This is a genomic window from Amycolatopsis sp. NPDC104587, assembly GCF_055583645.1.
On record NZ_JBVJNO010000003.1, the window covers coordinates 151,371 to 208,755 of the forward strand.

49 protein-coding genes (2 of these 49 only partly in view) are annotated in these 57,385 nt (G+C 72.7%); 16 read left to right on the forward strand and 33 right to left on the reverse strand.

Annotated features, from left to right (window positions below; all coding sequences use genetic code 11):
* On the reverse strand, positions 1-657 hold the beginning of the coding sequence (locus ACZ61C_RS08820) for an aldehyde dehydrogenase family protein (RefSeq protein ID WP_465304487.1). It extends 780 nt beyond the left edge of the window; 657 of the gene's 1,437 nt are visible here — the first part of the coding sequence; it begins with the start codon at positions 655-657; its stop codon lies beyond the left edge, outside the window.
* 138 nt (positions 658-795) lie between these two features.
* Between ACZ61C_RS08820 and ACZ61C_RS08825 the strand changes: the two genes are divergently transcribed.
* Positions 796-2,208 (forward strand): GMC family oxidoreductase, encoded by a 1,413-nt coding sequence (locus ACZ61C_RS08825; RefSeq protein WP_465304489.1) that lies wholly within the window; start codon positions 796-798, stop codon positions 2,206-2,208.
* On the opposite strand, the gene ACZ61C_RS08830 is transcribed toward ACZ61C_RS08825, so the two are convergent.
* The 3 genes from ACZ61C_RS08830 to ACZ61C_RS08840 are packed head-to-tail and all read right to left on the reverse strand — an operon-like array spanning position 2,192 to position 5,092.
* Positions 2,192-3,034 (reverse strand): alpha/beta hydrolase, encoded by an 843-nt coding sequence (locus tag ACZ61C_RS08830; protein WP_465304491.1) that lies wholly within the window; start codon positions 3,032-3,034, stop codon positions 2,192-2,194. The genes ACZ61C_RS08825 and ACZ61C_RS08830 overlap by 17 nt on opposite strands.
* Positions 3,031-3,978: an aldo/keto reductase gene (locus ACZ61C_RS08835; protein WP_465304493.1), complete on the reverse strand. Its 948-nt coding sequence runs from the start codon at positions 3,976-3,978 to the stop codon at positions 3,031-3,033. Before ACZ61C_RS08835 ends, ACZ61C_RS08830 begins: the two co-directional genes overlap by 4 nt.
* Positions 3,979-3,988: 10 nt before the next feature.
* A complete protein-coding gene (locus tag ACZ61C_RS08840) occupies positions 3,989-5,092 on the reverse strand; it encodes a zinc-binding dehydrogenase (RefSeq protein ID WP_465305605.1) in 1,104 nt (367 codons plus the stop codon).
* Between the two features lie 56 nt (positions 5,093-5,148).
* On the opposite strand from ACZ61C_RS08840, the gene ACZ61C_RS08845 reads away from it, so the two are divergent.
* A complete protein-coding gene (locus ACZ61C_RS08845) occupies positions 5,149-6,504 on the forward strand; it encodes an amidohydrolase (protein WP_465304495.1) in 1,356 nt (451 codons plus the stop codon).
* On the opposite strand, the gene ACZ61C_RS08850 is transcribed toward ACZ61C_RS08845, so the two are convergent.
* Positions 6,439-7,173: an SDR family NAD(P)-dependent oxidoreductase gene (locus tag ACZ61C_RS08850; RefSeq protein ID WP_465304497.1), complete on the reverse strand. Its 735-nt coding sequence runs from the start codon at positions 7,171-7,173 to the stop codon at positions 6,439-6,441. The genes ACZ61C_RS08845 and ACZ61C_RS08850 overlap by 66 nt on opposite strands.
* 45 nt (positions 7,174-7,218) lie before the next feature.
* Here ACZ61C_RS08850 and ACZ61C_RS08855 point away from each other — a divergent pair, with 45 nt between their 5' ends.
* On the forward strand, positions 7,219-8,145 hold the full coding sequence (locus ACZ61C_RS08855; protein ID WP_465304499.1) for an aldo/keto reductase: 927 nt from the start codon (positions 7,219-7,221) through the stop codon (positions 8,143-8,145).
* Positions 8,146-8,154: 9 nt separating this feature from the next.
* Here ACZ61C_RS08855 and ACZ61C_RS08860 read toward each other — a convergent pair whose 3' ends face one another.
* From ACZ61C_RS08860 to ACZ61C_RS08880, 5 genes are read right to left on the reverse strand one after another with little or no spacing between them, the layout of a single operon-like run.
* A complete protein-coding gene (locus ACZ61C_RS08860) occupies positions 8,155-8,877 on the reverse strand; it encodes an alpha/beta fold hydrolase (protein ID WP_465304501.1) in 723 nt (240 codons plus the stop codon).
* A gap of 13 nt (positions 8,878-8,890) precedes the next feature.
* Complete coding sequence (locus ACZ61C_RS08865) at positions 8,891-9,802, reverse strand: ABC transporter permease (RefSeq protein ID WP_465304503.1); 912 nt, start codon at positions 9,800-9,802, stop codon at positions 8,891-8,893.
* Complete coding sequence (locus ACZ61C_RS08870; RefSeq protein WP_465304505.1) at positions 9,799-10,743, reverse strand: ABC transporter permease; 945 nt, start codon at positions 10,741-10,743, stop codon at positions 9,799-9,801. Before ACZ61C_RS08870 ends, ACZ61C_RS08865 begins: the two co-directional genes overlap by 4 nt.
* Positions 10,740-12,317 carry an ABC transporter substrate-binding protein gene (locus ACZ61C_RS08875; RefSeq protein ID WP_465304507.1) on the reverse strand — a complete coding sequence of 526 codons (1,578 nt, stop codon included), beginning with the start codon at positions 12,315-12,317 and terminating at the stop codon, positions 10,740-10,742. The genes ACZ61C_RS08870 and ACZ61C_RS08875 overlap by 4 nt, the downstream gene beginning before the upstream one ends.
* The gene (locus ACZ61C_RS08880) at positions 12,314-14,050 is read right to left on the reverse strand and encodes a dipeptide ABC transporter ATP-binding protein (protein ID WP_465304509.1); all 1,737 of its coding nucleotides are present in this window, start codon (positions 14,048-14,050) and stop codon (positions 12,314-12,316) included. The genes ACZ61C_RS08875 and ACZ61C_RS08880 overlap by 4 nt, the downstream gene beginning before the upstream one ends.
* A 228-nt stretch (positions 14,051-14,278) precedes the next feature.
* On the opposite strand from ACZ61C_RS08880, the gene ACZ61C_RS08885 reads away from it, so the two are divergent.
* Positions 14,279-15,253, forward strand: coding sequence for a methyltransferase family protein (locus tag ACZ61C_RS08885; RefSeq protein ID WP_465304511.1), 975 nt, complete (start codon positions 14,279-14,281; stop codon positions 15,251-15,253).
* Complete coding sequence (locus ACZ61C_RS08890) at positions 15,250-16,176, forward strand: alpha/beta hydrolase (RefSeq protein ID WP_465304513.1); 927 nt, start codon at positions 15,250-15,252, stop codon at positions 16,174-16,176. Before ACZ61C_RS08885 ends, ACZ61C_RS08890 begins: the two co-directional genes overlap by 4 nt.
* Here the strand turns inward: ACZ61C_RS08890 and ACZ61C_RS08895 are convergent.
* From ACZ61C_RS08895 to ACZ61C_RS08905, 3 genes are all read right to left on the reverse strand, one after another.
* On the reverse strand, positions 16,163-16,750 hold the full coding sequence (locus ACZ61C_RS08895; RefSeq protein WP_465304515.1) for a TetR/AcrR family transcriptional regulator: 588 nt from the start codon (positions 16,748-16,750) through the stop codon (positions 16,163-16,165). The genes ACZ61C_RS08890 and ACZ61C_RS08895 overlap by 14 nt on opposite strands.
* Positions 16,751-17,061: 311 nt before the next feature.
* Positions 17,062-18,672 (reverse strand): amidohydrolase, encoded by a 1,611-nt coding sequence (locus ACZ61C_RS08900; RefSeq protein WP_465304517.1) that lies wholly within the window; start codon positions 18,670-18,672, stop codon positions 17,062-17,064.
* Positions 18,673-18,675: 3 nt separating this feature from the next.
* Positions 18,676-19,410, reverse strand: a complete 735-nt coding sequence (locus ACZ61C_RS08905) for a MoaF C-terminal domain-containing protein (protein WP_465304519.1) — start codon at positions 19,408-19,410, stop codon at positions 18,676-18,678.
* A 112-nt stretch (positions 19,411-19,522) separates the two neighbouring features.
* On the opposite strand from ACZ61C_RS08905, the gene ACZ61C_RS08910 reads away from it, so the two are divergent.
* Together ACZ61C_RS08910 and ACZ61C_RS08915 are read left to right on the forward strand one after the other, a co-directional pair.
* On the forward strand, positions 19,523-20,221 hold the full coding sequence (locus ACZ61C_RS08910; protein ID WP_465304521.1) for an SDR family NAD(P)-dependent oxidoreductase: 699 nt from the start codon (positions 19,523-19,525) through the stop codon (positions 20,219-20,221).
* 13 nt (positions 20,222-20,234) lie between these two features.
* Positions 20,235-21,026, forward strand: a complete 792-nt coding sequence (locus ACZ61C_RS08915; protein WP_465304523.1) for an SDR family NAD(P)-dependent oxidoreductase — start codon at positions 20,235-20,237, stop codon at positions 21,024-21,026.
* A gap of 2 nt (positions 21,027-21,028) precedes the next feature.
* Here the strand turns inward: ACZ61C_RS08915 and ACZ61C_RS08920 are convergent, their stop codons facing one another.
* From ACZ61C_RS08920 to ACZ61C_RS08950, 7 genes are read right to left on the reverse strand one after another with little or no spacing between them, the layout of a single operon-like run.
* Positions 21,029-21,721, reverse strand: coding sequence for an ABC transporter ATP-binding protein (locus tag ACZ61C_RS08920; RefSeq protein WP_465304525.1), 693 nt, complete (start codon positions 21,719-21,721; stop codon positions 21,029-21,031).
* Entirely contained in the window at positions 21,718-23,415 is a 1,698-nt protein-coding gene (locus ACZ61C_RS08925) for a branched-chain amino acid ABC transporter ATP-binding protein/permease (protein WP_465304527.1), read from the reverse strand. The genes ACZ61C_RS08920 and ACZ61C_RS08925 overlap by 4 nt, the downstream gene beginning before the upstream one ends.
* The gene (locus tag ACZ61C_RS08930) at positions 23,402-24,262 is read right to left on the reverse strand and encodes a branched-chain amino acid ABC transporter permease (protein ID WP_465304529.1); all 861 of its coding nucleotides are present in this window, start codon (positions 24,260-24,262) and stop codon (positions 23,402-23,404) included. Before ACZ61C_RS08930 ends, ACZ61C_RS08925 begins: the two co-directional genes overlap by 14 nt.
* Before the next feature lie 10 nt (positions 24,263-24,272).
* Complete coding sequence (locus ACZ61C_RS08935) at positions 24,273-25,442, reverse strand: ABC transporter substrate-binding protein (protein WP_465304531.1); 1,170 nt, start codon at positions 25,440-25,442, stop codon at positions 24,273-24,275.
* Positions 25,439-25,834 (reverse strand): nuclear transport factor 2 family protein, encoded by a 396-nt coding sequence (locus tag ACZ61C_RS08940; protein WP_465304533.1) that lies wholly within the window; start codon positions 25,832-25,834, stop codon positions 25,439-25,441. The genes ACZ61C_RS08935 and ACZ61C_RS08940 overlap by 4 nt, the downstream gene beginning before the upstream one ends.
* Positions 25,835-25,845: 11 nt before the next feature.
* Positions 25,846-26,607, reverse strand: a complete 762-nt coding sequence (locus ACZ61C_RS08945) for a MoaF C-terminal domain-containing protein (protein WP_465304535.1) — start codon at positions 26,605-26,607, stop codon at positions 25,846-25,848.
* Between the two features lie 39 nt (positions 26,608-26,646).
* Complete coding sequence (locus ACZ61C_RS08950) at positions 26,647-27,609, reverse strand: AraC-like ligand-binding domain-containing protein (protein WP_465304537.1); 963 nt, start codon at positions 27,607-27,609, stop codon at positions 26,647-26,649.
* 113 nt (positions 27,610-27,722) lie between these two features.
* Between ACZ61C_RS08950 and ACZ61C_RS08955 the strand changes: the two genes are divergently transcribed.
* Complete coding sequence (locus ACZ61C_RS08955; RefSeq protein ID WP_465304539.1) at positions 27,723-29,942, forward strand: ATP-binding protein; 2,220 nt, start codon at positions 27,723-27,725, stop codon at positions 29,940-29,942.
* Between the two features lie 314 nt (positions 29,943-30,256).
* Here the strand turns inward: ACZ61C_RS08955 and ACZ61C_RS08960 are convergent, their stop codons facing one another.
* The 3 genes from ACZ61C_RS08960 to ACZ61C_RS08970 are packed head-to-tail and all read right to left on the reverse strand — an operon-like array spanning position 30,257 to position 33,155.
* Positions 30,257-30,967: a glycosyltransferase family 2 protein gene (locus tag ACZ61C_RS08960; protein ID WP_465304541.1), complete on the reverse strand. Its 711-nt coding sequence runs from the start codon at positions 30,965-30,967 to the stop codon at positions 30,257-30,259.
* The gene (locus ACZ61C_RS08965) at positions 30,964-32,211 is read right to left on the reverse strand and encodes a bifunctional PIG-L family deacetylase/class I SAM-dependent methyltransferase (protein WP_465304543.1); all 1,248 of its coding nucleotides are present in this window, start codon (positions 32,209-32,211) and stop codon (positions 30,964-30,966) included. Before ACZ61C_RS08965 ends, ACZ61C_RS08960 begins: the two co-directional genes overlap by 4 nt.
* Entirely contained in the window at positions 32,208-33,155 is a 948-nt protein-coding gene (locus ACZ61C_RS08970) for an acyl-CoA dehydrogenase family protein (protein WP_465304545.1), read from the reverse strand. Before ACZ61C_RS08970 ends, ACZ61C_RS08965 begins: the two co-directional genes overlap by 4 nt.
* 75 nt (positions 33,156-33,230) lie before the next feature.
* On the opposite strand from ACZ61C_RS08970, the gene ACZ61C_RS08975 reads away from it, so the two are divergent.
* Positions 33,231-34,202 (forward strand): magnesium transporter CorA family protein, encoded by a 972-nt coding sequence (locus ACZ61C_RS08975; RefSeq protein WP_465304547.1) that lies wholly within the window; start codon positions 33,231-33,233, stop codon positions 34,200-34,202.
* On the opposite strand, the gene ACZ61C_RS08980 is transcribed toward ACZ61C_RS08975, so the two are convergent.
* A complete protein-coding gene (locus ACZ61C_RS08980) occupies positions 34,197-35,351 on the reverse strand; it encodes an NAD(P)/FAD-dependent oxidoreductase (RefSeq protein ID WP_465304549.1) in 1,155 nt (384 codons plus the stop codon). The two genes, ACZ61C_RS08975 and ACZ61C_RS08980, sit on opposite strands and share 6 nt — an antisense overlap.
* 341 nt (positions 35,352-35,692) lie before the next feature.
* Between ACZ61C_RS08980 and ACZ61C_RS08985 the strand changes: the two genes are divergently transcribed.
* Both ACZ61C_RS08985 and ACZ61C_RS08990 read left to right on the forward strand, forming a co-directional pair.
* Entirely contained in the window at positions 35,693-40,246 is a 4,554-nt protein-coding gene (locus tag ACZ61C_RS08985; protein ID WP_465305607.1) for a HAMP domain-containing protein, read from the forward strand.
* Positions 40,247-40,250: 4 nt separating this feature from the next.
* A complete protein-coding gene (locus tag ACZ61C_RS08990; RefSeq protein ID WP_465304551.1) occupies positions 40,251-42,623 on the forward strand; it encodes a SpoIIE family protein phosphatase in 2,373 nt (790 codons plus the stop codon).
* Positions 42,624-42,633: 10 nt separating this feature from the next.
* Here the strand turns inward: ACZ61C_RS08990 and ACZ61C_RS08995 are convergent, their stop codons facing one another.
* From ACZ61C_RS08995 to ACZ61C_RS09005, 3 genes are read right to left on the reverse strand one after another with little or no spacing between them, the layout of a single operon-like run.
* The gene (locus ACZ61C_RS08995; RefSeq protein ID WP_465304553.1) at positions 42,634-43,518 is read right to left on the reverse strand and encodes a cobalamin-binding protein; all 885 of its coding nucleotides are present in this window, start codon (positions 43,516-43,518) and stop codon (positions 42,634-42,636) included.
* Positions 43,518-44,615: a calcium:cation antiporter gene (locus ACZ61C_RS09000; RefSeq protein ID WP_465304555.1), complete on the reverse strand. Its 1,098-nt coding sequence runs from the start codon at positions 44,613-44,615 to the stop codon at positions 43,518-43,520. Before ACZ61C_RS09000 ends, ACZ61C_RS08995 begins: the two co-directional genes overlap by 1 nt.
* A 51-nt stretch (positions 44,616-44,666) precedes the next feature.
* The gene (locus ACZ61C_RS09005) at positions 44,667-45,566 is read right to left on the reverse strand and encodes a LysR family transcriptional regulator (RefSeq protein ID WP_465304557.1); all 900 of its coding nucleotides are present in this window, start codon (positions 45,564-45,566) and stop codon (positions 44,667-44,669) included.
* Between the two features lie 70 nt (positions 45,567-45,636).
* Between ACZ61C_RS09005 and ACZ61C_RS09010 the strand changes: the two genes are divergently transcribed.
* Entirely contained in the window at positions 45,637-47,370 is a 1,734-nt protein-coding gene (locus tag ACZ61C_RS09010; RefSeq protein WP_465304559.1) for a pyruvate dehydrogenase, read from the forward strand.
* Positions 47,371-47,373: 3 nt separating this feature from the next.
* Here ACZ61C_RS09010 and ACZ61C_RS09015 read toward each other — a convergent pair whose 3' ends face one another.
* The 3 genes from ACZ61C_RS09015 to ACZ61C_RS09025 all read right to left on the reverse strand — a co-directional run bounded on the left by ACZ61C_RS09015 (position 47,374) and on the right by ACZ61C_RS09025 (position 50,444).
* Positions 47,374-47,631: a hypothetical protein gene (locus tag ACZ61C_RS09015; RefSeq protein WP_465304561.1), complete on the reverse strand. Its 258-nt coding sequence runs from the start codon at positions 47,629-47,631 to the stop codon at positions 47,374-47,376.
* Positions 47,632-47,634: 3 nt separating this feature from the next.
* Positions 47,635-48,744 (reverse strand): NDMA-dependent alcohol dehydrogenase, encoded by a 1,110-nt coding sequence (locus ACZ61C_RS09020; protein WP_465304563.1) that lies wholly within the window; start codon positions 48,742-48,744, stop codon positions 47,635-47,637.
* Positions 48,745-48,830: 86 nt separating this feature from the next.
* Positions 48,831-50,444: a sigma-54-dependent Fis family transcriptional regulator gene (locus ACZ61C_RS09025; RefSeq protein WP_465304565.1), complete on the reverse strand. Its 1,614-nt coding sequence runs from the start codon at positions 50,442-50,444 to the stop codon at positions 48,831-48,833.
* Positions 50,445-50,660: 216 nt separating this feature from the next.
* Between ACZ61C_RS09025 and mdo the strand changes: the two genes are divergently transcribed.
* From mdo to mftM, 4 genes are read left to right on the forward strand one after another with little or no spacing between them, the layout of a single operon-like run.
* Positions 50,661-51,953: an NDMA-dependent methanol dehydrogenase gene (gene mdo / locus ACZ61C_RS09030; RefSeq protein ID WP_465304567.1), complete on the forward strand. Its 1,293-nt coding sequence runs from the start codon at positions 50,661-50,663 to the stop codon at positions 51,951-51,953.
* A 57-nt stretch (positions 51,954-52,010) separates the two neighbouring features.
* On the forward strand, positions 52,011-53,117 hold the full coding sequence (locus ACZ61C_RS09035) for an AAA family ATPase (protein WP_465304569.1): 1,107 nt from the start codon (positions 52,011-52,013) through the stop codon (positions 53,115-53,117).
* A gap of 11 nt (positions 53,118-53,128) precedes the next feature.
* Complete coding sequence (locus ACZ61C_RS09040; RefSeq protein WP_465304571.1) at positions 53,129-54,598, forward strand: VWA domain-containing protein; 1,470 nt, start codon at positions 53,129-53,131, stop codon at positions 54,596-54,598.
* Positions 54,595-55,467: a mycofactocin oligosaccharide methyltransferase MftM gene (mftM, locus tag ACZ61C_RS09045; protein ID WP_465304573.1), complete on the forward strand. Its 873-nt coding sequence runs from the start codon at positions 54,595-54,597 to the stop codon at positions 55,465-55,467. Before ACZ61C_RS09040 ends, mftM begins: the two co-directional genes overlap by 4 nt.
* 1 nt (position 55,468) lies before the next feature.
* On the opposite strand, the gene ACZ61C_RS09050 is transcribed toward mftM, so the two are convergent.
* The 3 genes in view from ACZ61C_RS09050 to ACZ61C_RS09060 are tightly spaced (at most 13 nt apart) and all read right to left on the reverse strand, a layout consistent with a single transcriptional unit that may run on beyond the window.
* On the reverse strand, positions 55,469-55,951 hold the full coding sequence (locus ACZ61C_RS09050) for an NUDIX domain-containing protein (RefSeq protein ID WP_465304575.1): 483 nt from the start codon (positions 55,949-55,951) through the stop codon (positions 55,469-55,471).
* 13 nt (positions 55,952-55,964) lie between these two features.
* Positions 55,965-56,609, reverse strand: a complete 645-nt coding sequence (locus tag ACZ61C_RS09055; protein ID WP_465304577.1) for a MadR family response regulator transcription factor — start codon at positions 56,607-56,609, stop codon at positions 55,965-55,967.
* A protein-coding gene (locus tag ACZ61C_RS09060; protein ID WP_465304579.1) for a sensor histidine kinase crosses the window boundary here: on the reverse strand, positions 56,602-57,385 show its 3' portion. It continues 470 nt past the right edge of the window; the window shows 784 of its 1,254 coding nt (coding positions 471-1,254); its start codon lies beyond the right edge, outside the window; it ends in the stop codon at positions 56,602-56,604. Before ACZ61C_RS09060 ends, ACZ61C_RS09055 begins: the two co-directional genes overlap by 8 nt.

The window sequence follows — 57,385 nt, forward strand, 5'->3', positions numbered from 1 at the left end:
GACTCCCCCGTGCTCGGTCAGCAGGGCGCCGACCGCGCCGTCACCGGTCACGAGGTTGACCACACCCGCCGGGAACCCGGCTTCGTGGGCCAGCTCGACGAGCCGGATGCTGGTCAGCGGCGTCACCTCGCTGGGCTTGATCACCACGGTGTTGCCGGTGGCCAGCGCGGGCGCGAGCTTCCAGGCGAGGATCATCAGCGGGAAGTTCCACGGCGTGATCAGCGCGTTCACCCCGACCGGCTCGCGGCGGGTGTAGTGCAGCGTGTCCGGGAAGGACACCGGGTTCGTGGTGCCCTGCAGCTTCGTGACCCAGCCGGCGAAGTAGCGGAAGTGCTCCGCCGCCCCGGTCACGCTCACCTGCCGCGAGACGCCGATCGGCTGGCCCTGGTCGAGGGTTTCCAGGCGGGCCAGCTCTTCGTGGTGCTCCTCGACGAGGTCGGCCAGCCGGAACAGCAGCGCGGCGCGCCGGACCGGGAGGAGCCCGGCCCACCCGGGCGCGGTCAGCGCCCGCCGGGCGGCCCCGACGGCGGCGTCGACGTCGGCCTTCGACGCGGTGCCGACCTCTTCGAGCACCCGGCCGGTGGCGGGGTCGCGCGTCGGGATCGTCCCGCCGCCGGCCTCGGTCCACTGTCCGTCGATGCACAGGCGTGTCGCCATCCCGGGTTCCTCCTCGGCCTTGGATGAGGCGAGTATCGGGTTCCGGGGCGGGACGGGTCTTGTCCGCTCACGCATGCCCGTTGACCGACGGCGAAGGGATGGTTCCCGCCTCCCGGCGCACGCCCCAGGCTGGACCGCATGGACGTGATCGTGGTGGGCGCCGGCTCGGCCGGCTCGGTGGTGGCCCGGCGGCTGGTGGACGCGGGCGCGGCGGTCACGCTGCTCGAGGCGGGCGGCCCGGACGCCAACCCCGCCATCCACGACCCGGGCCGGGCGGCGGAGCTGTGGCACGGGCCGGAGGACTGGGACCTGTACACGGTCCCGCAGCCGCACGCGGCCGGCCGGCGCCTCCACCTGCCGCGCGGCAAGGTCCTCGGCGGCTCGCACGCGCTCAACGCGATGATCTGGGTCCGCGGCGCGCCCGCCGACTACGACGGCTGGGGCCTGCCCGGCTGGACGTGGGCGGAGGTGGCGCCGGTGTTCGAGCGGATCGAGAAGGACCTCCTCGACGTCGTCCCGAACGAGCCGCTGCACCCGATCCAGCAGTCCATCATGGACGCCGCCGTTTCCGTGGGCTTGCCGCTGGATCCGGCCGAGGGGGTGTCCGTTCAGCGGATCACGGTGCGGGACGGCCGGCGGCTCACCACTTGGCGGGCCTACGGGTTGCCGGTGGCTTCGCGGATGACTGTCCACACGGGAGCGGAGGTGCACCGGCTGCGGTTCTCCGGTTCGCGCGTGACCGGCGTCGTGGCATCCATCGATGGTGCGGTACAAGAGCTCTCGGCGGACCTGGTGGTGCTGGCGGCGGGCGCGCTCGCGTCTCCGGCGATCCTGCTGCGCAGCGGCGTCGGCCCGGCGGACGAGCTGGCCGCGCTCGGCATCACCGTCGTCGCCGACCTGCCGGGTGTGGGGCGCAACCTCCACGACCACCTCCTCTCTCCGGTGATCTTCGCGACGGACCGCGAGGTCACGCCGTGGCCGGGCCGGCCGGTGACGCAGGTGCACTGGTTCTGGCGCAGCCGCCCGGGTCTCGCGGTGCCGGACACCCAGCCGATCTGTTTCGGCGTGCCGATGTACGAGTCGTGGATGTCCGGGCCGCCGACCGGGTTCTCGCTGATGGCGGGGATGGTGTCGCCGGAGAGCCGGGGGAGCCTGCGGCTGGCGCCGGACGGCTCGCCGCTGGTCGACCTGAACGCGCTCGCGTCGCCGGCGGACTTCGAGAGCCTGGTCGCCTCGGTGGAGCAGTGCCGGGCGGTCGGCCGGGCACCGGCGCTGGCTGCCGGGTGGGGCGCGCGGCCGCTGTACCCGGCGCCGGAAGACGACGTCCGGGAGTACGTCCGCCGGACGGCGATCACCTACCACCACCAGGTCGGGACCTGCCGGATGGGCACGGACGGCGACGCGGTCGTCGACCCGGCGCTGGCGGTGCACGGTCTCGACGGGCTGGTCGTCGCGGACGCGTCGGTCCTGCCGCGGGTCCCGACGGGCAACACCAACGCCCCGGCGGTCCTGGTCGGCGAGCAGGCCGCGAAGGTCATCCTGGGTGGTTGAGCAGCCGCCGCAGCCAGGAGGAGCGGGCCGCCAGCGCCGCGCGCGTCACCTCCGACCCCGGGGCGAAGCGGTCGAAGCCGTGGTGCGCCTCGGCCCAGACGTGCAGCTCCGTCGGCACTCCGGCCTGAGCCAGCCGCTGCGCGTACGCCACGTCCTCGTCGCGGAACAGCTCCGCCCCGCCGACCTCCACGAACGCCGGGGGCAGCCCACCCAGGTCCGCCATCCGCGCCGGGGCAGCGTACGGCGACGTCTGCCCGGCGAGGAGGCTGCGCCAGCCGAAGTTGTTGGCTTCGCGCGTCCACACGAGATCCGGGAGGTCCGCCGCCGTCCGGTCGTCGAGCATCGGGCACAACAACAGCTGACCGGCCAGTGCCGGGCCGCCGCGGTCCCGGGCGAGCAGCGCCACTCCCGCGCTCAGCCCGCCGCCCGCACTGCCGCCGCCCACGATCAGCCGGGAGAAGCCGAACGCCGAAGCGAACCAGACCAAACCCGCGTAACAGTCCTCCAGCGGCGCCGGATGCGGGTGCTCGGGTGCGAGCCGGTACTCGACGGTCGCGCAGACGAACCCGAACTCCTCGATCAACGCCACCAGCCGCGGCAGGTCGGCGAACCGGTCGTCCATCACCATGCCGCCGCCGTGGATGCTGTACAGCCCGGGCGCGCCGGTCCGGGGTGCGCGCGGCCGCAGCACCGTGAGCACGACCCCGTCGTCGAGGACGTGCTCCGAGGACACGATGTCCCGGTCGCCGATCGCCTCGGCCGGAGTGGGGTTGCGCAGCGATGCGCGGACCTCGGGCAGCGTCGAAGCGGACAGCTCGGGAGTCACGGCCCCTCCGGGTCAACGGCGTCGCGGTCGGCCCAGAACGGCTCCACGAGGGAACGCAGGGTCGCGGCCCCGACGCGGTTCACCAGCGCGACCGCCTCGAGGTTCTCGGAAAGCTGCTCGACGCTCGTCGCGCCGAACAGCGTGGTCGTGTTCGCCGGGTGGGTGAGCGTGAAGGCCAGGCACAGCTGGGCAGGCGTCGCCCCGACACTCGCGGCGACCTTCGCGAGGTCCGGCGCCGAGTCCGCGATCCGCTGCCGGACGTCGCCGGGGTCCCGGCCCACCTGGCGCCCGCCCTTGCCGAGCAGCACGCCGCCCTCGAACACGTCCGAGGACTGAAGCGAAATGCCGAGGGAGAACACCGATTCGAACGGCGCACCGTCCGGAATGGACCGTCGGGCGACGCTGTACTTCAGCTGTGCGATCGCCGGCCCGGGCGCGCCTTCGGAGAGCGAGAAGTCGTGGATCGCCCGGATCGCCGCAGCCGACCAGTTGTTGACGCCCCACTGCCGGATCAGCCCGGCCGAACGCAGCTCGGCGAGCTCGCCGGCCAGCGCGGGCAGGTCGGTGTCTTCGCGCCGCAGGTCGCCCAGGATCACGAGGTCGGCGTGCGAGACCCCGGCCCGGAAGAACGCGTTTTCCAGCTGGGCGCGCAGGCTCTGCGCGGGGTAGCCCTCCAGCCACAGCTTCGCCGACAGCAGGTAGTCCTCCCGTCGCAGGCCCGCGGCCCGCACCATCGCGGAGAACAGCACGTCGGTGAAGACCGGCGGGCTGCCGGGGAAGCCGTACACACCGACGTCGAACAGCGTGACGCCGGCGTCGACCGCGGTGCGCACCAGCGTCACCGCCTCGCGGAAGTCCATCCGGTCGTAGGTGTGCCAGGAGCCGAGCGACAGGACGCCGGTCTGCGGGCCGTCACGGCCGATGCGGCGCCGGGGGATGGTCACGGAAGCCCTCCTAGGGCAGTCGGGGGTCGATGACGGCTTTGAGCTCGCCGAGCCGCGCCATCGACTCGACGGCGGCGGACGCGCCGGCCAGCCCGACCGGCGGGCTGAACAGCTCGGCCCACGGCAGCCGGCCGGCGAAGGCGCGGAAGAACTCGACCGAGCGGTGGTAGTCGGCGATGTCGCCGTTGAGCGAGCCGGCGATCGTCAGCTCCTTGCCCATCACCGTGCCCAGCGGCACGGGGGAGGGGACCGGCCCGGTCGACCCGACGATCGCGACCGTTCCGCGTTGCGCGGCGAAGGCGACGGCCTCTTCGCCGATCGTCGGGCCGCCCGCGAAGTCGAAGACGTGGTCCGCGCCGCGTCCGCCGGTCAGCTCGCGCACCCGCTCGACCCGTTCGTCCGGAGTGGACTCGACGGATACGGTCGCCGTGGCGCCGAACCGCTCCGCCACCTCGAGGCGGGAGGACGGCCCGCCCACGGTGATCACCACGCCCGCCCCGCAAAGCCGCGCGACGGCGGTGGCGAACACCCCGAGGGCGCCCGCGCCCTGCACGACGACCGTCGCGTTCGGACGGATGCCGCCGGACCGCGCCACCGCGCGCAGCACGGTCTTGCCCGCGCAGCCGGACATCGACGCCCACGTGTCCTCGACGTCGTCCGGGAGCAGCAGCTTCGCCGCGCCAGGCGTGACATAGCAATGCCGCGCGAGGCCGCCGGTGGCGTACGGGAGCCGGTCGGCTCGTTGGAGAAAGCCGTAACCGCGGCTCTCGCAGGCGACCGGCTCACGCAGGATCGTGCAGCCGTAACACTTTCCGCACGTCGACTCCGACCAGCCGAGGCGGTCGCCGGGACGGATTTCGCGGCCGAGCGTGTCCGTCGTGCCCGGTCCGACGGCGACCACTTCGCCGACCATCTCGTGACCCAGCACCATCGGCAGCATGCCGGGGAGGCTCATCTGCCCGGACCAGAGGTGGACATCGGTGCCGCACAACGTGGTGCAGGTGAGCCGGACGAGGGCGGCACCCGGTTCTGGCTCCGCGGGCAAGGGAAGCTCCCGCAGCTCGAGGGGTGCGCGGTGGCCGGTGAGCACGGCGGCCTCCGTGTGGGTGGGCAGAGCCATCTTTTTAGTCTACATTTGTGGAAGAAAAAGTCCAGGTCCGGGAGGAAACCATGACAGCACAGCGGATCCGCCCGGCGGACCTCGTCGCCGGCGGGGGCACGGTGCTCACCTTCGACGCAGCCGGCACGGTGGCGAGCGGCCTGGCCGTGCGGGACGGCCGGGTGCTCGCGCTGGGCGACGTCACCGGCCACATCGGACCTGACACCGAGATCGTCGACCTCGCCGGGCGCACGGTCCTGCCCGGCATCAACGACGCGCACCTGCACGCGACCTGGCTCGGCGCGCGCTGGCCGCACCCGCTGCTCGGCCCGCCGCACGAGGAAAAGCCCGTGACGACGGCGGCCGAGCGCCGCGTGGCGATCCTGCGCGCGGGTGAGGTCTGCGCGTCGCTCGGCATCACCAGCTACACCGAACCCGGCCTCGGCCCCGGCGAGACCGGCTGCTTCTCGGCGGAAGTTCTGGAGGAGTACGCGGCTCTGCAACGCGAGGGGCTGCTGCGCGCGCGGGTCACCGTCCTCCGGCTGTTCGGGCTCCTCGACGGACGATCGGCCCTGGTGGAGTTCGAAAGCGGGCTGGCCACGCCGGTCCCGGACACCGATCCGGACTGGCTGGCGGTCACCGGGGTGAAGATCTTCGCCGACGGGATTCCGCCGATGCGGACGGCCTGGACCCACCACTGCTACGCCGACGGCACCCATGGCGCCCTGCTCGTCGACGGTCCCGACGACGCCACCCGCGCGGCCGACCTGGCGTTGATGATCAAGCTGGCGCACGAACGGGGATATGTCGTCGGCGTGCACGCCACGGGGGAGCGGAGCATCGAGACGGCGCTCGCCGGTCTTCGCGCGGGCGACCACCTCGTCCACGGCGACCTGGTGACCACGGCGCAGCTGCGGCGGATGGCGGCCACCGGGGTCGGCCTGACCACGCAGCCCGGGATCGCGACCGCGATGCGGCCGATGGTCGCCGCGGCCCTCGGCGACGACGTCGCCGCGAAGGCGTGGCCGCTGCGGAAGATCCTCGACGCTCGCGTGCCGCTCACGCTGAGCAGCGACGCCCCGGTCGTGACCCCCGACTGGCGCCTGCACCTCGCGGCGGCGGGCGAGCTGCTGGACGCGCGAGGCAGCACACCCGGCCTGACCGAGCGGCTCCTGCGTTGCTACACGACCGAGGCGGCCGCGCAGGACGGCTCCGCGCGCTGGAAGGGCTCGCTCGGCCTCGGCATGGCTGCCGACTTCTGCGTCCTGGCCGCCAATCCGCTGGACGTGCCGCTGGCCGACCTGCCGTCGGTCTCGGTCGAGCTGACCGTGACCGGCGGCCGGATCGTCCACCGGGGATGGTCAGGTCAGCAGCTGGCCGCCGTCCACCGCGAGACTCACGCCGGTGACGTGCCCGGCCGCCGGTGAGGCCAGGAAGAGCACGGCGGGCACCACGTCCTCGACGGCCGCGATCCGGCCGAGCGGGATCCGGGACTCCCACGCCGCGCGCGCCGCGGTGTCGGCGGCGAACCCGGCGGTCATCGGGGTGAGCACCGGGCCGGGCGCGACGGCGTTGACGCGGATTCCGTGCGGCGCCAGCTCCAGCGCCGCGGACCGGGTCAAGGCGTCGACCGCCGCTTTGGTGGCTTCGTAGTGGCCGAGCCCGGGCGTCGGCTGCCGGGCGCCGATCGACGAGATGGTGACGATCGCGCCGCGGGTCCCCGCCTCGACCATGTGCGCGCCGACCGCGCGGGTCACCAGGAAGGTGCCGCGGAAGTTGACGCGCACACATCGGTCGAACACCTCGACGTCGAGGCCGGTGAGCGGGCCGCCGCCCCCGGCGAGCCCGGCGTTGTTGACCAGCACGTCGACCGGGCCGAACCGAGAGGTGACCAGGTCGAGAGCGGCCTGGACCGAAGCCGGGTCCGAGATGTCGAGCTCGACGTGCCCGGCGCCGAGCTCGCGGGCGACGTCGTGGGCCGCGCGGGCGTCGACGTCGGCGACGATCACCCGGTCGCCCGCGCCGAGAAATCCTTCGGCGACCCCTCGGCCGATGCCGCTCGCCCCGCCGGTGACCACCACGATCCGTGTTTTCATTCTACAATCGTAGACGTAAGATGCGCTGCGACGAAAGGAAAACTCGTGAGCCTGCTCGGGAAGTCGGTGTTCGGCCTCGGCTCGTGGAACACCTGGGACCGGATGGCCTTCGGTGACGCCGTCCGGCTGCTGAGGACCGCCGTCGACGCCGGCGTCACGCTGTTCGACGTCGCGCACTACGACTTCGGCCCGCACGCGGAGAACTCGCGCACCGACGTCCTCTTCGGTGAAGCCGTGCGGGAAGCCGGGATCGCCCGCGAGGACTACCTGCTGTGCGGGAAGCTCTGGCTCTGGGACTACCCGCGCACCGGCTTCGCGGAGCAGCTCGAGACGTCGTTGGGGCGGATCGGCACCGGGCACGCGGATCTGGTCGTCGTGGGTGACTACCGCGACCGCCCGGACGTCCCGCGGGTGGTCGCCGAGGTGGCCGCGCAGGTGCGGGCCGGGCGGGTCGGCGGCTGGGGGGTCAACAACTGGCTCGCCGCCGACCTCGACCTCGCGTGCGAGTTCGCCGACCGGGAAGGCTTGCCCGGCCCGGAGTTCGCGCAGCTGAAGTACTCCATCGCCCGCCGCTCGATGGCCGAGGGCGAGTGCTACGCCAGGCACTTCGCGAGCGGACGGCTGGTGCTGCAGGCCTCCGACGTCTTCGAAGGCGGGGTCCTGCTCGGCACCGTGGCGCCCACCCGGAAGATCGGCGCCGACGTCGGCGGGATCCGTGGGTCCATAGTGGACGCGTCCGGCGCGCTCGCGGCCATCGCGGCGGAGTTCGGCGTGACCCGCGCTCAGCTCGCGCTGGCGTTCTGCCTGGCGTACGAACCGGTGGCGAACGTCCTGTTCGGAGTGAGCCGGGCCGCGCAGCTGACCGACAACCTCGGCGCCCTCGAGCTGGCCCGCGACCACGGCGCCGAGATCCGCGCGGCCGTGGCCCACCTCTGGCTGGACCGTGACGTCAGCCCCGACGGCTCTTGGTGACGCCCGGCGTCAAGGAGTGTCGAGGAACGTGAGCGCGGCGGTGCGGAAGGGCGCGCCTCGCAAAGCCGCACCGTGGTCGCCGGGCACGCGCAGCAGGTCGCTGCCCGGCACCAGCGGGACGAGGGTTTCGATGCCCGCGCTGACCGGGTCGTCCTGGCCCGCGACGAACCTCGTCGGCACACCGACCGTCCCGATCCGCGGCGCGAACGGCTCGCGCCGCAGCCCCTCGACGCAGCGGGCCAGGGCGGCCGGGTCACGGCCCGGCGCGGTGATCATCCGGGCGATCACCGCCGTCAGCGGGTCGGCCGGGAGCTTTCCGCCGGTCGCGAAGGCCAGTGCGGCCTCGACGTCGACCGCGCCGAACGGCTCGTACGGGCTGAGCCCACCCAGGACCAGCCGCCGGACCGGCAGCAATGCAGGCAGCTCCCACGCGAGCCGCGCGCCCAGCGAGTACCCGACAACGTCCAGTTCGGACACTTCGCCGACCGCGAGCGCCAGCTCTTCGGTGATCGCCTTGGGGGTCGGGTCGCCGGGGGCCGGGCTCGACCCGTGACCGGGGAGGTCGGGCACGATCGCCTCGCGGCCGGACGCGGTCAAAGCCGCCGGCCAGCCGGTGCTGACCCAGTCGGTGGCGCCGTCGGAGGCGAAGCCGTGCAGGAGCAGGACCGGCGGGCCGGAAGCCGGGCGGGCCGGGGCGAACCGGCGCACGGCGAGGGACGTCGGGAGCGTCAAGGAAAGGCCTTTCTCAAGAACGGGACCGGACGCGCAGGCGCTGCAGCTCGCCGAGCGTGCGGGCACGGGCGTCGACGGCGATCCGCAGCGCGGAGCCGATGAGGTTGAGCAGGAAGACGCAGAGCATGATCGTCACGCCCGGCACGACGACCAGCCACGGCGCGACCACGAGGTACGAGCGGCCCTCGGCGATCATGTTCCCCCAGGTCGGCGTGGGTGGCGCGATGCCGAGCCCGAGGAAGCTCATCGCGCCGTCGACCAGCATCGCGGCCGCGGCGAGGATGACGACCTGGACCAGCGCGAGCGGCAGCACGTTCGGGAACACGTGCACCAGCAGGATCTTGCCGCGGCTCATCCCGGACACGCGCGCGGCGCCGATGTACTGCCGGCCGGCGATGCCGAGCACGCGGCTGCGGATGACCCGCGCGGTGAACGGCGTGAAGATCACCGTCAGCGCGATCAGCTCGGTCCAGATGCTCGCACCCAGCGAGATGGCCAGCGCCATCGCCAGGATGATCGCCGGGAACGACATCCACGCGTCCATCAGCCGCATCAGGACCGCGTCCGCCGTCCGGTAGAAGCCGCTGACCAGGCCGATCACCATGCCGGAGAACGCCGCGCAGAGCGTGATCAACGCCGAGAGCCCGAGCGACGCGCGCCCGCCGGAGACCAGCCGGGCCAGCACGTCCCGGCCGAAGGAGTCGGTGCCGAGCGGGTGCGCGGCCGACGGCGGCAGCAGCCGGTGCACCGGGTCGGTCGCGCTGACGCTCGGCAGGAAGAACGGCAGCACGACCACCGCGAGCACGACCAGCCCGAGCAGCACCGAGCAGATCACCAGGGTCCGGTTCCGCCGGAACACCCGCATCGCGCGCCGCGTCGGGGGAGTGTCCACCACGGACGGCTGGTCGGCGACGGCGAGGCTCATGCGACACGCACCTTCGGGTCGAGCAGCGCGTAGGAGAGGTCGACCAGCAGGTTGACCACGACGAACAGCACCGCGACGAACAACGTGACCCCCTGGATCAGCGGGAAGTCGCGAGTGGACACCGCGCCCATGAGCAGGTGCCCGAGCCCCGGCACGACGAAGATCGACTCGATGATCACGATCCCGCCGACCAGCATCGCGAAGTTGCTGCCCAGCTGCGTCACCAGCGGCATCAGCGCGTTCGGCAGGACGTGCTCGAGCATCACCCGCCGCTCGGGCAGGCCCTTGACCCGCGCGGTGCGCAGGTAGGCCAGCGGCAGCTCGCCGAGCACGCTCTCCCGCAGGGTCAGCACGAACAACGCCGTCTGCCCGATCACGAGCACGGTCACCGGCAGCACCAGCGCGGGCACCGCGGCGACCGGGTCGGTCAGCAGGTCGTGGTAGCCGCTGGAGGGGAACCACCGCAGGGTCACCGAGAAGACCAGCACGAGCACGAGCGAGATCCAGAAGTCCGGCATCGCCATGCCGAGCGAGGACAGCCGGTCGAGCGTGCGGGCCACCGGGTTGCGCGGCGACACCGCCTGCCACGCCGTGATCGCCACCGACAGGAAGAAGCTGATCACCGTGGACAGCACGGCCAGCGTCAGGGTCGGCACGATGTGGCTCGCGACGACGTCGAGCACCGGCTGGTGGTAGGTGATCGACGTCCCGAAGTCGCCGCGCAGGACGTGCCCGGCCCAGGTCAGGTACTGCTGTCCGAGGGAGCCGTCGAGGCCCATGCTCGACCGCAGCGCCGCGACGTCGGCCGGGCGCGCGGTCGGGCCGAGGATCGCCTGGGCCGGGTCACCCGGGATCAGCCGGATGACGAAGAACATCATCGTGCCGACGATGACCAGGATGATCACCAGGTCGCGCAGCCGGCGCAGCAGCACCCCGGTCATGCGGCCAGCCAAGCGTTCCAGAACACGCGGTAGAAGTCGCCGTAACCCTTGAGCCGTGGCGTGTAGGCCGCCCAGAGCTTCGACTGGCTGAGCGTGATCACCGACAGCTGCTTCCAGGTGAAGGCCTGCATCTTGTCGATGACAGTTTTGGCCTGCTCCGGTGTGGCCGAGGCGTTGAACTCGGCGAGCAGGCCGTCCATCTCGGCCGACGACGAGCCGTTGAGCGTGCCGAGGGTGAGCGCCGGCATCTGCGCGGGCGAAGTCAGCGACGAGTCGAAGAACAACGTCGTGATGTCCCAGCCCGCCGGGTCCTTGGTGAGCGTGCCGAGCATGGTGGCGAAGTCGTAGGTGTCGATCTTGGTCTTGAGGCCGATCTTGCCCAGCTCGTCCTGGATGAGCACGGCCCACTTGCCGAACTCGGGGTAGGAGTTCGTGGTCACGATGTGGATCGTCGACCCGGCGGGCACGCCGGCCTCGGCGAGCAGCTGCTGGGCGCGGGCCGGGTCGTGCTGCCGGTAGACCTCTTCGCCCGCGGTGGAGTACGACGCCTTGTTGTCCGGCGAGGCGAACGCGCCGGTCTCGATCGTCAGGTCCTTGCTGCCGCCGGTGGCCGCGTTGATCGCTGGCTTGTCGAGCAGCAGGTTCAGCGCCTGGCGGGCCCGCGGGTCGGCGAACTTCGAGCCCGGCGTGAAGTTCGGGATGATGACGTTCTGGTTGCCGCCGGGCAGGTTGTGCACGACCAGGTTCGGGTTGGCCTTGAGCGTCTCGTACTGGTCGTTGGCCGGCGTCGCGTGGTCCCACTGTCCGGTCTGGAGGCCGTTGACCAGCGCGTCCTGGTCGCCGACGATCTTGTAGGTGACGGTGTCGAGGTAGGCGTGCTTGGCGCCGGCCTGCCCGCCCCAGTCCTCTTCGGACCGTGACTTGTACCCGGCGTAGCGCTCCAGCACGAGCTGCTGGCCGATGTCCCAGCTCTTCAGCTTGTACGGGCCGGTGCCGATCGCCTTGTCCTGGCCGAACCCGGTGGCGGGCAGCCCGGCGAGGTTCTTCGCCTCGTAGATCTCGGTGCCCGCGCCGGCCAGCTCGTCGATCAGCGGGTAGCGCGGCCGCTTGAGGTGGATGGTGACGGTGCCCGGGTCGGGTGCGGTGATCGTGTCGATGTCGGGGGTGACCAGCTGGCCGGTCCGGTGGCTCTTCTGCCAGCGCTGGAGGCTCGCGACGACGTCCCCGCCGGTCAGCGGGTTGCCGTCCTGGAACGTGACCCCCTGGCGGAGCTTGAACGTGTAGGTCAGCCGGTCCGGGCTCGTGGTGAACGTGTCGACCAGCATCGGCTGCGCGACGAAGTGCTGGTCCACTTCGAACAGCTTCTCGTACATCATGTTGCCGATCTGCGCGGTCACCTGGCCGGGGTTGGCGACCATGTCGAGCGACTGCGGGTCGGTGGGGACGGCGACGGTGAGGTTGCCGCCGCGGACGGGCGGGCCGTCGGCGGCGGCCGTGGTGCCGGCACTTCCCATGCAGCCGGCGAGCAGGGTGGCCGCGGCGGCGAGGGCTGCGAGCAGGGGAGTTCTCTTCATGGGCGCGTCGATCCTGTGTGGGGGAGGGCGGGCAGGTCGGGGTTGGCGGCGAGCAGCCGCCGGGTGTAGTCGTGACGCGGGGAGAGGCGGATCTCGTCCGGGGTGCCGGTCTCGATCAGCTCGCCCCGGTACATCACGCCGACCCGGTCGGCCACCGAAAGCACGAGGCTGAGGTTGTGGGTGATGAACAGCAGGCTGAGCGTGCGGGTGCGGCGCAGGTCCAGCAGCAGGTTCATGACCTGGCCCTGCACCGAGACGTCGAGGGCGGACGTCGGCTCGTCGGCGACGATCAGCTCGGGCCCGGCGGCGATCGCGCGGGCGATGGAAACGCGCTGGCGCTGCCCGCCGGACAGCTGCGACGGCAGCTTTCCGGCGGTGTCCTTCGGGAGGCCGACCTCGTCGATGAGGTCGGCGACGCGCCGGTCCAGCTCGGCGCCGCGCAGCGGGGTCAGCTCCTTGAGCGGTTCGGCGATGATCCGGGCCGCGGTGTGGCGCGGGTCCAGTGAGCTCTGCGGGTCCTGGAAGATCAGCTGGACGCGGCGGCGGAGCGCGCGCTCGGCGCCGACGAGCCCGGCAGGCGTGATCCCGTGCGCGCCGAAGGCGATCGTGCCCGAGGTCGGCGGTTCGAGCGCGCTCACCAGCCGGCCGAGGGTGGACTTCCCGGAGCCGGACTCGCCGACCAGCCCGAAGAACTCGCCGGGCGGGATCTCGAGGGAGACCTCGCGCACGGCGTCGACCCGCCGTCCTTTTCGTCCGTACACTTTGGACACCGCGGTGATCGTGAGCGGAGTTCCTTCGTGGTCCTTGACCGGACGCGGCTTCAGCGTCCGGGTCTCGACCGCTTCGGTCGCCTCGCCGGTCATCGCGGATTCGAGCAGGGCGGGGGAGATGGTGGGGAAGCCGTCGCGGCGGCTGACACCGAGCTGCGGCACGCAGCCGAGCAGCGCCCGCGTGTACGGGTGGCGCGGCCGCGTCAGCACGTCGTCGCGGGAGCCGGCCTCGACCAGGCGGCCCCGGTACAGCACCGCGATCCGGTCGGCGACCCGCGCGGCGACCCCCATGTCGTGGGTGATGAACACGCAGGCGGTGCCGTGGTCGCGGCGCACCCGGTCGAAGAGCGTGAGGATCTCCGCCTGCGTGGTGACGTCGAGGGCGGTGGTCGGCTCGTCGGCGATGAGCAGGTCTGGGTCGGCCATCAGGGCGAGCGCGATCATGACGCGCTGCTGCATGCCGCCGGACAGCTGGTGCGGGTACTGGCGCAGGATCCGGTCGGTGTCGGTGAGCCCGACCTCGGTCAGCAGCCGGCGGGCCTTGGCCTCGGCCCGCTTCCGCAGCGGGCCGCCGCGGCGGGTCGCCTGGCCGGGCAGGGACCCGGGTTCGCGGTAGGCCTCGACCAGCTGCCCGCCGACCCGGCGGCCGGGGTTGAGCGAGTCGAGGGCCTCCTGGAAGATCATGCCGATCCGCGGGCCGCGGTAGGCGCGCATCGTGTCGGCGGGCAGCTTCGTCACGTCCACGCCGTCGATCGTGATCTCGCCGCGGGTGCGGACCGGCGCGACGAACTCGAGCAGCCGGATGATCGACAGCGCGGTGACGGTCTTGCCGCTGCCGGACTCGCCGACGACGCAGAGCGTGCGGCCCTGCGCGAGGTCGAGGGACAGCTCCCGGACGAGTTCGCGCTCGCTGTCCTCGGTGACCACGCCGACGGTGAGATCCCGGATTTCGAGCAGCGTCATGGGTTCCCCTTCCTCGCGCCCGCCGCGAAGGGGCGGGCCGGACTGCCGGGCACCGGCAGGGGTAGTTCTACGCATGTTGACACTCGCTGCCGACCGTGTCAATGGTTTTATTCTACGAACGTAGGAAGTTGAAATGCGACAGTTTTCCGTTGCTGCGCGTGGAAAATCGGCACTGGACTCTTTTATCTACGGATGTAGAGTGTCCGGGTCGGACAGAAGGAGGACACCGTGACGAGAACCCCGCCCACACCGGAACGCATCGTGGACGTCGCCGTGGGGTACATGGCGGCCCAGCAGCTCTTCGCGGCCAACCGGATCGGGCTGTTCCCGGCGCTGGCGGCCGGTCCGCTGAGCGCCGGGGAGCTGGCCGGCCGGACGGGCCGGCCGGAGAAGACCACCCGGATCCTCGGCGACACCCTGGCCGCCCTCGGTCTCCTGTCCCGTGTGGACGGCCGGTACGCGCTCACCACCGACACGGCCGCGTACCTCGGCGGGGAAGGCCTGGACCTCGCGCCGTTCCTGACCTTCCTCGAGACCATCAGCTACCCGCACTGGACGCAGTTCGCGCACGCCACCGACACCGGCGAACCCGGCGACCTCGACCTCACCGGCGACCGCTGGACCACCTTCCTCGGCGGGGTGATGGTGTATAACGCCCTACACGCTCGGCTGCTGGGGCGAGCTTTCGATTTCAGCGGCTACAAAAACCTCCTGGACCTGGGCGGGCTTTCCTCGGCCTTCGCCCTGGAGGCGCTGCAGGCCAACGACGTCCTGCGCGCGACGTTCGTCTACGACCCGCGGTCGGTGCCGTCGGTGACCGAAGCGGTCGCGTCGTTCGCGGACCGCACGAGCGTCGTCGGCGCGGCGACCCCGGACGCCGAACCGGAGGGCGAGTTCGACCTGGTGATGGTGAACCACGTGGTGCACCGGTTCTCCGTCGACGAGAACCGGGCGATCCTGCGGCACGCGCGCGCCGCGGCGGCACCGGGGGCGCGGCTGCTGCTGCTCGACTTCTTCCTGGACGACGACGCCGAACCGCGTCCGCTCGACGCGCTGCACGCGGGGGAGTACCTGGTCATCGACGGCACGGTGGTCTACCCGGAGGCCGACGTCCGGGGCTGGCTGTCGGGCGCCGGGTGGCGCCCGGTCGACCGGCTGACGCTGCCCGGTTCGCCGCGTGTGCTCGTCGCGGAAGCGGTGTGACCATGAGCCTCGACCCCGCGGTGCGCGAGCTGCTCGCCCGCAGTCCCGAAGGGCCCGAGCGGCCGCTGACCGCCGTCGAGCTGCGGGCCGCGTTCGCGGCTTCGCGGCCGCAGCCGGGTGCGGTGGCGCCGGTCGCGTCGGTGACCGACCACTGGCTCCCCGGCGATCTCCGGGTCCGGCTGTACCTGCCCGAGGCGCCGGGTCCGGTGCCGGTGTTCCTCTGGATCCACGGGGGCGGCTGGACGATCGGCTCAGTCGACGAGAACGAGGTCGCCTCCCGGGCGGTGTGTGCGGCGGCATCGGTCGCGGTGGCGGCCGTCGAGTACCGGCTGGCGCCCGAAAATCCTTATCCGGCCGCGCCTTCCGACTGCTACGCGGTGCTGGAATGGCTGGCCGCGGGCGGCGCGGGACCCGCGGTGACGCCGTCACGGATCGCGGTCGGCGGGGAGAGCGCGGGCGGCAACCTGTCCACTGTGGTCTCGATGATGACGCGGGACCGTGGCGGGCCGGAGATCGCGGCGCAGGTGCTGATCTGCCCGGTGTTCGGTCACCCCGACGACGGCCACGAGTCCTATGCGGACTTCGCGACCGGGTATGGGATGACGGCCGACGCGATGCGGTTCTTCTTCGCGCAGTACGCGCCGGATCCGTCCCTTTTGGACGACGCCTACCTGCTGCCTTCACGCGCGTCCGATCTCTCGGGCCTGCCGCCGGCATTGGTGCTGACGGCGGAGTACGACGTCCTGCGCGACGAGGGGGAGGCGTTCGCCCGGCGGCTGTCCGACGCGGGGGTCGCGGTGGACCTGAGCCGGTACGCCGGGCAGATCCACGGGTTCTACGGGCTGTACACGGACCTGCCCGCGTCGCCGCGGTCGCACGCGGAGGTGGCGGCCTACCTGCGTGGGGTCTTCACGGGCGGGTGAGCCGGTCCAGGAGGGAGCCGAGGTGGCGGTGCTGCAGGTCGACGGTGGAGAACTCGCCCGCCACCAGGCTCATCACGTTCGCGCCGGCGTTGAGCAGGACGATCTCGTCGACGAGCTGCTCGTCCGGGGTCTCGGTGACGATTTCGCCGTCTTCGCGGCCTTCGGTCAGGAAGCGGTGCAGCAGGCCGCGCCACTCGCGGACGTGCTCGAGGTACTTGTCGTGCATGCCGGGGTTGGCCAGCGACATCTGCCAGAAGATCAGCAGCACGCGCCCGGCGGTGATGCGCTCGTCGTCGATCGGCATGGACGACACGCAGAGCTCGCGCAGAGCGGCCATCCCACGCAGGCCGTCGAGCTCGACGTGCCGCCGCATCATGTCGAGCGCGCGCTCGTAGGTGGCGGCGATGATGTCTTCCTTGCTGGGGAAGTAGAGCTTGAGCGCCCCATTGGCAAACCCGGCCGCGGCGGCGATCTCCCGCATGGTGGCGGCCTCGATCCCGCCCCGCACGATCAGGTCCCAGGTGACGTCAACGATGTCACTGCGCCGCTGGTCGTGGTCGATGATCTTGGGCACCGGGCACCTCCCGCACTGGTTTCTCTACCAGTGTAGGAGAAACTACCGGCGAGTACAGCCCCGGGGCACCGGGTGAGTACGCGCCGCCCCGCGAAGCGGTCCTCGCGAGGGATGGGCGGGAGGTGGCTCCTGGAGGCGGGCGGCGCGCGGCGCAGTCGGCTGGCGGAGGCGGAGCGCCTCGCCCAGGCCATCCAATTCGCCTCGGGGCAACGGCGGCCGAGGCCGGCGAGCGGATACGCGCCGCCCTGCGAGGCAGTCCTCGCGAAGGCGGCGCGCGCTGCCCCGCCAACCAGGCTTCGCAGTGGTCAGGGTCAGCGAGCGAACACCCGCCGCCCCGCGAACCACGTCTCCACGACCTCCGTCGCCGCCACCTCCGCTGTCCGAAACGGGTCGCGGTCGAGCACCACGAAGTCCGCCGAGCGCCCCGGGGTCAACGATCCCGTCACGTCATCGAGGCCGCAGGCCCGCGCCCCACCCAGGGTGAACACCTCGATCGCCTCCGCCAGCGTGATCGCCTGCTCCGGCCACAACGCACCCGGGCGACGACCCTGCGGATCCTGCCGGGTCACCAAGCCCGCGATCCCCTCCCACACGTTCGGCGACTCGCTCACCGGCCAGTCCGACCCGCCCGCGACCAGCGCGCCGCTGTCCAGCAGTGCTCGGTTCGGCTGCATCCGCGACGCGCGCGGGCCGGGCAGCACCGACGCGATCGCCTCCGGGATCACTCCCGGGACCCACAGAAACGGCGAGATGTCCGCCGCCACCCCCAGCGACGCGAACCGCGGGAGGTCGTCCGGGTGCACGAACTGGCCGTGCGCCACCTGGAACCGCGTCTCGGTGTACCCCGCCGCGCGCACCTGCGCCACCGCGTCGAGGAACTGCCGCACCGAGGCGTCACCCGTGCAGTGCACCTTCGCCGAGAAGCCCGCCGACGCCGCCTTGAGCAGCCAGTTCGTCAGCTCCTCGGGCGGCATCGTGGTCGAGCCGTGGAAGCACGCGCCGTGGTCGTCGTCCGGCAGGTACGGCTCGAGGAACGCCGCCGTGCGGGTCGGGGGGACGCCGTCGAGGAAGATCTTCACGAAGTCCGGCCGGTGGTGTTTGGTGCGGTAGCGGCCGGCGACCTCCAGCAGCGGCACGCCGACCGGGTCGAACCCGAAGACCGGGTCGTTGACCAGCACCGACGTCACCACCCACGCGGCCAGCTCCCCAGCCGAGTCCAGCGACTGGAGCGCGCCCAGGATGTCGGTGGACACCCCGGCGTCCTGGAACGCGGTGACGCCGTAGCCGTGCAAGATCTCGATCGCCCGCTGGGACGCGCGCCGGTGCTGCTCCGCCGTCAGGCCGCCGGTGACGCGCTCGACCAAGACCCCCGCGGCCTCCAGCAGCAGCCCGGCCGGCGAGCCGTCGTCGCGGACGATCACGCCGCCGGGCGGGTCCGGGGTCGCCGCGGTGATCCCGGCCAGCTCCAAGGCGCGGCTGCTCACCCAGCGGTTGTGCCGGCTGTCGTCGGCCAGCGAGACCGGACGGCCGCCCGCGGCGTCGTCCAGCGCGCGCCGGGCCGACGCGGACGACAGCGTCCCGACCAAAGTGGACGCCCACGCCCCGCCGGTCAGCCACTCGTCCGGTGCCAGCGACGCGGCGCGCGCCCGGACGGCGCCGAGGATCTCCTCGAGACCCGCCTCCGCGCCGAAGCCGAGTTCGAACAGCTCCGCGCGCCCGGCCATCGCGTGGTGGTTGTGCACGTCGACCAGGCCGGGCAGGACAACCGCCCCGCCGAGGTCGACGACCTCCGTGTTCGGGCCGCGGCCGACGTCTTCGAGCGCGGCGATCTTCCCGTCGGCGACGGCGAGCGACGACGCCCACGGCCGCGTGGCGTCCACTGTGTACACCACGGCGTTGGTCAGGATCAGGTCGGCGGCCACGGTTCAGGACTCCGCCGGGTCGAGCTCCGCCGGGTGCACGGTGGTGCTCAGCAGCCGGCCGTGCGCGCCGAAGGTGAAGTGAGTCGGACGGCCGTCGCCGTCGAGTCCGAAGAGGACACCGTGGGAGCGCAACGCCCGGGCGTCGCGGTGGTCGGCGATCGTCACCGACGCGCACGGGATGACCTTCTCCCGCCAGGTGAAGACGTGGATCCCGGGCCGCACCCGGTAGACGGTGTTCTCGTCGGTGTCGGCCAGCCCGCGCTCGGGCCCGGCCAGGCACTGCCAGGTGTACCAGTGCGGGCTGAGGTAGACGTGCTCGTACGCGTGCTGCTCGCTGTAGACCCACAGCACCCGCCGCCCGATCAGCGCCGTGCTCGGCGCCATCACCTCCCCGCGGATCTCGACGCCGTCGATCGTCGCCGTCCGGAACTCTTGGGCGACCCGCGGGGTGCCCGTGTCGCCGATCCGGGTGGTGATCACGAGCGCGCGGCCGTCGCGCACGTCGAGGACCAGCGAAACGGCTTCGCGGGCGTCCGGAAGGGGCTGGACGTAGTACAAGCCGTCGTCGACGAGGAACGTTTCGCCGCCGTTCCCGGTGAAGACGACGGCGCCGTCGTCGTCACGCAGAACGAACTCACGGCCGTCCAGGTCGGTGGTCACGGGCGCCTTGTTCGCGTCGAAGCCCGGCGCGAGGCCGTCGAGGGGGAGCCAGGTCGAGGTGTCGGAGAGAGTGCTCACCCCGGTCAGTCTCGCGCGTCGCCGCGCCGGCCGGAACCGCTCGTGCGGGGGCGGACAACAAGGCTGCGCTCGACGCCAACCGCCGGGACGTGCCCGCGGTGAGGATGGGCGCATGCGAACCGAACTGGCCGGGAAGGCGGTGCTGGTGACCGGTGGCGCGTCGGGAATCGGGCTGGCGTGCGTGCAGGCGTTCCGCGAGGAGGGCGCGCGGGTCGGGGTGGTCGACCGGGTGCCGGGCGAGGGGGTGGCGGTCGCGGACGTCACCGACGAGCCCGCCCTGGTCGCGGCCGTCGACACCGTCGCGCGGCGGCTGGGCGGCCTCGACGTCGTCGTCGGGTGCGCCGGGATCTCCGGCCCGGTCGGCAAACCCCTCGCCGAGACGACCGCGGCGGAGGTCGCCGCGGTGCTCGCCGTCAACGTCACCGGGCAGTTCCTGCTGGTCAAGCACGCATTGCCACACCTGAAGGACGGCGGCGCGGTCGTGCTGCTCGGCAGCGACTCGGCGTTCACGGCCGCGCCCGGGATGGTGCCCTACTGCGCGTCGAAGGGTGCGGTCGTCGCCCTGACCCGGGCGCTCGCGGTCGAGGTGCCGGGCGTGCGGGTGAACTGCGTCTGCCCGTCGGTCGTGGACACGCCGATGGCGCGCGCCGACCTCGGCGACGTGCTCGACGACCCGGCGTTCCCGGTCCAGGCAGCCGCCGACGTCGCCCGGCAGGTGCTGTTCCTCGCGTCCCCGGCTTCGCGGCCGGTCAACGGCCAAGCCCTGCTCGCCGACTTCGGGCTGTCGGCCCGCTCCGCGTTTCCCGCCTAGGAAAGGATCCACAGTGGACACAGTTGTCGCCGTCACCGGCGGAGGCACCGGCATCGGCGCCGCGGTCGCCCGCCGCTACGCGAGCGAGGGTGCGCGCGTGGTTGTGCTCGGACGCCGTCGCGAGCCGCTCGAGAAGGTCGCCGCGGAGACCGGCGCGCACGTCATCACCTGCGACGCGAGTGTGCCGGACGACGCCGAGCGCGCGGTGGCCGAGATCGTCGGCCGCTACGGACGGCTGGACGTCGTCGTGGCCAACGCGGGCGGTCACGGGTTCCACTCGGTCGCCGACACCGGCGACGACGAGTGGGAGCTCGCGCTGCGGTCGAACCTCTCGAGCGCGTTCGTGCTCTGCCGCGCCGCGCTGCCGTCGCTGGTCGAGACCGGCGGGCAGGTCGTGGTGGTGTCGTCGCTGGCCGGGTTGTTCGCCGGGCCGAACGTCGCCGGCTACACCGTCGCCAAGCACGCGCTGATCGGCCTGACCCGTTCGATCGCCCGCGACTTCGGCCCGCGCGGCGTCCGCGCGAACGCCGTCTGCCCGGGCTGGGTCCGCACGCCGATGGCCGACGGCGAGATGGCCGAGTTCGCCGCCGCGGCCGGTTTCGACGGCGGCCACGACGAGGGGTACCGCCGGGTGACGGCCGAGGTCCCGCTGCGGCGCGCGGCCGAGCCGTCTGAAATCGCTTCGGTGGTGCGGTTCCTGGGTTCACCGGAGTCGTCGTACATCACGGGCGCGGTCCTGGTCGCCGACGGCGGCGCCCACGCGGTGGACCTCCCGACCCTGGCTTTCGAGCGCGCCGGGATGTGACGTCACCGGCCCAGGTAGGCGGCGTGGAGCGTGGCGGGGGCGTCCAGCAGGGTCTGGGCGTCCCCCGCGTACGTGACCCGGCCGGAGGAGACGACCAAGGCGTCTTGGGCCACCCCCAGCGCGGCCTGCGTGAACTGCTCCACCAGCAGGATCGCCGTGCCCTCGGCCGCGAAGCGCGTCACCACGGGGAGCAGGCGGGTGAAGACCACCGGCGCGAGGCCCAGCGACATCTCGTCGATGAGCAGGAACGCCGGCCGCGCCGCGAAGGCCCGTGCCAGCACCACCATCTGCTGCTCGCCGCCCGACAGCAGCGCCGCGGGGGAGTCGCGGCGCTTGTCCAGCTCGGGGAACAGGTCCAGCACGGCCTCGAGCTGCGCCGGCGTGCGCGCGGTCAGGCGGAGGTTTTCCAGCACCGTGAGCCCGGGGAACACCGCCCGGCCCTGCTCGATGTGCGCCAGGCCGAGCCGCGCCCGTGCCACCCGTGACTGCCGCGTGACGTCGACGCCGCCCACGTGGACGCGGCCGGCGGCGCACGGCACCACCCCCGACACCGCTTCGAGCAGGCTGGTCTTCCCGGCGCCGTTCGGCCCGACGAGCGCCGTGATGCGGCCGGGCTCGAGGGTGAACCCGACGTCGCGGATCACCGGGCCGGCGCCGCGCTTCACCGTGAGGCCCTCGACTCGCAACACGTTCACAGCAGCTCCTTTTCGCCCATGTACGCCTTCAGGACGGCCGGGTCGGCGAGCACGTCCGCCTGCGGCCCGCTCGCCAGCACCTCGCCGAAGTCGAGCACCGTCAGCCGGTCGCACACCGACCGGACGAGGTCGAGGTCGTGCTCGATGAGCAGCACCGAGACGCCGAACCGCGCGGGGACCTGACGCAGCCGCCGCCCGAACGCCACGTGCTCCTCGTGCGGCAGCCCGGCCGCCGGTTCGTCGAGCAGCAGCACTCGGGGCCTCGCCAGCAGGTGCCCGACGACCTCGACGAGCCGCCGCGCGCCGGCGTCCACTCGCGACAACGGCGTCCGCGGTGAAGGGCAGCCGAAGAACTCCAGTGCGTCGGCGACTTCGGTGCCCGGGATCCGGCGGCGGGCGACGAACCGCACGTAGGCCCCGACGGTGAGGCCCGGCGGGACGCGGTCCTGTTGGAACGTCCGCCGCAGCCCCGCGCGGGCCCGCCGGGTGGGGGAGCCGGTCAGGGGACGGCCGTCGAGCGTCACGGTTCCGGTCGCCCTCGGCAGGAACCCGCTGATGACGTCGACCAAAGTGGACTTCCCGGCGCCGTTGGGCCCGATCACGCCCAGCACGCCGTGTTCCGGCACCGAGATGTCCACCTCGGACAGTGCCTTGACGTGTCCGAACGAGACGCTCAGGCCGCGCACCTCCAGCACCGGGTCGCCCAGCGGCAGCGGCTCGGCTTCGGCGACGTCGGTGAGCCCGAGGCCGGCCGGCCCGCGGGACCGGTGCCAGAGGTTCCGCCAGGCCGTGCCGAGGTTGCCGCGCCCGGCGAGCGCCTGGACCCCGAGCACACCGAAGATCACGAACCCCCAGTCCTGCGGCACGCCCCAGCGCTTGAGCAGCTCCGGCACGGCGACCCAGAGCAGCGCGCCGAACACCGCCATGTCGATCAGGTGCGCGCCGGACATGATCGCCAGCACGTACAGCGCGAGCGACTGGATCGAGGTGAAGCTCGCCGGGAAGGCCAGGCCGACCTGGCCGGTGAGCAGGCCGCCGCTGATGCCGCCGAGCGCGGCGCTGACCGCGAAGGCCGTCAGCTTCGACGTCCGCACGCCGGCGCCCACCGCGGCGGTGCCGCGTTCGGAGAAGGCGACCAGGTGCCAGCTGCTGCCCCAGCGGCCGCGGCGCAGGAAGTGCACCACGAGCCCGCACACGACGAGCGCCAGCACCGCGAACAGGAAGTAGGACCGGTCGTCGGAGAACGCCTCCGGCCGCTCGACCGAGAGTCCCTCGGTGGCGCCCGGGAACTGGATCTGCACCAGCGTCAGGTCGGCCGCCGCGGCGAGCCCGAGCGTCACGACGGCGAGCGTGATGCCCCGCAGCCGCAGGGCGGGAAGCCCGACGAGCACGCCGGCCAGCGCCGCGGCCAGGCCGCCGAGGAGCAGCCACACGACGAACCCGCCCGGCACGCCCGCGACGTTGCACGCCGAGACGACGAACGCGCCGACCGCGGCGAAGGTCAGCTGGCACAGGGAGATCATCCCGGCGGTGCCGGTGACCACCCCGAGCCCGAGCAGGGCGATCGCCGCGACCACGGCGCTGACGCCGAGGTAGACGAAGTACCCCTCCAGCCCGACGCTCAGGGCGTAGCCCACGCCGATGGCGACGGCCGCGACGAGCAGCGGCAGCCCGAACCGCTCAGCGAGCCGCATCCCACACCTCCTTGCGCTGCGTCCACAGCAGCAGCGCCACGATGACCAGGAACGGGAGGAAGTACCGCAGCACCGACAGCCGGTCGGACTGGGCCACGGCGCCCTGGGCCATGCCCAGCACCAGGCCGCCCGCCACGGCCAGGTCGAGCCGCCGGAACCCGCCGAGCAGCGCCGCCGCGGCCGCCGGCACCACCAGCATCGCCAGGGACGTCGGGTCGTTCGACTGCGACGGCGCGACGATCGACACGGCGAGCGTCGCGATCACCCCGGTCGCCGTCCACACACCGACCGAGAGCGGCCGGGCGGGGATGCCCAGCAGCTCCGCCGTGGTCGGCCGTTCCGACAGCGCCCGCAGCCGGACGCCGAGCGTGGTGCGGGCCAGCACCGCGCGGCAGCCGAGCGCCACGAGCACCGCGAGCGCCACCGTGACCACGGTGACCTGGCTGACGACCACTCCGCCGAGGGTGAACGCCGGCCCGGCCAGCAGCGGGTGGAACGGCTGCGGCTTGTTCCCGAAAAGGATGAACGCCAGCGAGATCAGCAGCAGGAGCACGGCGACGGTCACCGCCGACCGTGTCCCGGTGTCGGCCTCGGCGAGCCAGGTCGAGACGATCCAGCCGAGCACCGCGCTCAGCAGGCCGCCCAGCACGATCCCCGCAAGCGTCGCCAGCCACTCGGGAAGTCCCCAGTGGACAGCGAGGAACACCGCGACGTAACAGCCGAACATCCCGGTGGCGGACTGCGCGAAGTTGACCACCCGCACCAGCCGCGACATGAGCGTCAGGCACACCGCGAGCACTGCGTAGAGGCCGCCGGCGGCAAGCCCGGCCAAAGCGCCCTGGAGCATGAGTGTCCTCCTAGGACCGGGGGATCCGGAGCCAGTCCTGCGCCGCCAGCTCCCACCGGTTGGTCCCGGAAGCCAGCTTGATCGGCCAGCCCGCGGTGTTGTCGTGGTGGGTCGGCGCGGGCCCGAAGACGTACGGCGTCCCGACCATCGGGTCGCTGACCGGTTTCATCTCGCGCAGCGCCTCGGTCACCGAATCGCGGGTGATGTCACCCTTGATGCCGCGCACGACGTCGAGGAAGTACTTCGCCGCGAGGTACCCGCCCTGGCTGAACGACGTCAGCGGGATCTTGTTCTTCGTCATCAGGTCGCGCCAGTCCTTCGTCTGCGGGCTGCCGGCGTCGGTGAAGGGGTAGAACTCGGCCGGGACGTACACGCCCGCGCCGGCGTTCGAGATCGCCTTGGCGTAGTTCTCGCTGTAGACACTGGTCAGCAGCAGCCAGGTGACGTCGGTCCAGCCCTGCGCCTGCGCGGCTTTGAGCTGGCCGATCGAGTCGGGCTCGACCGGGTTGACGGTGATCGCCTTGCAGCCGGCCGACCGCGCCTTGACGACGTAGGAGGTGTAGTCCGAGCCGCCGTAGGGGACGGTCGAGTCGACGTACTTCAGCTTCTTGCCGGTGATCTTCGTCCACTCGTCGATCGCCGCCTGGTACGCCGGGAGCGTGTTGCCCGCGATCTCCAGCAGCGCGCAGATGTCGGTCAGCTTCAGCACTTCCGAGCCGTAGAGCAGGGTGAGCGTCATGTCGTGGAACGGGCCGACGTTGACCGGCGCGATGTTCGGGCTGGCGAAGCACGCCGGGTCGACGCCGATGCCCTGCACCGAAAGGATCTTCTGCTGCTCGTAGTACTTCGAGTTGATCTCGCACTCGATGAGGCTCGACGACCCGACCAGCGCGACGGCGTCGTCGCCGCCGACCACTTCGCGCGCGGCGGCCGCGGCCGCCGCCGGGTCACCCTTGTCGTCGATCGCCTTGTACTCGATCTTCCGGCCGTTGACCCCGCCGGCGGCGTTGGCCGCGTCGAACACGGCCTTCGCCGCCTGCGAGGCCTCGGGGAACGTGGCCGCGCCGCTCAGCGCGTTCACCGAGCCGACGACGATCGGGCCGCCGCCGCCCGCGCCGGACCCGGCGCAGCCCGCGGCGAGCAGGGTGGCGGCCACCAGGATGGGAAGGATCTTTCTCATGAGTTCTCCCGGGCCGCGGCCACGACGGGCGCGGAGTCGACGATCTGCTCGAACGAAAGGACTTCGCCGCCGTCGAAACGCCACAGGTGCGCGACGCGGGCGGTGAAGGACTTTCCGGTGCCGCGGTGGGTCCCGGTGTAGGTGCCGACGCCGACGACCGTCTCGCCGGCGTCGAGGAGGTCGGCGAGGGTGAAGCGGTAGCCGTCCCAGTCGCGCCCGATCGCTTCGAAGACGTGCTCACGGACTTCTTCGGGCCCGGTGTAGGTGCCCGCGTAAGGGAATCCAGCGGCCTCCGTCCACTGTGTCTTCGGGCCGAGCGGGGCGAGCATGCCCGGCAGGTCGCCGCGGTCGCTGGCGGCGTAGTGCGCGCGGATGACGTCCAGGTTGGACACTTGCGGCTCCTTCAGACGGGCTGGGCGTCGGGGTAGCCGACCGAGCCCAGCGGGTAGACGTGACCCCCGGCGCGGGAGTGCTCGGACCGGCCGTCGCCGGTCAGGCCGAGGAAGACGCCGGTGGTGCGCAGGGCGTAACCGAGGTCGTGCAGCCACACGCTCGCCACGGCGATCCGGAACTCCCGGAAGCAGAACAGGTAGAGGCCGTCGGCGAACTTCCACACGGTCGAGAGGTCCATGTCGCCGTGGCCGCGCTGCACGCCTTCGAGGCACTGCCAGGCGTAGCGCTCCGACGAGACGTAGACGTGCTCGTAGAGGTGGTCGGGGCTGTAGCGGTAGAGGTTGCGCTTCCCGATGAGGTCACGGGAAGGGCCCGGCACGTCCCCGGTGGGCGGTCCGCCGGCGGTGACACCCGCGGAGAACCGTTGGGAGACCCGGGGAACCACGTCTTCGGCGCCGATCACCGAACGGACGGCGAGCGCGCGATGCGTCGCCGTCGAATACACGACGGTCAGCGCTTCGCCTTCGACGCTGGTGAGCGGCAAGTTCACGAAGAAGACGTCGTCGCGCACGGCGACCGCGTCGTACGGGTCCTCGACGCCGTTGTGGACAACGGTTTCCGCGTCCGTGAAGCTCAGTGCGAGAACTTCACCGTCGTCGAGGGTGATCGTGACGTCGCGACCGGAGAGGTCGGCGTTCGGCAGGCGGTAGGTGGCGATCCCGGCGGCGAACTCGTCGTAGGTGCGCCAGCCGTCGGTGGGGGCTTCGGGCATGCGCCCATCGTCGGGTCGGCCCGCCCGCCCGGCGAGTGGTCACGCGCCCGCGGACAACAACCCGTCGCGCACGGTCAACTCGCGCCGCAGCTCGCTCGGCGCGCGGCCGAACGCCGTCTTGAACACCCGGCTGAAGTGCGCGGCGTCGACGAACCCCCAGCGTGCCGCGATGGCCGCGACCGGGCGTCCCGCGTACACCGGGTCGAGCAGGTCACGGCGGCAGTGCTCGAGCCGCCGGGTGCGGATCCAGCCGGACACGGTGGTGCCTTGCTCCTGGAACAGGCCGTGCAGGTGGCGGGTGGAGATGAAGTGCTCGGCCGCGATCCGCGCCGGGGTGAGGTCGGCGGAGTGCAGGTTCGTGTCGATGTGCGCGCGGATCCGGCGCATCAGCTCGTGGTGCGGGTCGGCCTGGGCGTGCGCGAGGTCGAGCTCGGTGGCGACGAGCGTGGAGAGCAGGTCGACGGCGCTGTGCGCGAGCCGCGCGCCCGCCGGGCCGGCCAGCTGCTCGAGGTTGCCGCCGAGCTGGGCGAGGAACGGCACGACGACGTTGCCGACGCCCTCCTTGCCCGACATCCGCACCGCCGTCAGCCGGCCGACCAGCTCGGCGGGCAGGTCGATCAGCCGCTGCGGGAACATCACCACGAGTGTGCGGAAGTCCTCTTCGAACACCAGCGAGTACGGCCGGTGCGTGTCGTAGAGGGCGACGTCGCCGGGCCGCAGCACGGCCTGGCGGTCGTCCTGCACCAGCAGCCCGGTGCCGGCGAGGATCAGGCTCAGCTTGTAGAACCGCCGTTCGCCGCGCGCGATCAGCTCGGGCGTGCGCTCGACGACGTGGGGCGCCGCGGTGACCTCGGAGACCCGCACCTCGTCGGCGCCGGCCGAGCGGATCCGGCCGCGGAACGTGTCACCGCCCGCCGTGACGCGCAGGGGGACGAACGACTGCGAAACCGCGGTGCGGAACTCGGTGAAGTCGCGGGCGATGAGGGTCGTGGGGGCGGACACGGGGTCACCTCGCAGCGTCGAGAGGGGAGCAGTGTCGTATACGATAAGCGATACGATCTTCGCCGACAATGCTCCGGGCGCCCCGACGTAGGATCCCTCGCGGGGGGAGGGTGATGGACGCGTTCGGGACACGGCTGCGCCGCCTGCGGCGCGCGGCCGGGCTGACCCAGGAGGCGCTGGCCGAAAAGGCGGGGCTCAGCGCGCAGGCCGTCGGCGCGCTCGAACGCGGCGACCGCCGGTTCCCGCACCGCGAAACCCTCGACCGGCTCGCCGACGCGCTCGACCTCGCCGACGACGACCGGGCCGCCTTCACCGCCGCGGCCGCGCGGCCCGGAACCCCGGCGGGCACGGCCGTCGTCCCGCGGGAGCTGCCCGGCGGGGTGGCCGCCTTCACCGGCCGGGACGCCGAGCTCGAGCGGCTGCTCGGGTTCTTCGAGGCGCCCCGCCAAGGCGTGGTCGTCGCCATCGCGGGGATGGCCGGGATCGGCAAGACGGCGCTCGCGCTGGAAGCCGGGCACCGGCTCGCCCGGCGCTTCCCGGACGGATCACTGCACCTGGACCTGCGCGGGCACGCGGCCGACCCGCCAGAGCCGCTCGACCTGCTCGACCGGCTGGTCCGGGAGCTCGGCGGGGAACCGCCGACGCCGTCGTCGCTCGAAGCCGCGTCCGCGCGCTTCCGCACCCTGCTCGCCGGGAAGCGGGTGCTCCTGGTCCTCGACAACGCCCGCGACGCCGCGCACGTCGCGCCGCTGCTGCCCGGGGCGGGCGGCTCGGCGGCTATCGTCACCAGCCGCGTCGCGCTGCCCGACCTGCCGCAGGCGCACCAGGTGCTGCTCGACGTGCTGCCCGAGGCGGACGCGCTGCGCCTGCTGGCCGCGGAGATCGGCGCGGACCGCGTCGCGGCCGAACCCACGGCGGCCCGGGCGGTGGCGCGGCTGTGCGGTCACCTCCCGCTGGCCCTGCACCTGGCCGGCGCGCGGCTGGCCACCCGGCCGCACTGGCCGGTCGCGCACCTCGCGCACCGGCTCGACGACGAACGCCGCAGGCTCGACGAGACGGGTGTCCGGGCCGGCTTCGGGCTGGCGTTCGGCGCGTTGGACCCGGTCGCCGCCCGCGCGTACCCGCTGCTGTCCCTGCTCGACGTCCCGGAGCTGTCGGTGGCGGTCGCGAGCCGGCTGCTCGACGCGCCGGAGCGGGAGACCGAGGAACTGCTGGAGCGGCTCACCGACTGCCATCTCCTGACCACACCCGCCCCCGGCTGGTACCGGCTGCACGACCTGCTGCGGCTGTACGCCCGCGAGCACGCGGCGCGGCTGCCCGCGGGCGAACGAGCCGCGGCGGTCACCCGGGTGGTGGAGCTGTGCGCGGCGATGGCGTGGCAGAGCATGGCGCTGGTCTCGGCGGCGTCCCACCGCCACGACTGGGCGGCGGGGCGATGGACCGGTCCGGGGTCGGCGTCGGCTTCGGCGGACGAGGTGTTCGGCTGGCTCGACCGGCACCAGGCGCACCTGGTCACGGTGGTGCGGCAGGCCGCGGCGACACCGGGAGTGCCGCACGAGACGATCGCCGCCGTCGGGCTGGGCCTGTACGAGTACCACCGGGCGCGGGCGCGCTGGCGCGACGCGATCCAGGTCGACGAGGTGGCGTTGCAGCTGGTCGACGGCGTCGACCCGGTGGCGGCCGCGACCCTGCGCAACGACCTCGGCGTCGCCGAAGCCGAGCTCGCCCACGGCGGTGAGGCGGCCGACTTCCGCCGTGCGCACGCCCACCTCCGGCGGAGCCTCGCGGACTGGGAGGCGATCGGCGACGAGCGCCAGCTCGCCGGCGCGCTCAACAACCTGTGTTTTGTGTTCGGCCTCGGCGACGACGTCGAGACGGCGATCGAGTTCGGCGAGCGGAGCCTGGCGCTGAACCGGTCGCTGGGGCTGGCGCACGTCGAGACGTTGAACCTGGTCAACCTGGCGGTGTTGTACGGCCGTCAGGGTGACCGCGGCCGTGAGCTCGCGTACTCCGCCGAAGCCGTCTCGGTCGGCGAGGACACCGGGGACGTCCGAGGGATGGCGTACGGCTGGATGCGCATCGGCATCGTGCACCGGGAGGAAGGGCAGTACGCCTCCGCCGTTTCGGAGCTGAACCGGAGTGTCGCACTCTGGCGCGAGGCCGGAGTTCGGCTGTACGAGGCGATGACCCTCGCCGAGCTGGGCCGCGCGCACCTGGGCGCCGGTGACCGCGACCGGGCGCGGGAGGTGCTCACGGAAGCACTGGAGATGCTGGGGGAGTACGGCGGTGAGGCGCACGTGGCAGCGGTCCGGGCGGAGCTGGAAGCGTTGTGACCACGGCGGTCAGGTAGGGCCGGGGCCGGTGGGTGGCGTGGCAGGTGATCGTTCCGGCGTGCGGTGCGCAGGTGAGGAGCACGGTGTCCCGGACCCGCTGCACGAAGACCAGGTGCGTCGACGGCTCGTCGGCCGCGGCGGGCGTGCCGGTGAGGACGGTCGCCGCGAGGAGCGCGGCCGGAAGCGTCATCCAGGCGGTGGTCACCGGTGCCTTCCTCGTCCGGGAGCTGCGGCCTGCCGATCTTCGCCCGGGTGAGGTGGGGCGCGACAGCGACAACCTTTACGAACGACCTCTACAACCGGGGCTGGGCTGCTCAGGCGACCGTGTCCTCGGCCAAGCTCCGCAGCAGCGCGGCGAGGCCGTCCGGTGCCCGGCCGTCCAGCCTCGCGCTCGTCACCACCGGCGCGCCCGACTCGTAACACCGGCGGAACCCCGCCTGGCCGAGGCGGCGCCACAAGTCGTGGTCCTCCCCGGTCGCCCTCGGGCCGAAGCCGCCGACGACGTCGAACGCGTCCGCCCGGACGCCGAGGTTCGCGCCGTAGACCGAGCCGTGGCCCTCCGTCGTGCGTGCGTGGTCCAGGACGTGCTCGTACTGCGAAAGCGCTCGGGCCGACGAGCTGAACGGCGCGGACAGCTCGGCCGTTCCGGCGATCGCGTGGTATCCCTGCCGTGCCCGGGCCAGGTGGGCGCGCGCCCAGCCCGGCGTCACGCGGGTGTCGGCGTCCGTGCTCAGCAGCAGCGTCCGCGCAGGCGGGGCGCCCAGTGCCGAGCGGACCCGGGCGACGCCCAGATCACGGACCTCGCCGATGGTCCGCGGCGCCGCGTTGACCACCACCTCGACCGGCCCGAGCGCTGTGCGGGCCACCGCCGCCGTCGGGTCGGCGCAGCGGTCGGCGACCACGCAGACCGTGCGGGCGATCCCCGCGGGCAGTCGCCGCAGCGCTTCGCCGATGGCCCGCAGGCACGTGCCGATCAGTTCCGCTTCGTCCCGTGCGGGGACGACCACGCCGACCGCCGAGATCATCGGCGCCTCAGCACGTGCAGCAGGAACTGCTCGTCGGTGTGCTCGACCAGCGGCTCGAGCGCCGGGTGGGCGAGCAGCCGGGCGTGCGCGTCCCGGCCGTCGCGCGGCGCCTCGGGCGCCCACGGCAGCCAGTGCACCGCGAGCAGGTGCCCGCCCGGCCGCAGCGCCGCCACCGACGCCTCGACGGTCTCTTCGAGCGCCCGATCGTCCAGGTAGTACAACAGTTCGCTGTACACGAGCAGGTCGACCGGTCCCGCCGGGATCGCGGCCGGCACGGCTCCGATGTGGACGTCCACATGGGACAGACCGGCGACGGCGGCGCGCGTGCGCTCGGCCGCGGCGGGCACCGGGTCGAACGCGACCAGGTGGCCCGCCCGGTCCGCCAGCTCCCGGGTCAGCGCCCCGACGCCACAGGCCGGCTCGACGACTTCGGCGTAGTGCTCGTCGGGCAGGCACGCGAGCACCATCGCGCGCTTGCGCCGCTCGTACCACTTCGTGCCCACCGACCACGGGTCCTCGGCGGCGGCGTACAGCGACGCGAACCGGCTCACCGGCGCCGACGTCCGCGGCGGTTCGCGGAAGAACAGCTCGGCCCCGCCGGAGAAGTGGGCCAGCACCTCCTCCGGCAGGATCGGCTCCTCACCGCGCGGGCCGGGTTTGAGCTGCGAGGTGAACGTCCCGATGGCCGCGGCCTTCGTGTCCCGCTCGGCTTCCGTGAGCCGCAGCGACCGCGCGCGGTCCCAGGGGATCGCCGGGTCGTCGAGACGCAGCCAGTGCCACAACCAGATCGGGTAAGACCAGCACTGCGCGGGCACCGGCGCCGCCGCGAGGGCCGCCCGCGCGGCGGCCTGGTGGTCGGGGTGCGGGTCGCCCGGCCACGGCAGCAGGCACAGGTCGTGTCCGGCGGCGTGCTCGCGGACGACGGCCGTCAGCTCGTCCTCGTGCGCGGCCAGATCGGAGTCCGGGAGACCGGCCCACGTCGGCTCGACCCCGGAAAGTCCCTGCGCCCGCAGGGAATCCCGCAGCTCGCGCCGACGCGTCCGGGCCAGCTCGCGCCGTTCCGCGGTGTCGGCGGCCGGGAACGCCGCCTCGCCGTCGGTCGCGACGACGAGCGTCACCGCGGTGCCCGCCGCGTGCAGGCGCTGCAGCAGGCCGCTCGCGCCGAGCGTCTCGTCGTCCGGGTGCGCGGCGACCACGAGGGCCCGCTCGAACGGCTCCTCCGGCCAGCCGGGCACCGTCCTCATGCGACGCCCAGGACGTCGCGGCCGAGCGCGGCGAGGTCCCGCTCGGCGTGGTGCTGGCGGACGTACACCGGCAGATCGGCGACCCGCTGGGCGAAGCGCCGGTCCCGGCAGGCCGGCGTCGGCCCGGTCACCTTGAGCGCGCGTTCCAGCACCTCGACGGCGGTGCGTTCCGCCGCGGCGCGGCAGGTGCCCGCGAGCAGTGCGTCCACCTCGCCCCGCGAGGCCTGCGCGAGCACGGCTTCGGCTTCGCTGAGCGCGGTGTGCATCGCGCCGACGTGGGCCAGCTGGTGCTCGTCGGCCCCGCCGCAGTCGCGCAGGTACGTGAGCACACCGTCGAAGACGCCCGCGGCGCCGCCCAGCCAGACGGCCGCGACACCGGCGCCGCCGAGGGCGAACCCCGGGCGCGTCACGTACCAGCCCGGCGGGCCGGGGACCGCGGCCACCGGCACCCGGTCGAACACGACGTCACCGCTGTCGGAGGCGTCCATCCCGACGGCCTGCCAGGCGTCCGGGTGCCGCCGCACGCGCGGATCGGCCAGGTCCACCTCGACGAGCCGGTTGCCCGCCGCGACCAGGGCGCGTTCGAGCAGGGACAACCCGGAGCAGAACCGCACCGTGCCGGTCAGCACGTCGTCTTCCAGCACCGCGCCGGTGCCGCCGGACTTCGCCGCCCAGACGCCGTAGAGCGCGCCGGGAACGGGGGAGCGGCCCGCTTCGGCGAGGATCGCGACCGCGTCGGCGTGCCCTTCGGCGAGGCGGGCCAGCGTCAGGTCACGCCGGCCGAACGCCGCCAGCGCGGCCCAGCGCTCCGCCGTCCGCTCGCCGGGCAGTGGCAGGTCGAGCGCGCCCGCGGCGTGCAGCGAACGCAGTTCGGCGCCGACGGACGCGGCCGTGCGCGGCGACGAGAGGGGTTTCGGCGGGGTGTCCGCCAGCAAGGTGCTCACAAGATCGGCGGGTACCCCCGTTCCCGCGGGTTACGCGGGCGTGTGAAGGCTTTCCGGGCCGGGCATCCTCGGGACATGACACGAACCCGCGCCTACCGCGACGGCGCGCTGCTGAAGGAAGATTTCCCCGTCTCGGAGGTTTCCGACTTCCTGGCCGAACCGGACACCGCGGTGTGGGTCGACCTCTGCGCACCGTCCGAAGCGGACCTGGCCCAGCTCGCCGAGGAGCTCGGCCTGCACCGGCTGGCCGTCGAAGACGCCGTCCAGGAGCACCAGCGGCCGAAGCTCGACCGCTACGACGGGCACGCCTTCCTGACCGCCTACGCCGTCGACTTCCGGGCGGAGAGCGGGCGCGCGACGACCTACGAGCTCGCCGCGTTCGTCACCCCGAGAGCGTTGGTCACCGTGCGCAAGAACGACGGGTTCGACATCGAAGCGGTCGTGCGCCGCTGGGACGACGCGACCGACCTCGCGAAGGCGGGCGTGCCGTTCCTCCTGCACGGCCTGCTGGACTACGTCGTCGACGGGCACTTCGAGTCCGTCCAGGCCCTCGACGAGCAGGTCGAGGCCCTGGAAGACCTCGTGTTCGACGAGCGCCCGGACCAGTCCGAGCTGCAGCGCCGCTCGTTCCGGCTGCGCAAGAGCCTGACCGCGCTGCGCCGGGTCGTGCTGCCGATGCGTGAGGTGGTCAGCTCGCTGATGCGGCCGGACCTGCGGCTGGCCGACGAGCTGACCCGCCCGTACTTCGAGGACGTCCGCGACCACGCGCAGCAGGCCGCGGAGCAGACCGAGGCGCTGCGGGAGCTGATCGCGACGGTCCGCGAGACCCAGCTCAACCTGCAGGGCAACCGGCTGAACCTGATCATGAAGAAGGTCACCGGGTGGGCCGCGGTGATCGCGGTGCCCACCGCGGTGACCGGCTTCTACGGCCAGAACGTGCCGTACCCGGGGAGCGGGGCGATGAGCGGGTTCTGGACCTCGGCGATCCTCCTGGTGGTGCTGTCGGTGGGGCTGTACGCGCTCTTCAAGAAGAAGGACTGGCTATGACACGGGCACCGGGGCGCCGCGCCGGATGAGCTCCCGGCCGTGCTCGTGGTCGTCGTCGGCCTCGTGGGTGAGGACGCCGACCGCCGCGCCGTCGCGTTCGTACCAGATCGTGAAGCCGTCACCGTCGTGCGCGACCGGGCGGGCGCGGTCGAAGCCGTCACCCCAGGCCGCGTACTTGAGCACGCGGTCGCCGATCACCGACCAGAAGCCCGGCACGTCGTCCCACAACGCGTCCTGGCCGGCCGCGGTCCGGCCGGCCACCTCGCCCATCGCGAGGCCTTCACCCCAGTGCTCGACGGCCAGGGCGCGGCCGGCCGCCGCGTTGTGGGCGAAGGCGACGTCGCCGGCCGCGAGCACGCCGGGCGCGCTGGTGCGCAGGTGCTCGTCGGTGCGGATCCGGCCCTGCTCGATGGCCAGCCCGGCGGCCTCGGCCAGCCCGATCCGCGGCCGGACACCGGTGGCGAGCACGACCAGTCCCGCGTCGAGGATCGGCACCAGGTCGGTCCGGACCCGGTAGCCGTCCTCGATCGACTGCAGTTTCGTGCCGCGCAGCACGCTCACGCCCTCGGACTTGAGCCACCGCAGGACGAATGCGCCCGCCTCGCGGCCGAGACGCCGCTCCTGCGGGACGTCGTCCGGGCACACGACCGTCACCTGGAGCCCGAGGCGGTTCAGGCTCACCGCGGCCTCACAGCCGATGAACCCCGCGCCCACGACGATCGCGCTCCGGACGCCCGATGCGGCCTCGCGCAGCTCGCGGGAGTCGGCGGCCGACCGCAGGACCCGCACGTCCGGGTGATCGGCGCCGGGCACGTCGGGCCGCGCGGGCTCGGCGCCCGTGGCGAGCACGCACGTGGTGAACGGGTGCGCCACCCCGGCGGCCGTGCGGACGTGGCCGGTTCCCAGCTCGACCACCGGGTCGCCGACGCTGACGGTGACGTCGCTCCCGGCCAGGAAGTCCTTCTCCAGCAACGAGAGCTCGTCTTCGCCGCGCAGGAACTCCTTGGACAGCGGCGGGCGTTCGTAGGGCGGGTCGGCGTCGGCGGTGAGCAGGCGGACGGCTCCCGTGCCGCCCGCTTCCCGGTAGGCACGGGCGGCGGACACGCCGGCCGGCCCGCTGCCGACGACGACCAGGTTCTCGGCATCCATGCCCGGGGGTACCCGCTGGGCGCGCCGCGCACACCCGCGCCGCCGGCCTTCCACAGTGGAGTGTCCATAGTGGACGCAAGACGAGCGCCGGCGGCGCAGGCGTCAGCGGACGTCGTACCGCCGTTCAGCCGAACGGGTCAAGGAGGCCGGATGGCCTGGGAGGGAAGGAAAGACTCGCGAGCACCGCCTGGGAAACGTGCTTCGGCACGGGCGCGGCTGGTTGCTCAACCGTTGCCGCTCAGCATAGTGCAGCTGCACTATGCTGAGCCATCCGGTGTGCACACCGGGGCGGCGCCGGGGCGCCGACAACCGAAGAAACGGGTGGGGCGATGGGTGGGGCGATGGTCGACGGCGGGCGCCCGGGTGCGGACGCTTCGGGCGTGGGCGAGGCGGGGGAGCAGGAGCTGCGCCGGCTGCTGTCCGGCCTGACCGCGGTGCGCGACGGCGACTTCGGCATCCGGCTGCCCGGAGGCGCCGAAGGTCTCCTCGGGGAGATCGCCACGGTGTTCAACGGCATGGCCGACCAGCTGTCGCTGTTCACCTCCGAGGTCACCCGCGTCGCGCGCGAGGTCGGCAGCGAGGGGCAGCTCGGCGGGCAGGCGAAGGTCCCCGGCGTGTCCGGCACGTGGAAGGACCTCACCGACTCGGTCAACGCCATGGCCGGCAACCTCACCACCCAGGTCCGCGACATCGCCCAGGTCGCGACGGCGGTCGCGAAGGGTGACCTGTCGCAGAAGATCGACGTCGACGCGCGCGGCGAGATCCTGGAGCTGAAGGACACCGTCAACACGATGGTCGACCAGCTGTCGTCGTTCGCGGACGAGGTCACCCGGGTGGCCCGCGAGGTCGGCAGCGAAGGCCGCCTCGGCGGCCAGGCCCAGGTGCCCGGCGTCGGTGGCGTGTGGCGCGACCTCACCGACTCGGTGAACTTCATGGCCGGGAACCTCACCGACCAGGTCCGCAACGTCGCCCAGGTGACCACGGCGGTCGCGAAGGGCGACCTTTCGCAGAAGATCACGGTCGACGCCCGGGGTGAGATCCTCGAGCTCAAGAGCACGATCAACACGATGGTGGACCAGCTGTCGTCCTTCGCGGACGAGGTCACCCGCGTGGCCCGCGAAGTCGGCACTGAAGGGCGTCTGGGCGGCCAGGCCGACGTCAAGGGTGTCTCCGGCACCTGGCGCGACCTCACCGACTCGGTGAACTTCATGGCGGGCAACCTGACCGACCAGGTCCGCAACATCGCCCAGGTCGCCACCGCGGTGGCGAAGGGCGACCTGTCGCAGAAGATCAACGTGACCGCCCGCGGCGAGGTCCTGGAGCTCAAGGACACGCTGAACACGATGGTGGATCAGCTGTCCGCGTTCGCGGACGAGGTCACCCGGGTGGCGCGTGAGGTGGGCACCGAGGGGCGGCTGGGCGGCCAGGCCGACGTCAAGGGTGTCTCCGGGACGTGGAAGGACCTCACCGAGTCGGTCAACGTGATGGCCGACAACCTCACCGCGCAGGTCCGCTCGATCGCCCAGGTCACCACCGCCGTCGCGCGCGGTGACCTGTCGCAGAAGATCCGCGTCGACGCGCGCGGCGAGATCCTCGAGCTGAAGGACACCATCAACACGATGGTGGATCAGCTGTCCGCGTTCGCGGACGAGGTCACCCGCGTGGCGCGTGAGGTCGGCACCGAGGGCAACCTGGGTGGCCAGGCGACCGTCCGCGGGGTGTCCGGGACCTGGAAGAACCTCACCGACAACGTCAACGTGATGGCGTCCAACCTGACCGGCCAGGTCCGCTCGATCGCCCAGGTCGCGACGGCCGTCGCGCGGGGCGACCTGTCCGGCAAGATCACCGTCGAGGCCAAGGGTGAGGTCGCGGCGCTGGCCGACGTGATCAACACGATGGTGGACACGCTGTCCGCGTTCGCGGACGAGGTCACCCGCGTGGCCCGCGAGGTCGGCACCGAGGGCATGCTCGGCGGCCAGGCGCGCGTGCCGAACGTGGCGGGGACCTGGAAGGACCTCACCGACAACGTCAACTCGATGGCGAACAACCTCACCGGGCAGGTCCGCAACATCGCCCAGGTGACCACCGCCGTCGCCCAGGGCGACCTGACCCGCAAGATCGACGTCGACGCCCGCGGCGAGATCCTCGAGCTCAAGACCACGATCAACACGATGGTCGACCAGCTCTCGGCGTTCGCCGCGGAGGTCACCCGCGTGGCCCGAGAGGTCGGCAGCGAAGGCCGTCTCGGCGGCCAGGCCGAGGTCGAAGGGGTGTCCGGCACCTGGAAGCGGCTGACGGAGAACGTCAACGAGCTGGCCGGGAACCTCACCCGCCAGGTCCGCGCGATCGCGGAGGTCACCAGCGCCGTGGCCGAGGGTGACCTGACCCGCTCGATCACCGTCGACGCCTCCGGCGAGGTCGCCGAGCTGAAGGACAACATCAACTCGATGGTCGAGTCGCTGCGCGAGACGACGCGGGCGAACCAGGAGCAGGACTGGCTCAAGTCGAACCTGGCCACCATCACCGGGCTGATGCAGGGCCGCCGCGACCTCGCCGTGGTCGCGGCCGCGGTGATGGACGAGCTCGTCCCGCTGGTGAACGCCCAGTTCGGCGCGTTCTACCTGGCCGACGACACCGCCGAGGTCCCCGAGCTGCGGCTCGTCGGCGCGTACGGCCACCCGGAGTCCGGCGCTGTCGGCGACGGCCCCGCGATCCGGTTCCGGATCGGCCAGTCGCTGGTCGGGCAGGCCGCGCGCAGCCGCCGCCCGATCGCCGTCGACGACGTCCCGCCGGGCTACGCGACGATCTCTTCCGGGCTCGGCAGCACCGCGCCGGCCAGCCTGATCGTGCTGCCGATCGTCGTCGAGGACCAGGTCCTCGGCGTCCTCGAGCTGGCATCGGTGCACGGCTTCACCGCGGTGCACCGAGCGTTCCTCGAGCTGCTCATGGAGCAGATCGGCGTCAACGTCAACAGCATCGTCGCCAACGCGCGCACCGACGAGCTGCTCGGCGAGTCGCAGCGGCTGACCGCCGAGCTGCAGACGCGGTCGGAGGAACTGCAGGCGCGCCAGGAAGAGCTCCAGTCGTCCAACGCCGAGCTGGAGGAGAAGGCGGCGCTGCTCGTCACGCAGAACCGCGACATCGAGACGAAGAACCTCGAGATCGAGCAGGCGCGCCAGGAGCTGGAGGCGCGCGCCCAGCAGCTGACGATCGCGTCGAAGTACAAGTCGGAGTTCCTGGCCAACATGAGCCACGAGCTGCGCACCCCGCTCAACAGCCTGCTCATCCTCGCCCAGCTGCTCGCGCAGAACCCCACCCGCAACCTGACCGCCAAGCAGGTCGAGTACGCGGGCATCATCCACTCGGCGGGCTCGGACCTGCTGCAGCTGATCAACGACATCCTCGACCTGTCGAAGGTCGAGGCCGGGAAGATGGACGTCACCCCGGAGCAGGTGCCGCTGCGCGGGCTGCTGGACTACGTCGAGGCGACGTTCCGGCCGATGACCTCGCAGCGCACCCTCGACTTCCGGATCACCGTGGCGCCCGGCTCGCCGTCCGAGCTGCTCACCGACGACTCGCGGCTGCGGCAGGTGCTGCGCAACCTGCTGTCCAACGCGGTCAAGTTCACCGAGGTCGGCGGGATCGAGCTGCACATCGAGCCGGTCGAGCCCGAACGGCTGCCGCGGCCGCTGCGCGCGCACGGCCCGGCCGTCGCGTTCCGGGTGATCGACACCGGCATCGGCATCGCCGAGCACCAGCTGGAGTCGATCTTCGGCGCGTTCCAGCAGGCCGACGGCACCACCAGCCGCAAGTACGGCGGCACCGGGCTCGGCCTGTCGATCAGCCGCGAGATCGCCCAGCTGCTCGGCGGGTTCATCACCGCCGAAAGCACGCCCGGCGAGGGCAGCACGTTCACGTTCTCACTGCCGGTCGCGCGCCCGGACTTCGCCGCGCTGCCGGCGGGGGAGCACCCCGGCAAGGCCGTCTCGATCGGTGACGCGGGCACCGGGCTCGCGACGTCGGCGCCGCGGGCCCACCGGCGGCTGCTGGTCGTCGAGGAGCGCCAGCACGGGCTGCTGACGCTCGTCGCCGAGAGCGCCGCCGCGGACCTGGCCGACAGCCGGGACATCGGCATCTCCCCGGCCGACGTCGAGGTCGTCACGGCGGTCGGGACGCAGGAAGCCGCGGCCGCGCTCGCCACCGACGCCTACCACTGCGTCGTGCTGGACCTGGACCTCCCGGAGCGGGCCGCGTTCGGCTTCCTCGACGCGATGCAGGGGGACGCCGCGCTGCGGCTGGTGCCGGTCCTCGCGCACAACAGCCGCCGCCTCGACGGTGAGCTGGAGCAGCTGGTGCAGTCCCGCGCGGACGTCCAGTCGCTGGAGGTGCTGTCCGGGCTGGACGAGCTGCGCGAGCGGATCGCGCTGCACCTGTCGGCCGAGGAGCCGGGCGCGGTGCTGCCGCTGGTCCGCCCGGACGAGCCCGCCGCGCCGGTGCTCGCGGCCGACGTCGACACGACGCTGGCCGGGCGCACGGTGCTGATCGTCGACGACGACCCGCGCAACGTCTACGCGCTCACCGGGATCCTGGAGCTGCACGGGATGCAGGTGCTGCACGCCGAGGACGGCCGCAAGGGTGTCGAGACGGTGGGGTCGCACCCCGGCATCGACTTGGTCCTGATGGACGTGATGATGCCGGAGATGGACGGCTACACCGCGACCGCGAAGATCCGCGCGATGCCCGAGCACGCGGCGATCCCGATCATCGCGGTGACGGCGAAGGCGATGCCGGGCGACCGGGAGAAGAGCCTCGCCTCGGGCGCCACGGACTACGTGACCAAGCCGGTCGACGCGGACGACCTGATCGCCCGCATCAAGCGGCACGTGACGGCGTGATCGGGTGACCGCCGAAGAGGAGACGCTCCCGGTGCTCGCGCCGCCCGCCGAGGTGTCCGCCAACCTCGCCCGGCTTGCCGACACCGTCGCGCGCCTGCGCGGCGAGGTCGACCACGCGCACGCCGTCGCCGACGGCCGCGCGCTGATCGAGCTCGCCAAGGGTGTGCTGATGGAACGCCTGCGGTGCACCCCCGCCGCGGCCGCGCGGCAGCTGGAGACCCTGGCCGAGCAGGCCGGGATGACCCCGCTGGAGATCGCCGCGGACGTCGTCGGCGAGGCCGCCGAAGACCGCATCAGCGAGGTGGCGCAGGAGTTCCTGGCCCGCGCGGACGGCGAGGAGTCGGTCGCGGTGCGGCTGCGCACGGCCGAAAGCGGCGTGCTCGCGGCGGGGGACACCCAGCGCGTCGCGGAGTCCATTTTGGAGCACGCGCTGCGCCCGCTCGGCGCGACGGCGGTCGCGGTGTGGCTCGCCGGGCCGGACGGGTCGCTGACCCTGGCCGGGTCGGCGGGTTTCTCCGCCGAAGAAGCGGCGCGCTGGCGCTACGTCCCGCCCGGCGTGGCGACCCCCGCCCGCAGCGCCCTGACCGAGCGCGACTTCGTCTGGCTCCCCGCGCTCGGCGCCGCCGGGCTGCCCTCGATCGGGCAGCACACGCTCTCCGGCGGCGGCCGCGCCGCGGTGCCCACCGGCACCGGCGGGCGGATCATCGGCGTGGTCGAGATGTGCTGGCCGGACCCGCTGCCCGCCGAACCGGGCCGGGTGCGCCGGCAGCTGGAGGCGCTGGCGGAGCTGTGCGCGCACACGCTCGACACCTGGGACGGCGTCATCGCGCCGGTGGCCGCCGACGGCTCCGGGGACTTCCTCGGCGAGCTGGTGGCCTTCGTCGACGGCCTGCACGACCCGGCCGTGCTGCTCTCGCCGTGCCTCGACGGCGGCCGGCTGAGCGACTTCCGCATCCACCACGCCAACGTCCGGTTCGCCGACCCGGGCGGGCGTCCGCGCAGCCGGATCGTCGGCACCCGGCTGCTGGAGAGCTACCCGCTCGCGGCCGAAGAGAGCGGCCTGCTGGACATGATCCAGCGCGTCTACGCCACCGGCGAGCCGTTCCGCGCCGAAAGCATGGCGATCACCACCCTGGTCGACCAGGTGCCGCTGACCGTGCTCAGCGACGTCAGCGTGACCCGGTTCGCCGGCAACGTGCTGCTGATCCTGCGCATCCAGGACGACGCCGCGAAGCTCGCCGTGCTGCTGCAGCACGCCCAGCGGCTCGGGCGCATCGGCGGGTTCGAAGAGAACGTCGTGACCGGGGCGATCACCTGGAACACCGAGCTGTTCGCGCTCTACGGCCTGCCGCCGAACGCCACGCCGCTGTCGCTGCACGAGCTGGCCGGGCACGCGCACTCCGACGACGCGCCGGCCATCGGCCGGTTCCTGCGCGCGGTGCTGCACCACCAGCGCCCGTCGTCGACGGCGTTCCGGCTGCAGCGCTCGGACGGCGTCGCGCGCTACATCCGCGTGGTGGCCGAGCCGGTCGTCGACGGTCGCGGTGAGCTGGTCGCGGTCCGCGGCGCCTACCAGGACGTTTCGGCGCAGCACTGGACCGAGGTGGCGCTGGCCGCGACGCGCGACAGGCTGGCCGAGACGGAGCAGCAGGCCATTGAGCGCAACCGGCTCACGCTGCAGCTGCAGCACGCGATCATGCCGCCGGCGACCGGCCCGATCGACATGCCGGGCCTGCGCGCGGCGGTCCGCTACCGGCCCGCGGAGAAGGAGCACCTGGTCGGCGGCGACTGGTACGACGCGGTCGCGCTGCCGACCGGCGACGTGCTGCTGTGCGTCGGCGACGTCGCCGGGCACGGCATCGATGCGGCCACTGGGATGGTGAGCCTGCGCAACGCGCTGCGCGGCCTCGCGGCGACCGGCGCCGGGCCGGCCCAGCTGCTCAGCTGGCTCAACCAGGTGGCCTACCACCTGACCGACCACGTGACGGCGACCGCGGTCGCCGCCGTCTACGACCCGGCGACCCGCAAGCTGCGCTGGGCCCGGGCCGGGCACCTGCCGCCGATCGTGCGGCACACCGCCGGCACCGCGACGACGTTGCCGCTGATCCGCGGCTCGCTGCTCGGCGCGGTGAGGGACGTGACGTACCAGGAGGCGGAGCTCCAGCTCGACGAGGGCGACATCCTGCTGATCTACACCGACGGCCTGATCGAGCGCCGCGACCGCCCGGTGCAGGAGTCGGTGTCCCGCCTGGTGACCCTGGTGGAGGGCCACGGCGGCGGGTTGGAGCACCAGCTGGACACGCTCCTGACCTACAGCACGGCGGACACCGACGACGACACCTGCGTGGTGGGTATCGAGGTCACGCGGGGCAGGTGAGCGGGCCGCTTCATCCGGTGGAGGACAGCCGCCGGGCATCAGCGGGTTCGCCGCCGCCGAGAACCTCCGCCAGGATCTCCGCGCCGCGGACCACCCGCGGGCCCGGGCGGTTGAAGTGCGCCGGGCCGTCGAGGACCCAGACCTGCCCGGCCCGCACGGCGGGCAGGTCCGCCCAGCCGGGCAGCTCCGCGAGCTTCGGGGCCTCGGCCACCGTGCGCTCCGGCGTGAACCCGCACGGCATCAGGAGGAGCACGTCCGGCCGGGCGTCGACCACCGCGTCCCACGGGATCGGCCGGGTGTGCTCGCCCTTCGTGGCCAGCAGCGGTTCGCCGCCGGCCACCGCGATCTGCTCGGGCACCCAGTGGCCCGCCGGCCAGAGCGGGTCCAGCCACTCCAGCGCGACGACCCGCCGCCGGGGAAACCGGGGATCCAGCGCGTTCAGGCGTTTTCGGAGCGCGGTGATCTCGGCCTCGGCCCGGCCCGGCGCGCCGAGCACGTCGCCGACCTGGCGGAGGCAGTCGAGCACGCCGTCGAGCGTGGCCGGTTCGAGGCTCACCACGAGCGGTCCCGAGTCGAGCGTGCGGACGGCTTCGGACACCTGGCGGTAGGACACCGCGCAGACCTCGCACAGGTCCTGCGTGAACACGACGTCGGGAGCCAGCTCGGCGAGCCGGGCGCTGTCGAGCGTGTAGAGCCCGGACCCGCGGTGGGTCGCCTCGGAGATTTCCCGGCTGGACAAGGCATCGGGGTCGAACCCGGCCCGCGTCACCACCGTGACGTGCTCGACCCGCCCCGGCGGCCAGTCGCATTCGTGGGTCCGGCCGACCAGGTCGGGCAGCCGTCCGAGCACCGCGACGAGGTCCGTCGCGGCCGGCAGGAGCGAGACGATCCGCATCAGGGGTTGACGGCCAGCACCAGGAACCCGGCCAGCAGCACCAGGTGCACACCGCCCTGCAGCCGCGTCGCCCGGCCGGGGACCACGGTCAGGACGCTCACCACCACCGTCAGCGCCAGCAGCACGATCTGCGTCGGACCGAGGCCCAGCAGCAGCTCGGTCGGCAGCCAGATCGACGCCAGCGCGATCGCCGGGATCGTCAGGCCGATGCTCGCGATCGCCGAGCCGTAGGCCAGGTTGAGGCTGATCTGCATCCGGTCGCGCTGGGCCGCACGGGTGGCCGCCAGGGTCTCCGGGAGCAGCACCAGCAACGCGATCACCACGCCGACGAACGACTGCGGGAACCCGGCCGCGCGCACGCCCGCCTCGATCGCCGGGGACTCCACCTTCGCCAGCCCCACCACCGCGACCAGCGCCACCAGCAGCAGCGCGAGGCTGCCCAGCGCGGCCTTGTTCGTCGGCGGCTCGGCGTGGTCGTCCTCCTTGACCTCCCCGTCGGCGGCCACCGGGAGGAAGAAGTCGCGGTGGCGCACCGTCTGCGTCAGCACGAACGTCGCGTACAGCGCCAGGGACGCGACGGCGGCGAAGGTCAGCTGCGCCGGCGAGAACGCCGGGCCGGGGGTGCTGGAGGTGAACGTCGGCAGCACCAGGCTCAGCGCCGCCAGGGTCGCGACCGTCGCCAGCGCCGCGCCGCTGCCTTCGGAGTTGAACAGGGTGACGCCGTAGCGGCGCGCGCCGACGAGCAGCGAGATGCCGACGATGCCGTTGGTCGTGATCATCACCGCCGCGAACACCGTGTCTCGTGCGAGCGACCCCGCCTCCGGGCCACCTGAAACCATCATCGTGACGATCAGCGCGACCTCGATGACGGTGACCGCGACGGCGAGCACGAGCGACCCGAACGGCTCGCCGACCCGGTGCGCGACGACCTCCGCGTGGTGCACCGCGGCCAGCACGGTCGCCCCCAGCGCGACCGCGACGATCGCCACGAACACCGCACCGAGGTCGCGGCCCCAGGCGAGCGCCAGCACGAGCACGGCGAGCACCGGCGTGACGGAGGTCCAGGACGTCAGGAAGGATCTCAGCGCGGCCACCATGCCTCCACCCTGTCACACCGGCGATCACTTTGCGTGGTCGTACGGCAATTCTCACATTTCCGGCACAGTCCCTTGTGGACGGTCGAACGCGCCGAGGACGTGCCGCCGGAAGGTTTCGCTCAACGGCGGGAGAGTCCGGCCCGCCGCCCACGCGAGCCCGATGTCACGCGCGGCGTCCACATCGGTCAGCTCGAGGTGCGGCGCCGGGACCGCGCCGGTGTGCGGCAGCGGCAGCAGGGAGACGCCGAGCCCGGCGGTGACGAGGCCGCGCAACGTCTCGACCTCGTCACCCTCGAACCCGATGCGCGGCGTGAACCCGGCTTCGGCGCACAGGCGCTCGGTGGTTTCGCGCAGCGCGTAACCCGGGCGCAGGAGGATGAACGTTTCGTCCGCGAGCTCGGTGAGCCGGGCGCGGTCGCGCCGGGCCAGCCGGTGCTGCGGCGGCACCGCGAGCCGCAGCGGCTCGACGAGCAGGCGGGTCCAGCGCAGCTGCGGGTGCCCGGGGTCGTCGCTGGTGAGCACGAGGTCCGCGGTGCCGTCCAGCAGCTCGGCCTCGAGGCCGGCCTCGCCGTGCTGGCGCAGCTCGAACCGGGCGCCGGGGTAGTCGCGCAGGAAGCCCCGCAGGATCTCGGGCACGAGCCAGGTGCCGAAGGTGTGCAGGAAGGCGAGCGGCACCACGCCGGTGCCCGGCGCGACGATCTCGCCGACCTCGCGCAGCCCCTGGTCGAGCTGGTCGAGCACCAGGTCGACGTGCCGCTTGAACGCGTGCCCAGCCGGGGTCAGCCGCAGCACGCGCCCGGACCGGCGGAACAGCTCGGCGCCGGCGTCGTGCTCCAGCCGGCGCAGGGCGCGGGAGAGCGCGGGCTGGGTGAGGTGCCCGCGCGCCGCCGTCTCCGTGACGGTCGCGCCCGCGGCGACCTCGCGGAACAGCCGGAGCGTCTGGACGTCCATGTCCCCAGTGTATGGATTTTCATCCCATCAGGCATTGGACGCATCGATCGCGACGGGCCACGCTGGAGGTATGGCAACCGTGGCAGAACAGCTGGTCAGGACCCTGCGGGACGCGGGTGTCGAGCGGATCTACGGCATCGTCGGCGACAGCCTCAACCCGATCGTCGACGCGGTCCGCCGCACCGACGGCATCGAGTGGGTGCACGTCCGCCACGAAGAGACCGCCGCCTTCGCCGCGGCCGCCGAAGCGCAGGTCACCGGCAAGCTCGCCGTCTGCGCGGGCAGCTGCGGGCCCGGCAACCTGCACCTGATCAACGGCCTGTTCGACGCGCACCGCTCCGGCGCGGCGGTGCTCGCGATCGCGTCGCACATCCCGTCGAACGAGATCGGCACCGGCTTCTTCCAGGAGACCCACCCGGACCGGCTCTTCGCCGAGTGCAGCCACTTCAGCGAGGTCGTGGCGGACCCGGCGCAGCTGCCGCGGCTGCTGCGGATCGCCACCCAGGCCGCCGTCGGCAAGGGCGGCGTCGCCGTCCTGACCATCCCCGGTGACCTCGCCGACCGCAAGGCGACCGGCCCGCTGACCGAGCGCCTGCCGCTCGTGACGCCGTCACCCGCGGTGCCGTCGCCGGAGACGGTCGCCGAGCTGGCCCAGCTGCTGAACAACGGCGAGAAGGTCATGCTGTTCGCCGGCGCGGGGGTGCGGGGCGCGCACGCCGAGGTGATGGCGCTGGCCGAGAAGCTCGCGGCGCCGGTCGGGCACTCGCTCGGCGGCAAGGAGTGGATCCAGTACGACAACCCGTTCGACGTCGGCATGAGCGGCCTGCTCGGCTACGGCGCCTGCTACGACGCGATGCACGAAGCCGACCGGATCGTGTTGCTGGGCACCGACTTCCCGTACGACAAGTTCCTCCCGCAGGCCCGCACGATCCAGATCGACCACGACGCGTCGCGCCTCGGCCGCCGGACCCCGCTGGACCTGGCCGTGCACGGCGACGTCAAGGAGACGCTGCGGGCCCTCCTGCCGCTGCTGCGCCCGCGCACCGACCGGACCTACCTCGGGCGGATGCTGCGCGAGCACGTGCGGAAGCTGGAGAAGGTCGTCGGCGCGTACACGACGAAGATCGAGAACCGCCGGCCGGTCCACCCCGAGTACGTCGCTTCGGTGCTCGACGAGGTCGCCGCCGACGACACCGTGTTCACCGTGGACACCGGCATGGGCAACGTCTGGGCCGCCCGCTACCTGACCCCGAACGGCCGCCGGCGGGTGCTCGGCTCGTTCCGGCACGGCAGCATGGCGAACGCGCTGCCGCACGCGATCGGCGCGCAGCTCGCCCAGCCGGGCCGCCAGGTCGTGTCGCTCTCCGGCGACGGCGGACTGGCGATGCTGATGGGCGACCTGCTGACGCTGCCCGCCTACGACGTGCCGGTGAAGGTCGTGGTGTTCAACAACGCGACGCTGGGCATGGTGAAGCTGGAGATGCTCGTCGACGGCCTCCCGGACTTCGGCACCGACCACCCGCCGGTGAACTTCGCGGCGATCGCGGCGGCGTGCGGGATCTTCGCCGAACGCGTCGAGGACCCGGCCGACGTCCGCGGCGCGCTGGAGAAGGCCTTCGCCCACCACGGCCCGGCGGTGGTCGAGGTGGTCACCGACCCGAACGCGCTGTCGATCCCGCCGCGGATCACCGGCGAGATGGTCCGCGGGTTCGCGTTGGGCGCCACGAAGACGGTGCTCAACGGCGGTGTCGGCAAGATGGTCGACCTGGCGCGCACCAACCTGCGCAACGCGCCGCGCCCGTAGGCCTCACGGGCTGGCCACGATGGCGCCGGTGGCGGCGAGGTGTTCCAGCGCCGCCACCGCCCGGGCCCGGCTCGTCCCGCCGAGGTCCGCGGCGTCCAGGGCGTCGCGGACCGTGGCGTGCATGACCAGTGCGCGGACGAGCCGGATCACGTCCGGCGAGCCGAGCAGGCACCGCTCCCGGCGTTCGCAGCAGTGGGCCAGGCTGTCGAGAGCGGTGCTCGGGTTCAGCCGGTACGCCGCGTCGAGGTCCACTGTGGACATGGCTCAGCCGTGGACGATGACGCCGCGGATGTTCTTGCCGTCGCGCAGGTCCTGGTAACCCTCGTTGACCTGGTCGAGGGTGTACTTGCGGGTCACCAGCTCGTCCAGCTTGAGCTTCCCGGCGTCGTAGAGCCGCAGCAGCCGCACGATGTCGTACTGCGGGTTCGCCGAGCCGAACAGCGTGCCCTTGATCGTCTTCTCGAACAGCGTCATCACGCCGCCGGAGACGTGCACGGTGAGCTTCTCGGGGTTGGCGAGACCGGTGATGACGACCGTGCCGCCCTTGCCGACCACGTCGAACGCCTGGCTGACGACGTCTTCTTCGACGGTGCCGACCGTGATCAGCGCCTGGTCGGCCAGCTGGCCCCAGGTCAGCTCGTTGACCTTCTCGGCGGCCTCGGCGGCGGTGGCGAACGCGTGGGTGGCGCCGAACTTGAGCGCGGCCTCCCGCTTGAACTCGACGGGGTCGACGGCGACGACGTACTTCGCGCCGGCGTGCGCGGCGCCCTGCACGGCGTTGATGCCGATGCCGCCGATTCCGTAGACGACCGTGGTGTCCCCGGCCCGGACACCGCCGGCGTAGTTCGCGGTGGCCCACCCGGTCGGGACGCCGCAGCCGACGAGCACGGCGGTCTCGAGCGGCAGCCAGTCGTCGACCTTCACGACCGAGTGCTGCGAGATGGTGGCGCGCTCGGAGAACGTGCCGAGCATGCACATCGCGCCGAAGTCCTGGCCGCCGCCGTGGAAGCGGAAGGTGCCGTCCGGCAGGTGGCCCTCGAGGATGGTGGCGCCCATGTCGCAGAGGTTCTGGCGGCCGGTGGAGCAGTAGCGGCAGGTGCCGCAGTTGGGGATGAAGCTGCAGACGACGTGGTCACCGGGCTGCACCTTGGTGACGCCGGGGCCGACGTCCTCGATGATCCCGGCGCCTTCGTGGCCGCCGATGATCGGGAAGCGCGGCACGAGGTCGTTGTCGATGAGGTGCAGGTCCGAGTGGCACAATCCGGCGGCGGTGTACTTGATGAGCACCTCGCCCGGGCCCGGGCCGTCGAGGTCCAGCTCCATGATCTCGAACGGCTTACCGGCATCGAACAGTACGGCGGCCTTGGTCTTCACGGCGTTCTCCTCCACGTGCGGCGGTGGTGCCCTCGATTGTGTTGACCCGGCGGGGCGGTGAAGTGTCCGAATCCCGGACACCGGGGTCAGCGGACCCGCAGCGCGCGCATCCGGTTGTAGAGCGTCGACCGGCTGATGCCCAGCTGCTTCGCCGCCCGCACCTTGTTGCCGTCGCACGCTCGCAGCGTCCGGACGATCACGTCGTACTCCGCCTGCTCCCAGCCGCTCAGGGCCGCTCCCGGCGCCGTCTCCAGGCCGCCCGGGGCGAGGTCGGCCGCCGTCAGGTCGCCCGCCGACCGGCGGTCCGCCGCGCCCGCCAGCACTCCCGCCAGCTCGCGGAGGTTGCCCGGCCAGTGCTGGGACGCCAGCAGCTCGAGCGCGCCCGGGGTCAGGCGCAGCGAGCCGCCGAGACCGCGCAGCAGCTCCCGGGCGATCGACGGGATCTCGGCGCGACGTTCGCGCAACGGCGGCAGTTCGATGCGCCGGTGGACCCGGGCGGCGAGCGTCGCCTGTTCGCCCTGCAGCTCCGACGGCGGGCCGCTGACCAGGGCGAACCACGCCGACGTTGTGTCCAGCACGCGGGCCAGGCGGACCGCGGCCAGCGCGGGCAGCAGCTGGATCCCGTCGACCACCAGCAGCTCCGGCCCGCCGGCGGCCGCCTCCACGCGGGCGCACCACTCCGCTTCGCCCGAGACGACGTCGGAGACGTCGAACACTCGCACCGGCGCGTCACCGGCGACGACCCGGGCCGCCGTGCTGCGGCCGGCTCCGGGCTCGCCGGAGATCAGCACCCGCCGCCGGGCGCGGCCCGCGCCGCGGAGCCGCTCGTCGATCTGCGCCGGGAACAGGCCGGGTGCACCCGGCGGCCGGGACACCACCGGGCTCGCCGGGCGCACCGGCGCCAGCTCGAACAGCAGCCCGGCGTTCGCCGACACCGCCTCGACCCGCACCTCCACCGGCGTGCCCGACGTCAGCCGGAGCCGGCGCTGCCCGCGCTGGGTGCGGCCCAGCTCCTGCAGCAGCCGGTGGTCGGCGGTGTCGACCAGCTCTGTCGCCGCGGTGTTGGCCAGCACGACGTCGTGGCCGATCGCCAGCACCGCGCACGCCCGGTGCTGCACGGACTGGAACGCGGCCAGCAGCTGCTGCTCGGCCAGCTTCGCGCCGTCGAGCAGCCGCCGTTCGATGTCGGCGACCGCGCGCCGCAGGAACGGCCCGAGCAGCGGGTTCGCGTCGCCGGCCGGGCCGGTGATGTCGAGGACGCCGGCGAGGCGTCGGGTTGCCGGGTGCACCACGGGGTGGCCGTAACAGGTGAACTGCTTCATCGCTTCGAGGAAGTGCTCGTCGCCGTCGACCGCGACCCCGCGGCGGGTCTCGAACGGCGTCGCGAGCGCGTTCGTGCCGGTGCGCTCCTCGAGGAACTGGCAGCCGGGCACGGCGCTGATGTCCTCCAGCGCCAGCTCCACCGACCGCTCGCTGAACCGCCGCGCCACGATCCGGCACTCGGCGTCGGCGAGGATGACGCAGAACCGCGTGTCCGCCAGCTGCCGCGCCAGCTCGTCGAGCACCGGTGACGCCGCGCGCAGCAGGCGGCTGCGGCCGTCGACGTCGGCGAAGTCCAGGCGCTCGACGGACGACGCCGGGGAGAGCCCGGACAGCTCCGCCCGCCGCCACGACTGCGCGATCTCGGTCCGCAGGTCCACTCGCACTCCTCGTCGAGCCGCTCGGTGTCCCCGGACTTCCATCATCACACGGGACGCAAGCGTGGTGGACCCGTCCGATCGGGCAGGTGCCCGCCCGCTCCGGCCGGACGGTTCTCCGGCGCCGCCCGGACGGTTTCCGAGGTGAGCTGTTTCGCAGGCGCCGCACCGCAAATAGCGTCGGCCGCACGCCAAGCCCGTTCGTGAAAGGGATGCCTCATGCAGGTCGACGAACTGATCAAGCCGTTCCCGCTCAAGGAGTTCCACCCGATGCCGCGGGCGCTGCTCGGCCCGGGCGCGCACGAGATGATCGGCCCGGAGGCCCTGAAGATGGGCATGAAGCGGCCGCTGGTCATGACGTCGGGCCTGCGCGGCACGGACATCGTGCACAAGCTCTTCGAGTCGCTGAAGTACCACGGCCTCGACCCGGTGCTCTACGACCAGGTCGAGTCCAACCCCAAGGACTACAACGTGATGGACTCCGTCGCGCTGTACCAGGAGAACAACTGCGACGGCTTCGTCTCCATCGGCGGCGGCTCCTCGCACGACGCCTGCAAGGGCGCGCGGATCTCGGTCGCGCACGACGGCCGCAACATCAACGAGTTCGAAGGGTTCAACAAGAGCGAGAACCCGAAGAACCCGCCGCACATCGCCGTCTCGACGACGGCGGGCACCGGCTCCGAGACGTCGTGGGCCTACGTCATCACCGACACCACGACCGACCCGGACAACCCGCACAAGTACGTCGCTTTCGACGACGCGTCCGTCGTCACCCTCGCGGTGGACGACCCGGTGCTCTACTACGACTGCCCGTCGCACTTCACCGCGCAGTGCGGCTTCGACGTGCTCGCCCACGCGTCCGAGCCCTACGTCTCCCGGCTGAACTTCACGCCTTCGCTGGGCAACGCGCTGTACTCGGCCGAGCTCGTCGGGCAGCACCTGCGGGCCGCGACCTGGCACGGCGACAACCTCGAAGCCCGCGAAGGCATGATGTACGCGCAGTACACCGCCGGGCAGGCGTTCAACTCCGGCGGCCTCGGGGTCATCCACTCGGTTTCGCACGCGGTCAGCGCTTTCTACGACACCCACCACGGCCTCAACAACGCCATCGCGCTGCCGCGGGTGTGGGCGTGGAACCTGCCGGTCGCCTACAAGCGCTACGCGAAGCTGGCCGGCGCGCTCGGCGTCGACACCAGCGGCATGACCGACGTCAAGGCCGCCGACGCCGCCGTCGCGGCTGCGATCCGGCTGCTGCGCGACGTCGGCATCCCGGAGAAGTTCACCGACGTCACCCAGGACACCCACCCGAAAAACCGCCTGGGCACCGGCCCGTCGAAGTACTACGAGCAGGCGAACGTGATCAAGGGGGACACCGAAGACGTCGACCGCGTGTCGAACCACATCCTCGGCGACTCCTGCACTCCCGGGAACCCGAAGGAGACGACCTTCGAAACCGTCCGCCCGGTGGTCGACCACTGCTTCAACGGCGACCTGGACGACTTCCTCTCCTGAAACCCAGGCCCGGGGGTGCCCCGGCACCCGCGGGCCCCCGCCTGCGAAGGGGCACCCGTGACGAGTTTCGCTTCGGTCGACGACGTCGCCGCGCGGCTGGCCGAGGTCGGCTACCTCGCCGACCGGCGGCTGGCCACCACCGTGTTCCTGCAGGCCGAGCTGGGCAAGCCGGTGCTGCTCGAAGGACCCGCCGGCGTCGGCAAGACCGAGCTGGCGAAGTCCCTGGCGGCCGCGACCGGACGACGGCTGCTGCGCCTGCAGTGTTACGAGGGCCAGGACGAGACGAAGGCGCTCTACGACTGGGACTACGGCAAGCAGATGCTCTACACGCAGCTGCTGCGGGAGAAGATCGGCGCGATCGTCGAGGACGCGGCCGACCTGCGTGAGGCCGTCGACCGGATCAGCGCGCAGGACAGCGTCTTCTTCTCCGAGCGGTTCCTCGCCGTCCGGCCGCTGCTGGAAGCCGTGCGGTCGCCGGATCCGGTGGTGCTGCTCGTCGACGAGGTCGACCGGGCCGACGAAGCGCTGGAAGCCGTGCTGCTGGAGATGCTCGCCGAGCAGCAGGTGTCGGTGCCCGAGCTGGGGACGTTCGTCGCCGAGCACCCGCCGTACGTCGTGCTCACGTCCAACAACACGCGTGACCTCTCGGCCGCGCTGAAACGCCGTTGCCTGCACCTGTTCCTCGACTACCCGTCGGCGGCGCGGGAGCTGGACATCATCCGCAGCAAGAAGACCGGGCTGCCGGACGCGCTGGCCGAGCACCTCGTCGACGTCGTCCGCGGGCTGCGAGGCCTCGGCCTGCGCAAGCCGCCGAGCATCTCCGAGACGATCGACTGGGCCCGCACGCTCACCGTGCTCGGCGCCACCGAGCTGGAGCCGGGCCTGCTCGAAGACACCATCTCCGTGGTCGCGAAGTACGACAAGGACGTCGAACGCGCGACCGCGGCCCTGCCGCAGCTCCTGGCCGGCGAAGAGGTGGCGGCGGAGAACGAAGGCGCCGCGCTGCGAGGCGACCGCGACCGGCCCGGCCGGCACGGGCCCGGCTACTACGGCGAGAAGCAGCAGCCCGCACCCGGCGACGAGCAGGGCCGGGTGCGGCAGGTCAGCACCAGCCAGGGGGCGCGGTCGTTCACCGCCAACCTCGGCCGGCACCGGCGGGCCTGATGGAGGCGACCGTGCACCGCTTCGCGCGGCTGCTGCGGGCGAGCGGCGTCCGGGTGTCGGTGTCCGAGACGCTCGACGCGCTCGCCGGCGCCGCCGCGCCCGGGATCCTCGCCGACCGCGGCCTCTTCCGCGAGGTGCTGCGCGCGGCGCTGGTGAAGGACCACCGCGACGACGACCGGTTCGACGAGCTCTTCGACGCCTTCTTCGCGCTGGTCCGGTTCCCCGGTGAGCGGTCCCGGCGCCGGGCCAGGGACCTCGACGAGTTCACGATCGCCGACGAGCTGGGCCAGCGGCCGCCGCGGGCGGACATGGAGAGCCCGGACGCCGAGGTCGGTGACCTGTTCGAGCGCTCGAAGCTGGTCGAGCGGTACAGCCCGCACCCCGAGCTGAACCCGATCGTCCTCGACAGCGAGACCACCGACAAAGTGGTGTTCTCACAACAGGAAGTCGGCTCGCTGGAGGACTCGAACTCCGTCCGGCTCGACGTCGACCGCACACACGGCGCCGACCCGGGCACGCTCAGCGCGGCGCCGGGCACCCGGCTGGACACCGAGCTGAGCCTCACCGAGCAGGACGCGCTGCTCGGCTGGCTCGACGACATCGCCGACCCGGGCGGCGACGAGGAGGACGCGGCGGCGATGCGGGTGCGGCTCGCGGGCGTGCTCAACGGGCTGCCGGAGGCGTTGAAGCGGCACCTCGAGTACCTGATGTCGCTGCAGCACACGGTGGAAGGCCGCCGCGTCGCGCCGGTGGGGGAGCTGGGCGGCCGCGAACAGGACCAGCTGGAAGCCGCGGTGCGGCGCCTGGTGCAGAGCCTGCGCGGCGCGCCCACGCACCGCAAGCGCGAGGCGGCGCGCGGGCGGGTCGACTCGGCGCGGACGATGCGGCGGAACATGCGCTACGACGGCGTCCCGTTCCGGCCGGTGACGGTCGCGAAGGCGGAGGACAAGCCGCGGCTGGTCGTGCTCGCCGACGTCAGCCTGTCGGTGCGCGCGACCGCGCGGTTCACGCTGCACCTGGTGCACCGGCTGCAGGGGATGTTCGGCCAGGTGCGGACTTTCGCGTTCGTCGCGGGGCCGGCCGAGATCACCGGGCTGTTCGGGCGTTACCACGTCGAGGAGGCGCTGGGCCTGGTGTTCGGCGGTGACGTCCTGGACATCGACGCGAACTCCGACTACGGCCGGGTGTTCGGGACGTTCCTGTCCGAATTCGGGTCCGCGGTGACGCGCCGCACGACGGTGCTGGTGCTCGGGGACGGGCGCGGCAACGGCGCCGACCCGAACCTGCCCGCGTTCGAAGAGCTGACCCGCCGGGCCCGCGAGACGATCTGGCTGACGCAGGAGCCGCGCTACTCGTGGGGTCTCGGGCCGTGCGACCTGCCGGCGTACGCGGAGTTCTGCGACCGCGTCCGTGTCGTCCGCGACCTGTCCGGTTTGGACAGTGCGGCGGCGGACCTGGCCACGGCGAGGACCGGCCGGTGACGGCGGTCCTGGACCCGCTCGCGCCGGGCCACCGCGGCTGGTGGGAGTGCGGCGAGGTGCTGGTGTGCCACGAGGACGGCGTCGCGGTACCGAACGCTTTGACCGCCCGGCTGGCGCCTTCGCACGTGACTGCGCATTTCCGGGTGTACTCGCTGGGGCGGCGCACGCTGGTGTCGCACCGCTACCGAGGTGACGAGCTGGACGACGACCTGGCGGGCCATCTCGCTTCGGAGCTGGACTTCCTCGCGGGGAACTTCGAGGAGCTGTTCACGGGCGTGGTCCGCACGACGGTGCATGATCCGCTGCTGGCGTGGACGGTGTTCTACGCGAACACTTTGGCAGCGCTGCGTCGCCCAGGCCCCGCGGGCACGATCGCGTCGTTCGCTCCCGTGCATTCGCGGGCGTTGGAGCTGGTGCGGGGGCGGTCGGTGCTGGATCTGGGGTCCTGCTTCGGGTTCTTGCCACTGCAGATGGTTTCGCGCGGGTTGCGGCCGATCGCGTCGGACCTCTCGCCGGGGACCATGGGGTTGCTGTCCCGGGTGTCGTCGTGGTTCGGAACCCCGGTCCCGGTCCTGACCTGCGACGCGGCGGCGGTGCCGCTGGCGTCCCGGAGCGTCGACACGGTGACGGCGATCCATCTGCTGGAGCACGTCCCGGTCGCGCACGGAACGGCGGCACTGCGGGAGATGCTGCGCGTGGCCCGGCGCCGGGTGGTGGTGGCGGTCCCGTTCGAGGAGACGCCGAACCCGGCTTTCGGGCACGTGCGGTGTTTCGACTTCGCGGCGCTGCGCGAGTGGGGGAGGGCGTCGGGAGTGCCGTTCACGGTGTTCGAGCACCACGGCGGCTGGCTGGTCCTCGATGTGGCGTGAGCTAGTGGACCGGGCGGCCGTCTTCGCAAAGGAGCAGTTCGCCGGACCGGGCGGCAGCCACCGCGGCGGCCACCCGGCGGGCGAGGACCGGTTCGAGGTCGGGTTCGGCTTCGGCGAGCGGCAGCAGGGTCGCGGCGACGATCTCGGGGTCGGTGAAGGTCAGACGCGCGACGTCGTCCTCGGTCACCAGGCCGCCGTCGAAGATGAAGTTGATGCCCTCCGGCAGCTTCGCCGCCGGCTGGTGGTCGACGACCAGCAGCCGGCCGGGCGCCCGGTCGAGGCCCAGCTCTTCGCGCAGTTCGCGGCGGGCAGTGCGCCACGGCGGTTCACCGGCCTCTCCGGCGCCGCCCGGGATCTCCCAGAACGGTTTGTAGGACGGCCGGACGAACACCACACGATCGGCTTGGTCGCGGAAGAGCACACCCGCGGCCGCGCGCTTGCGGTCCAGCGAGCGGGCGTACTCGTCGAAGGGGAGCAGTTCCACCCGCCGACCGTACCTAGATCAACGCCCGCTTCGAAGCCGCATACACCGCTTCTGCCCGGCTCCCCGCCTCCAGCTTCCGCATGATGTTCCCGACGTGGAACTTCGCCGTCGTCGGGGAAATGAACAACTCCGCCCCGATCGCCTGGTTCGACAGCCCCTGCGCCAGCAGCTTGAGCACCGTCAGCTCCCGGTCCGTCAACCGCTGCGCGTCCGGCTGGGTGCGCCCCGACAACGTCCGGACCACCGAAGTCACGCTCCGCGAGTCGAACGCGCTTTCGCCGCGTGACACCGCCTTGATCGCGTCGGCCAGCGCCGTCGTGTCGACGTCCTTGACCACGTACCCCCGGGCCCCCGCCTGGACCGCCTCCATCACCAGGTGGTCCTCGAGGAACGTCGTCAGCACCAGGACCGCCGGCGCCGGGTACGCCGCCGTCAGCGAGCGGCACAGCGCCAGGCCCTCCGAGTCGGACGACGTCGAGAGCTTCAGGTCCAGCAGCACCACCGCGGGCCGATGGGCGGCCACCACCGCCTGGGCCTCCGCCGCCGTCGACGCCTCACCGACGATGCGGAACAACGGGTCTCGCTCCAGGACCGATCGCAAACCCTGGCGCAGGATCGCGTGGTCGTCGACCAGGACGATCGTGATCGGCTCAGTCAAGGGGCACCCCCACCACGATCTTGACGCCGCCGATCCGGGAGCGGCGCACCGAGAACGTGCCGCCGAGCTCGCGGGCGCGGGCGTCCATGTTGGCCAGGCCGCGGTGGGCGCCGTCGAGGTCGTGACCGCCGGCGACGCGCAGCACGCGGCGCAGCACCTCGGGCTCGCCGCAGCCGTCGTCGGACACCGCCAGCACCACCTCGTCGAGGCGGTAGCTCAGCCGGATCAGCGCGCGCCGGGCGTGGCCGTGCACCGCGCTGTTGAACAGCGCCTCGCCGCAGATGCGGAACAGCGAGTGCTCGGCCTCGGCGGGCAGCTCGACCGGCTTGCCGCCGATCCGCAGCTCCACCGCCAGCTCCGTCGGCAGGTGCACGGTGGTCAGCTGTTCCAGCAGCTCGGGCAGGCCGGTGTGCGAGCGCTCGCTGTCGTGGCTGAGCGCGTGGATCACCGAGCGCAGCTGGTCGACCGCGCCGCGGGTGAGGTCCTTGGCCACGGCGAGCCGGTCCGCCGACTCGCCGCTCGCCTCGGCCCGGCACAGCTCGACCTGCATCCCCGCCGACAGCACGGACTGCGTGACGCTGTCGTGCAGCTCGCGCGCGATCCGGTGCCGCTCCGAGTCGACCACCTCGCGCTGGCGCGCGGCCAGCAGCTCCTGCTGGGCCCGCTCGCTGCGGCGGTGCAAGGAGGAGTTGTGCAGCGCCACCACGCTCTGGCTGGCCAGGATCCGCAGCACGGCCTCGTCGGTCGTGTCGATCTTGCGCCCGCGCGGCGCCCAC

Excerpts from the sequence above, each read along its gene's own strand:
- ACZ61C_RS08930 (WP_465304529.1), bottom strand. The coding sequence starts at position 24,262 with ATGCTCCAGGGCGCTTTGGCCGGGCTTGCCGCCGGCGGCCTCTACGCA.
- ACZ61C_RS08985 (WP_465305607.1), top strand. The coding sequence starts at position 35,693 with ATGGTCGACGGCGGGCGCCCGGGTGCGGACGCTTCGGGCGTGGGCGAG.
- ACZ61C_RS08870 (WP_465304505.1), bottom strand. The coding sequence starts at position 10,743 with ATGACCGGGGTGCTGCTGCGCCGGCTGCGCGACCTGGTGATCATCCTG.
- ACZ61C_RS08965 (WP_465304543.1), bottom strand. The coding sequence starts at position 32,211 with ATGAGGACGGTGCCCGGCTGGCCGGAGGAGCCGTTCGAGCGGGCCCTC.
- ACZ61C_RS08935 (WP_465304531.1), bottom strand. The coding sequence starts at position 25,442 with ATGAGAAAGATCCTTCCCATCCTGGTGGCCGCCACCCTGCTCGCCGCG.
- ACZ61C_RS08960 (WP_465304541.1), bottom strand. The coding sequence starts at position 30,967 with ATGATCTCGGCGGTCGGCGTGGTCGTCCCCGCACGGGACGAAGCGGAA.
- ACZ61C_RS08850 (WP_465304497.1), bottom strand. The coding sequence starts at position 7,173 with ATGAAAACACGGATCGTGGTGGTCACCGGCGGGGCGAGCGGCATCGGC.
- ACZ61C_RS09015 (WP_465304561.1), bottom strand. The coding sequence starts at position 47,631 with ATGTCCACAGTGGACCTCGACGCGGCGTACCGGCTGAACCCGAGCACC.
- ACZ61C_RS09010 (WP_465304559.1), top strand. The coding sequence starts at position 45,637 with ATGGCAACCGTGGCAGAACAGCTGGTCAGGACCCTGCGGGACGCGGGT.
- ACZ61C_RS09005 (WP_465304557.1), bottom strand. The coding sequence starts at position 45,566 with ATGGACGTCCAGACGCTCCGGCTGTTCCGCGAGGTCGCCGCGGGCGCG.
- ACZ61C_RS08925 (WP_465304527.1), bottom strand. The coding sequence starts at position 23,415 with ATGCGGCTCGCTGAGCGGTTCGGGCTGCCGCTGCTCGTCGCGGCCGTC.
- ACZ61C_RS08845 (WP_465304495.1), top strand. The coding sequence starts at position 5,149 with ATGACAGCACAGCGGATCCGCCCGGCGGACCTCGTCGCCGGCGGGGGC.
- ACZ61C_RS08910 (WP_465304521.1), top strand. The coding sequence starts at position 19,523 with ATGCGAACCGAACTGGCCGGGAAGGCGGTGCTGGTGACCGGTGGCGCG.
- ACZ61C_RS08975 (WP_465304547.1), top strand. The coding sequence starts at position 33,231 with ATGACACGAACCCGCGCCTACCGCGACGGCGCGCTGCTGAAGGAAGAT.
- ACZ61C_RS08880 (WP_465304509.1), bottom strand. The coding sequence starts at position 14,050 with ATGACGCTGCTCGAAATCCGGGATCTCACCGTCGGCGTGGTCACCGAG.
- ACZ61C_RS08865 (WP_465304503.1), bottom strand. The coding sequence starts at position 9,802 with ATGAGCCTCGCCGTCGCCGACCAGCCGTCCGTGGTGGACACTCCCCCG.
- ACZ61C_RS09000 (WP_465304555.1), bottom strand. The coding sequence starts at position 44,615 with ATGGTGGCCGCGCTGAGATCCTTCCTGACGTCCTGGACCTCCGTCACG.
- ACZ61C_RS08955 (WP_465304539.1), top strand. The coding sequence starts at position 27,723 with ATGGACGCGTTCGGGACACGGCTGCGCCGCCTGCGGCGCGCGGCCGGG.
- ACZ61C_RS08825 (WP_465304489.1), top strand. The coding sequence starts at position 796 with ATGGACGTGATCGTGGTGGGCGCCGGCTCGGCCGGCTCGGTGGTGGCC.
- ACZ61C_RS08945 (WP_465304535.1), bottom strand. The coding sequence starts at position 26,607 with ATGCCCGAAGCCCCCACCGACGGCTGGCGCACCTACGACGAGTTCGCC.
- ACZ61C_RS08980 (WP_465304549.1), bottom strand. The coding sequence starts at position 35,351 with ATGGATGCCGAGAACCTGGTCGTCGTCGGCAGCGGGCCGGCCGGCGTG.
- ACZ61C_RS08995 (WP_465304553.1), bottom strand. The coding sequence starts at position 43,518 with ATGCGGATCGTCTCGCTCCTGCCGGCCGCGACGGACCTCGTCGCGGTG.
- ACZ61C_RS08875 (WP_465304507.1), bottom strand. The coding sequence starts at position 12,317 with ATGAAGAGAACTCCCCTGCTCGCAGCCCTCGCCGCCGCGGCCACCCTG.
- mdo (WP_465304567.1), top strand. The coding sequence starts at position 50,661 with ATGCAGGTCGACGAACTGATCAAGCCGTTCCCGCTCAAGGAGTTCCAC.